The sequence below is a fragment of the Ruegeria sp. CH6 genome (assembly GCF_056537005.1).
Window position 1 is genome coordinate 1 of the sequence record NZ_JBQFQS010000012.1, and the last position, 55,531, is coordinate 55,531.

Sequence of the window (55,531 nt, forward strand, 5' to 3'; positions counted from 1 at the left end):
GGCTTCGGCTTCGGCTTCGGCTTCGGCTTCGGCTTCGGCTTCGGCTTCGGCTTCGGCTTCGGCTTCGGCTTCGGCTTCGGCTTCGGCTTCGGCTTCGAAAATTACCTCTTCTTCCGAGGCCGTGGGGTCAATGGATTCTTCCTTAGTTTCTGCGCCGGATTCGGCAGCGGTATCCTCTACCACCTCTTCCGATTTGGGGTCCTCTATCGGTTCCTGATTGGATTTCTTCTTACCAGCCACCGTCGTATTCCCCTTATCGATTCCAAAATCACCTGAACTACTGACGTTTCCAAGTTAATCTGCGCCCGGCTCACCCTCAACCCGCATCGCATGTTTCACAAGCTTTTTAACGGCTTTCCGCATTTTCTTGGGTGTCGGCTCTTTTGCAATTCTCAATCGCTCATAGCCCAAGGATTTAAGGGGTTCTGCCGTCGCTTCGCTAATTGCGGCAATCCACAAAGGGGCTAATCCGGTCCAGACGTCGGCAAATTGTCGCGCGGTACGCGGCGAAAAGACCGGCACGATTATGGGTGAGGAACCGCTGGCTGCCTCGCTTGCTTCTTCCGTCAATGGCAGCAGGCGCTGCTGATAAACCGGCTGTTCCAGCGTGGTCAGACCCAGTTCGGTCAGGCGTTCAGCTATGTTGCCGCGGCTGTGCTCGCCCCGCAGATGCAGCAAGGGGCTTTCGGGGCGGAGCTGCAATAAGGCGGCGACAAGTTCCTCGGCCGTTCCGCCAACCATTTGGGCCTGCCAGCCAGCCCCTTTGGCTGTACCCGTGGTCGCTGGACCGACGCAAAACGCTGGCAAACTTTGATCAACGCCCATGGAAGCTGCTGCATTCACAGCGTTGGCCGAGGTAAAAATCAGGCCCCGGACACCAGTGGTCACCACCTGAACCGGCAGGGGGCGAATATCCAATAATGGGGAATGGATGACCGTGACCCGCGATCTTGTGCGGGTCGGCAGCTGCGCAACGAACCTCTCTGAGGCGGCGCGAGGGCGGGTCATCAACAAATACAACGGTCGGCGCCTTCGGCCTTGAGGATTGTTTGCATCCGCGCAGGGTGATACCCCGCTTGGCAATCATGATGCAACGGATCAGGCCCATGGTGCAAACACTTACCGTCCTTGGATTGGAAAGCAGCTGTGATGACACAGCCGCCGCAGTTGTGCGCCAGACAGAGGGGTCGCAGGCCGAAATTCTGTCGTCGGTCGTACACGGCCAGACTGAGTTGCACAGCGCCTTCGGCGGTGTCGTACCTGAAATCGCCGCACGCGCGCACGCCGAAAAGCTGGACGTCTGTGTTGTTCAGGCTTTGGAAGCCGCAGATATGGATCTGAAGGACCTGGACGCCATTGCGGTGACAGCCGGGCCAGGATTGATCGGCGGGGTCATGTCTGGGGTCATGTGCGCCAAGGGATTGAGTGCTGCAACCGGGCTACCGCTGATCGGGGTTAACCATCTTGCCGGGCATGCACTGACGCCGCGCCTGACTGATGGAATCGCGTTTCCCTACCTCATGCTGCTGGTTTCGGGTGGTCATTGCCAATATCTGATTGCCCATGGCCCAGAAAAATTCACCCGTCTGGGCGGCACAATTGATGACGCCCCTGGCGAAGCCTTCGATAAAACTGCGCGCCTTCTGGGATTGCCGCAACCCGGTGGGCCATCGGTCGAGGCCGAAGCGCGATCCGGTGACCCAAAGCGGTTCCGGTTTCCTCGCCCTTTGCTGGATCGGCCCGGATGCGATCTGTCCTTCTCGGGGCTGAAAACTGCACTGATGCGAATGCGGGATCAGATTGTCGCCGAAAAGGGCGGCCTGACTCGACAGGATCGCGCCGATCTGTGTGCCGGATTTCAGCAGGCCGTAGTGGACACGCTGGCGGAAAAAACCCGCCGGGCAATTGCCCTCTACCTTGAAGAAAACCCATCCGACCCGGTCATAGCAGTCGCCGGTGGTGTTGCAGCCAATGCAGCTATTCAATCTGCGTTAGAGACTGTTTGTGCAGATTTGGGCGCTCGGTTCACTGCACCGCCGCTGAACCTTTGCACCGACAATGCCGCCATGATCGCCTATGCGGGTATGGAACGTTTCAGAACCGGGGCACAAGACGGTCTGGATCTGACCGCGCGTCCCCGATGGCCATTGGATAACACAAGCCCCGCCATGCTTGGCAGCGGCAAGAAAGGCGCAAAGGCATGAGCGTTTCGGTTCTGGGTTCTGGCGCTTTCGGTACCGCATTAGCAATATCCCTGGCAGGCAAAGGGCCAGTCACCCTTTGGGCCCGCGATGCTGATCACGCTCAGCGCATGCAAGAGACGCGTGAAAACTCCGGACGCTTGCCGGGTGTCGCGTTATCACCTCAAATCTCTGTAACCGCTGACATCACAAAAGCAGTTGAGGCAGATACGCTGTTGCTGGCGGTGCCTATGCAAAAGCTACGTGCGGCATTATCCGAGCACGCAGATGCTCTGGCCGGTAAGACATTGGTCGCCTGCTGCAAAGGCATCGAGTTGTCTTCGGGTCTTGGACCAATCTCGGTCATCATACAGACGATTCCCGATGCGCGCCCGGCGTTGCTCACCGGGCCCAGCTTTGCCGATGACATTGCGCGCGGACTGCCAACGGCCCTTACCCTCGCCTGCGGTGATGCAGAACTAGGACAATCTCTGCAAGAGGAGTTGACCACTGCCAATCTGCGCCTTTATCGCACGACCGATACGATCGGGGCCGAACTGGGTGGTGCGCTTAAGAATGTCATGGCCATCGGCTGTGGCGCCTGTATCGGAGCCGGTCTGGGCGACAGTGCTCGTGCAGCTTTGATGACCCGTGGTTTCGCCGAAATGCAGCGCTTTGCTGCCAGACGTGGCGCACGAGCCGACACTCTGATGGGATTGTCAGGCCTTGGTGATCTGGTCCTGACCTGCTCGTCAGAACTGTCACGGAACTATCGTTTTGGCCTCTCGCTGGGGCGTCACGAAAACTTTGACGCCAGTACCACAGTCGAAGGCGTTGCCACCGCCCGCGCCATGGCAGATATCGCAAGATCGGAAGAGCTGGATATGCCCATCAGCACAACAGTGGCGGAACTCAGCCACGGCACATACAGTGTGACCGAGGCGATTCAATCACTGCTCAATCGCCCACTTAAGGAGGAATAACATGCTGATCGCCCTGATCGCCCGTGACAAGGACGGTGCCCTGCAGACCCGTCTGGACAACCGCGCCGCACATCTGGCCTATATCGAAGAAACCGGGGTCGTCTCGCAGGCCGGGCCGTTGCTGGATGGTGAAAACATGATCGGTTCGCTGATTATTCTGGATGTCGAGGATATGGCGACAGCGCAGGAATGGGCGGCAAGTGATCCGTATGCGTTGGCTGGTCTGTTCTCTTCCGTCGAACTGATCCCCTGGAAAAGAGTTATAGGCTGATGGCGTATTGGTTATTCAAATCCGAACCCTCGACCTGGAGCTGGGACCAGCAGGTTGCCAAAGGTGAAGCTGGAGAAGAATGGGATGGTGTGCGCAACTATCAGGCGCGCAATTTCATGCGGGATATGAAAATCGGTGACCGGGGGTTCTTTTATCATTCGCAGAAAGACAAGGCGATCGTCGGAATCGTCGAAGTCTGTGCCGAGGCCCATCCCGACAGCACAACTGATGACGAACGCTGGGAATGCGTTGATATCAAGGCGATTCGACCTTTCACCACTGCTGTGACACTGGATCAGATCAAGGCGGACGAGCGTTTGGGAGAGATGGTTCTGGTGAAGAATTCTCGCCTGTCAGTGCAGCCCGTCAGCGAAGCAGAGTGGTCGGTGATCTGTGATCTGGGTCAGACTCGCGCTGACTGAAATCACATCCCTCAATCGTGCTCGACAAGCACCTCAACCGCCTTTTGCTTGATCACGCAGCCATCAGTGGAAATGGCAGTGACCTTGCCTTTGACTGATGGACCAAACCCAAGCGGTGAATGTTCGTGGCCCCTGGGTGTGACGAACATGTTGATTGTTTGCGGAGCAGGCCCCTGAGGCACGCGCCCGGTTGGTGGCGGCACTGCATCTGCAGTTGATCCTTCAGTCGCGATCCAGGAAAAACCTGTATACAGCCATTGATTGCCGGCACCGCCTGAATTGATCGTGAATTGATGCGTCAATGTGCGGCCTGCCTCGTGAAACAAGGTCCCATTGATCGTATTGGCCGTGATATTGATGATCTGATTGCTGGGTATAAAGAACAGGTGCTCGTCTACATTGTCCTGGTTTGAGGATTCGACGACGATGTTGCTGGAATCCAATTCCAGCGTTTCCCCGAACAATCCGCAACTTCCAACAGGAAATGGCCCGAAAGAAATAACTGCAGATTCCCCCGGATTCAGGGCCGGTCCACTTTGGGCAAGCTGGATGATCGTATGTGTCGCCGGATCACCCGGACGCCAGCCAACGCTGGTGACATTGCGCTGAAACACCCATTGAACCACCGTTTCCGTGATCAGATAGCCCGCAGGCACGGGGCTGCTGCCCGCATTGGTGATTTCGTGGGAGATTGTTATCGCAGTTGTTCCGCGCGGCAGGATGTCGACAGGACCATTGATCCCAAATCCATCCACCTCAATCTCGGTTGACCCAGGCACATATACCTTGGGTTCGACCCAAACCAGATTGGCGCAGGAAGCGAACAGGAAGACGGCAACAGGAAACAGTACAGTTGGCTTTTTCAACATAACACGGCCCCTCGTCATGGTTGAAAGCCGTATTATGTTAACACTTATCGGTCAGAACCCAAAATTCGACCGTTTTCGCTGATCCACTCAAGAACCATAGATGCAATCTGGTCAGAGTTGTCATCCATCATCATCGCGTGGGTATTTCCGGTAATCCCCAAAGCAGGCAGGTCGAGAATTTTAGCCGCACACCCCTCAGATTGCAGTTGATCGACATACCCATTGGTTGCAATACGATAGGCCTTCCAGATCGCAAACCTCTCGACATTGTCACCCCAAATGAACAGATGCGGCACCTGCGCGGCCCGACCTGTTACGGGTGGCACAGAGGCCGGTTCAATAATCACAACGCCTCTGAAGAACTCCGGATGGGTCGCGGCGGCCTCAAGCGCGAGATTTCCACCCTGGCTATGCGCGATCAACCAAACCGGACCAACCTGCTGCAAGGCTTGATAGTAGGCGTCTAGCGTAATGTCTGCATGAGTGACCCAACGCGGCACGAACTGCGCCCCAAATTTTTCCAAGTCACTCATCGGAAACCTGACCCCGTTGAAAGGATGCTGTTCAGCCGCTTCAGGCGTGTAGGTATCGGCAGGCCCTAACCGAAACATGTTCCAGACGTCGTTCAGAGTGCGAAAGACAGGCGCTTCTTTGTAGATCTGGGGATAGGGAGACCAGCTCGCCCGACCACGTTCGACAGCATCACAGATAAAGGTATCGAACCCGGCGTTCAGGAAATAGCTATGCCATCCGGGCCGTCCATCGGGCGTCGTCTCCCACATTGCGCCTGTCATGCCGCCCCCGTGCCAGAACATCAGGGGGGCATCAAAGGCGGGTGCAACCTGTCGCAGATACTGAACATAACATTGCCCGGTAATGTAGTCGCCGTTCATGTCGACCGTTCGAGCGGGAGCATTTCGGGCCACCTGTACTTGCTGTACCGGCTGGTCCGTCAGCGTCACCCGGCGGCCACCCGCAAAGAAACTGCCGATCTCTTTGATCCGCACGCCGGGGTTTTCTTCGGAAGAGCAGTTCATGGATGGCATCAATGCCTCGCGAACAGTGAAGAAGATGAACCCAGCCTATCGGGCGACAGTCTTGATATCAAATGAGCTTTTTGAAACTTCGGGAGGGCCTGAACGATACAGAACCCTCCCTACCCCGCGTGCTCCCTACTCACCACACGCGTATGGAATATTCTGGTTCTGACCGTCCTGGTCGTAAGGTGACATTACCCGGTATCCGTCAGTTGGATCAAACACCGAGTTCTTAAATTATGTCTCAAATGCAAAACGCCCGCTGGTTTCCCAACGGGCGCAAGAAAAGGTCAAAGGCAGCGTTAGCTGTAGACAGCCTCTTTGCCGAAATGCTTGGTCAGCATGTAGTAGACGACAGCGCGGTATTTGTTCCGCTCGGACATGCCATAGGTTTCCATGGCTTTGTTGATCGCTTCCATCAGCTCGGGACCATCGGACAGGCCCAGTTTTTTGATCAGGAAGTTGTTCTTGACCGTTTCCAACTCGCTATCCTGGCTGGCTGCGACGGTTTCGGCATCCGCGTCATAGATTGCAGGACCGCACCCGATGGTGACCTTGGTCAACAGGTCCATATCAGGTTCCATACCGCACTTGTTTTTCAGGTCTTCGGCATATTTGGCGATCAGTTCGTCGCGTTTTCCCATAGTCGTCTCCTGGTTCAGGTTTATTTATGGCCATTCCAGCACCGCCAATACGGTAACGGCCACAAGAATTTGCACAAAGGGAAAAATCAGCGGCATTCCCCCTAAGCAGTTCCTGACCCTACAGCAGGCTTGATTTCGCTTCCTCCATTATTTAACCTATGTGTTAAATTTAGGATAAGGAGATTACCATGTCCGTTTCCCTGCCCAATGAAAGCCCCGAGTACAGAACCGCACGCAACAGGTTGCTATCTGCCGAAGCCGAACTGCGCGCCAAAGTGGAAGAAGTAGCCAGCCTGCGACGCGGACTACCCAATGGCGGGGCGGTTCCGCAGGACTATGCCTTTCGGTCAGATCGTGGAGCACCAGCACCTTTGTCGACCTTGTTCGGGTCACATGACACCTTGGCCATCTACTCGCTTATGTATGGACCGAACGCGCAGGCACCCTGCCCGATGTGTTCGGCCTTTCTGGACGGGTTGAATGGACAGGTCCCGCACATCTCCCAGAAAATTGCGTTTGCTGTAGTGGCTCAAAACACCTGTGAAAAGCTGGCCGATCTGAAGGCAACTATGGGGTGGAACGATCTGCCGCTTTATTCAGCGCTGGGCACGGACTATCAGCGCGACTATCTGGCCGAAGCCGAGGACGGAAGCCAACTGCCGATCCTGAACGTCTTTCAGCGCAATCAGGACGGTATCAGCCATTTCTGGAGTTCCGAACTGTTCTTTGAGCCCAGCGACTGGCATCCGCGACATGTGGATGCAGCATGGCCTTTGTGGAACATTCTGGATTTTACTCCACAGGGCCGAGGCGATTTCTTTCCATCTCTACGCTGACGGTCTGCCAAGCGAACTTAGCGGCAATAGCCCCAGCCTGGACCCTGCAGGTGAAAGTGATCGGCGTGCAAGTGATTGAAATCCGGGCCCAGAACCACCCGAAACCAGTCACATGCGCCGCGCCAGATCTGGCGCAAAAATGAACCCTCAGGACCCGCCGCCTGCCAGTCTGACAGCAATGTCAGGCTACGCCCGTCGTCAAGTCGCACACCAACGATGTCTATGGCATCGGCCTTTGCATGGCTGCTCCAGGCGCTGGTCTCGCCTTGCGCGGTGCGCATCTGGCGGCAGTTATAGCTGCCGACGTGCCGCAGCTGATTGACCCGCGTTCCCAGATGTTCTTGCGCGGCGGGCTGGACCACATGATATTCCCACATCGTCAGGCGCAGAGCCGTCGTGCAACTCGTTTCAACGGCGTTCACACCCGATGTAGTAAGCCCGGATAGCAGACCCCGGCCGGGAATACCGCAATTCTCGCTTTCTATCAGATCATCCATCGCTGCAAACGAAACACCTGCCTCTGCCAGCGTTGCGCGGCACTGCGACACATCCGCAAGCGCGCGATTAAGCTGAAACCGGGTGATCGGCGTGACTGGTGCGGTCACTTTCAATTCACGTAACGGGTTCCAATGCGACGGTACGGGTGTTTCAGGATGCGCCAGCAGCAACCACCCGCCGCCTCCGAACAGGATGACCACAACGGCGACCCGAAAAACAAAAGACGCCGCCGATAACATAAATCGGCGGCGTCCGGATTGCTTGCTCATGCGTCTTTCGCACTTAGTAGCGGTAGTGTTCCGGCTTGTACGGACCTTCGGGCTTAACTCCGATATAGGCCGCTTGCTCGTTGTCCATCTTGGTCAGCTTGACGCCGATGCGATCCAAGTGCAGACGCGCAACTTTCTCATCCAAGTGTTTAGGCAGGATGTAGACGTCATTTTTGTACTCGTCACCCTTGGTGAACAGCTCGATCTGAGCCAGAACCTGGTTGGTGAACGAGGCCGACATCACGAAGGACGGGTGACCGGTCGCGTTGCCAAGGTTCAGCAGACGGCCTTCGGACAGCAGGATGATGCGGTTGCCCGAGGGCATCTCGATCATGTCCACCTGTTCCTTGATGTTGGTCCACTTGTGGTTCTTCAGGCTAGCCACCTGAATTTCGTTATCGAAGTGACCGATGTTGCCGACGATGGCCATGTCCTTCATCTCGCGCATATGCTCGATGCGGATCACGTCCTTATTGCCGGTGGTGGTGATGAACACATCAGCGGTGGCAATCTCGTCTTCCAGCAGAGTGACTTCAAAGCCGTCCATCGCAGCCTGCAGGGCGCAGATCGGATCAACTTCGGTCACTTTCACACGGGCGCCTGCGCCTGCCAGTGAAGCAGCCGAGCCTTTGCCCACGTCGCCATAACCGCAGACCACGGCAACCTTACCGGCCAGCATGGTGTCGGTCGCGCGGCGGATACCGTCGACCAGCGATTCCTTACAGCCGTATTTGTTGTCGAATTTCGACTTGGTGACGCTGTCGTTCACGTTGATCGCCGGGAACGGCAGGTGACCTTCTTTCACCAGCTGATACAGACGGTTCACGCCAGTGGTTGTTTCCTCGGACACGCCTTTGATCTGATCACGCATCTTGGTGAACCAGCCAGGGCTTGCCGCCATACGCTTGGCGATCTGCTTCTTGATCACCTCTTCCTCTTCCGAACCCGGAACAGGGATGATATCTTCGCCCGCTTCGGCACGTGCGCCCAGCAGGATGTACAGCGTTGCGTCGCCGCCATCGTCCAGGATCATGTTCGGGCCTTCATCGAACAGGAACGATTTGTCCAGATAATCCCAGTGCTCTTCCAGTGTCTGGCCCTTGATAGCGAAGACGGGGATACCTGCTTCGGCAATCGCGGCGGCGGCGTGATCCTGGGTCGAGAAGATGTTGCACGACGCCCAGCGCACGTCAGCGCCCAGCGCAACCAGCGTTTCGATCAGAACAGCTGTCTGGATAGTCATGTGCAGCGAGCCGACGATGCGCGCACCCTTAAGGGGCTTGCTTTCGCCATACTCGGCGCGCAGGGACATCAGTCCCGGCATTTCTGTTTCGGCAATATCCAGTTCTTTGCGGCCGAATCCGGCCAACGAAATGTCCTTAACGATATAGTCCCCGGCCATCAGATGCTCCATTCCGGTAAATTTCGATCCGGGGTGCCACTAGCATCACTTTATGCAAGTGGCAACGGAGATAGGCGGAAACAGGTCTGACGCCTTCAAAATCAGCTCGGCGTGCCGTCTATTTTCACTTTAGGTATCGCTTCAAAAAAATCAGTGCCGGCGGCAACAATACAGCTAATGCCGTTGGCTTGGGTCAGCAGAACGGTATAGGTTCCCGTTTCCTTCGAGGACCAGACCTCCATGACCGATTGCGCTCCGCGCGACTTTTGCAGGCCTCCAAAGGTCAATTCTTCAGAGTAGCTATTCTGCAATTTGGCAATGACATCATCACGTTGCGCACAGCTTTGGGCAAAAGCGGGCGGTGCAGTGGCAGCCATTCCAAAGGTCAGGGATATTGCGAACAAACGCTTGAACATGACAAGCTCCTTTCGATACGAGTTCCGTTTCGTTTCGAGAGGGGCACACTGGGAGGAGTATGCACCCCCCTCAGTCCTTAATGTCGGGATCGCTACACACCATTTCAAAGCACGAATGCTCAAGAAAACGTTGGCAGCCGGTGATCCTGACAGATACATCTTAGCACAAAAATCCGAATTCAATGTGTCCCACTTCACAAGGCATGGCATAATGGCAACACAACCCAGAGCATGGCAGAGAATGCTGTCGGGCCGCAGGCTGGATCTGCTGGATCCAACGCCGGTGGATATCGAGATAGAAGATATCGCCCACGGTCTGGCGTTTGTCGCACGTTGGAACGGGCAAACTGCGGGTGATTTCGCCTATTCCGTGGCCGAGCATTCCCTTCTGGTAGAAGAGCTTTTTGGCCGCATTGCCCCCAAAGCACCGATAAAATGGCGGCTGGCGGCCTTGTTACATGATGCGCCGGAATATGTGATCGGTGACATGATCTCGCCCGTCAAATCTGCCGTCGGCCCCGATTACGGTGCGCTGGATGATCGTCTGGCCGCAGCGATCCATATCCGGTTCGGCCTGCCCGCAGCGGTGCCAAAAACCGTGAAGCGGCAAATCAAGAAGGCCGACAAAATCAGCGCCTGGATGGAGGCTACCCAGATCGCGGGCTTTTCTGAGGCCGAGGCAACAAAGTTCTTTGGCCGACCGGATAAGGTGGTGATGGAAGGGTTGGAGATTATGCTTCGACCGCCGGTCGAGGTGCGGCGGGCGTATACAGAGCGTCATCAGAAACTGCTGCAAGTTATCTAATATCGAGCACAAACTGTCTTTTCAGCTCGGTGGAATGTATTCAGAGTTTCTGTATGCAATTTTACGTAAGAATGAACATCAGTAGGCATGCGAACCCAATAATAGATAGCCAACCGATAACTTGATAAAAGAATCTCAGGTCTTCAGATTTTACCTTCAGAATGGTGTCGCTTACCGAAGACGGTTTGGTTTTCCATCTCTTGAACATTCGCGGAATTACCGCTGCGCTACCATGAGCGATGCCCATTGTCGTTAAAGGAACTGCTACACCCAACCCAAATGCGCTGGCTGTAAACCCACTTGTGGTCCACGGTTCATTCCACGCATTTGAAACGACGCCTATAATAATTGCGAGAGAAAGCAAGTTTACGATACACATCACCATTGCTCCGACGCGCTGCGGAAGGGTGACAGGTGCTGAGTATGCTAATCCAAATAGAATTTTTTTGAACACACGCCCAAAACTCACCGCGGGCTGCGCTTAGCCAAGATCCGCTGCAAAGTCCGACGGTGCATGTTCAGGCGGCGCGCCGTCTCGGAAACGTTCCGATCACACAATTCATAAACCCGCTGGATATGCTCCCAGCGCACACGGTCCGCACTCATGGGGTTTTCCGGCGGTGGGGGCAGTTCGTCACCCTTGGCCAGCAAGGCATTGGTGATGTCGGTGGCATCGGCTGGTTTGGACAGATAATCCGTCGCCCCGATCTTTACTGCAGCAACGGCGGTGGCAATCGCACCGTAGCCCGTCAAAACCACCACACGACTGTCAGGGCGCTTTTCCCGCAGCACTTCGACGACATCCAGTCCGTTGCCATCTTCAAGCCGAAGATCAACCACCGCATAGGCAGGCGGGCGCGCAGTAGCGATTGCGCGGCCTGCAGCGACAGAACCGGCGGTCTCAATCTCGAACCCGCGCTTTTCCATGGCCTTTGCCAGACGTCTCAGAAACGGCTCGTCATCGTCCACCAGAAGCAGGGATTTGTCGGGGCCGATTTCCAGCTGAGAAGTGTCTGCCATATGTGGGTCTTTCCATTCTGTCTTGCCGTTGGCTTGCTAAGAAGTATTAGCAGCGCCGCAACAAAGGTCAAATTACCTGTTTCTGTTACATCTTATCCAAGAAGCAACCGACCTTGTCCGCCATCTGTTCAGCGGTATCGTCACGATTGAAGAACTCGATAAAGCCGTCCTCGGGCGTGACCAGATAGGTAAAGGTCGAGTGATCGACCAGATAATACTCGTCGCTCTTGTCCTGCGCCTTATAATAGGTCTTGTAGGCCCGGCTGGCGGCTTTGACCTGCTCAGGCGACCCGGTCAGGGCAATGGTCTTGCCGCCAAGGTTGAAGGCATAATCCCCGACGACCTCAGGCGTGTCGCGTTCCGGGTCGATCGAGATGAACAGTGGTGTGACGGATTGCCCGCGCTCGGCGAGGATATCGATGGCATCCGCGTTTCGCGACATGTCAAACGGGCAGACATCGGGGCAGAAGGTGTAGCCAAAGTAGACAAGGGTCGGCTCGGTGATCACATCCCTGTCGGTAACGGTTTCGCCCTTGGCGTTGATCAACTCGAAAGGTCCGCCAATCGCTGCGGTACCGCCTGCGATCTGGCTTGACCGGCACTGCGCGAACTTGTCATCAGAACCCGCTCCACGCGTGAGCAGCCACATGGCACCCAGACCGACGGCCAGAACAACAGTTGCGAGAATGGCGTATATGCGGACCATGATTAAAATCCTGACACAGGGTGTTGTTGATCGTTTCGACCGGGACACCTATCAAGATGATCAGCCGACGCAATAGGACATAATTGACCGATGAAGAATTCCAATATCAGTCTTTGGCGCGGACAGGAGAGAAGCAGCTGGATCAGGCTGCGGACCCTTATTCTACTGCGTTGGGTGGCGATCATCGGTCAGATTACGGCGATCACGGTCGCCCAGCAGACCTATCACGTTCAGCTGGAACTGGGCCTGTGTTATATGGCCATTGGGGTTTCGGTTCTGGGGAATCTGACCGCCATTTTGCTGTTTCCACAGAACAAACGTCTGTCAGAGTTCGAGAACTTTCTGATGGTTTTGTTCGACCTGCTGCAACTGGCTTTCCTGTTGTATCTCACCGGTGGTTTGAACAACCCCTTTGCCCTGCTTCTTGTCGGTCCGGTCACAATTTCCGCAAACGTCATGAGCACGCGCTCTACCATGATTGTTGGTGGCGTTGCCGTTGTACTGACCACGTTGCTGGCGCAGTTTCATCTGCCGTTGCACACGGATTTGGGTCTTGTTCTGGATATCCCGGATATCCTTCTGTTCGGAAACTGGGCCGCTATCGTCATCGCCATCGTGTTCCTGGGCGCTTATTCGCATCGTGTCAGCTCCGAAGTTCAGTCCATGTCCGAGGCATTGGCTGCGACTCATATGGCCCTGGCACGTGAACAGAAGCTGACCGATCTGGGTGGCGTTGTCGCCGCCGCTGCCCATGAGCTGGGAACGCCGCTTGCGACGATCAAATTGACCAGTTCCGAACTGATCGAAGAATTGGATGACCGCCCCGATCTTAAGGAAGATGCAGCGCTTATTCGGGAACAAGCCAATCGCTGCCGAGATATCCTGAGGGATATGGGGCGGGCGGGTAAAGATGATCTGCATCTGCGCCAGGCTCCGCTATCGGCGGTAATCCACGAAGCCGCCGAGCCACATATCCATCGCGGCAAACATGTGCATTTCGAAGAGGGTCCGGGTCAGGGTGGCGATGTGCAACAACCTTCGATCCTGCGCAAACCCGAGATCATTCACGGCCTGCGCAACCTGATCCAGAACGGTGTGGATTTCGCCCGCGCCAATGTCTGGGTCGATGCGGAATGGACCGATAGCTGGATCACCGTCAGCATCATGGACGACGGACGCGGATACCCTTCGCAAATGATTGGACGGATCGGTGATCCGTTCATGCGACGTCGACGCGCCGAGAACGATCAACGCACACGGCCTGAATACGAGGGTATGGGTTTGGGGCTGTTTATCGCAAAAACTCTGTTGGAGCGGAGTGGTGCCGAGCTCAAATTCGCAAATGGTTCCGACCCCTATCAAACCTTGACGGATCAACCCGATCGCAGGGGGGCAATCGTCAAAGTGATCTGGCCGCGAAACCTGATCGACGCCCAAACTGGTGATACCCCGGTCCCGTCCGGTGTAAACCAGCAGATCAAGATCTGAATTAAGACACCGTTAACCATTGTAAATCATAGTCACGTCCAGTTTTTCAGGGCGGGACGATATATGGCGGATTGGATCATTCTGGCTGCGATTAGCCTGGTCTCGTCCAGCCTTGTGGTTCAGTGGCTATTACCGCGCCGACCACGGCACGGGGATAATTTTGGCCTTTCATCTCCACAATCCCTGTACGATGCGGTGTTCCTTTTCGACGGAAACCGGCTGATCAGTCACTCGGACATCGCCTTATCAGGGTATGAAAGTGTCAACGTCTGGAATGATCTGAGGCGATTGCTGCAGCGCGATTTTCCTGCCTTTCCCGAGACGCCCGAAGTCGTTCGTGATCAGGGCAATCTTGTTGTCACGGCCATCGACTGCACAGTCGAACGAGAAGTTCTGTGTGAGTGGATTGATGGTATCATCCGGGTCCAGTTGCGAGATCTGACAGGTAGCCCCAACCAGGCACGCCGTGATCCCAATGATCCTGTACGTCTGGCGATGGACAAAGCGCCCTATCCCGTCTGGCTTTTGGATCACTCTGACAAGGTCAGGTGGTGCAATGCAGCTTATGTTTCTCTGGTGCGAAAGGCCCGTGGTCAGGACGCGGACCTGACAGATCCACTGTTTCCCGCACAAAAGGATGAAGCTCATCTTGGCAAAAAAACCCGTGCAGCGATTGACGTTGAGGGTAGCAACAACAAGCTTTGGTTTGATCTGACGCGAACGGATCGCGAAGAAGGCCAACTGGGCTATGCAGTCGACATCAATGCGATTGTAGAGGCTGAAACAACTCAGCGTAAATTCGTCCAGACGATGACCAAGACCTTTGCGCAACTATCCATCGGTCTGGCGATTTTCGATCGCAATCGCCAGCTTGCACTGTTCAATCCGGCACTGATCGATTTGACCACCCTACCCCCGGATTTCCTGAGTTGTCGCCCCAGCCTGTCGAGCTTTTTTGACCGTCTGCGGGATCAACATATGATGCCGGAGCCCAAGAACTACCGTAGCTGGCGCAGCCAGATGAACGATCTGCTCGAGGCTGCCGAAGATGGAAACTATCAGGAAACCTGGTCGTTGCCTTCCGGTTCTGTCTACTCTGTCAGTGGACGTCCACACCCCGATGGTGCCGTTGCATTTCTATTTGAGGATATTACCGCCGAAATAACCCTGACACGCCGGTTTCGTTCAGAAATGGACCTGATGCAGTCCATTCTGGACAAGCTGGCAGACGCCATTGCAGTTTTTGCCGATGACGGAACGCTCGCCTGCACCAACTACGCCTATCAGCTAATGTGGGGCGATGATCATGAGACGGGTTTTGAACCCGCGAGCGTGCTCGAGGTCACCCGACAGTGGCAGGAACAGTGCGCTGCGACTCCGGTCCTTGGCGAAATTCGCGATTTCGTCGAAATGCGTGAAAATCGGGCCGAATGGTCTGCTGATATGCGTATGCGCAATGGCACCATGATTGCCTGTACCATCAGCCCGATGCAAAACGGTGCAACCATCGTGCGCTTTGCCGTTGATCCCAAAGTGACCAAGGCTTCCGAATTGCGGCAAATCTCGGCCTGAACCGGGTTGCAGCGGCCAAGTCGCGGGTCCATTGTGGCGCCATGAATTCGCCGCTCTCAATTGATCTTCATTCACCCGAAGAAACCGCTGAACTGGCCACACGTTTGGGTGCCGGGCTGCTGCCCGGTGACATCCTGTTGTTGGACGGCACAATTGGCAGCGGCAAAACACATTTCGCCCGCAGCCTGATCCAGTCGGTGATGCAGGAACCCGAAGATGTCCCTTCGCCGACCTTCACTCTGGTACAGGTCTATGACACGGATAAGGGTGAAATCTGGCATTCCGATCTCTACCGGCTGTCCGACGTTGAAGAAATTGAAGAGCTTGGCCTGACCGAAGCCTTCGACACCGCAATCTGCCTGATCGAATGGCCTGACAAGTTGGGATCACTGACGCCAGCCTCTGCCCTGATGCTGAGCTTCAAAACAGATAATGACGAGGAAGAATTGCGCGCCATGACAATCACATGGTCTGACCCGAAATGGGCTTCAAAGCTGGAGAGCCTTACATGACAAACCGGGCAGTTCTGGCCGAAGCCCTGATCGCGCAAACGCCTTGGGTGGGCTCTACCCACGCACCGTTGGCCGGTGATGCGTCGAACCGTCGGTATGAGCGGCTGACCGACCCTGAGACCGGCCGCACCGCTGTGTTGATGGATGCGCCACCTGAAAAGGGCGAGGACGTCAAAGCCTTTGTGCGTGTTGCGGAATATCTGCGCTCCATTGGCCTCAACGCACCTGAAATCTACGCAGAAGATGCGCATTACGGCTTTCTGTTGCTCGAAGATTTGGGGGATGATCTGTTTGCGCGGGTTCTACAAATAGAACCAAAGCTGGAACGTACGCTGTATGAGGCAGCTACAGATGTTCTGGTACACCTGCACGAGGCTCCGGTACTGTCTTTGGACAGTTATGACCCTTCCCTGATGACAGAGTATTCATCGCTTGCCTTCACCAAATACGCACAAGGCATCCTTGGAACGCATGATGGTGACGCGCGCAGCCGATTTGAGCACCGCTTTGCCGACATCCTGCATCAGGAAACCTCCGGAACACGCGTCGTTGTTCTGCGCGACTACCATGCCGAGAACCTGATCTGGTTGCCGGATCGGGACGGAATCCAGCGCGTCGGCCTGCTGGATTTTCAAAGCGCAATGCTGTGTCATCCGGCCTATGATCTGATGTCTTTGCTTCAGGATGTGCGCCGCACTGTTCCGGCTGGGATAGAAATGCGCATGATCGACCGCTACATCGCCGCAAGCGGTGTAGATGGGCACGATTTCCGCACCGCATACAGTGTTCTTGGAGCGCAGCGGAACCTACGCATTCTCGGTGGCTTTGCGCGTCTGGCAACAGACTACGGGAAACCGCAATACATCGACCTGATTCCTGCTGTATGGGCACATCTGATGCGCGATCTTGAACATCCGGCGCTGATTGCGATCGCAGATCTGGTGCGTCGCGCACTACCAGAACCCACACCGGAAAATCTGGACAGGCTGAGGCCGCAATGACCCAAAGCCCCCAATCCATAATGATGTTTGCTGCCGGGTTTGGCACCCGCATGGGTGCGTTGACCCGCGACAAGCCGAAGCCCCTGATCGAGGTTGCAGGCAAACCCCTGATCGACCACGCGCTTGATCTTGTGGACGAACTGCGCCCGATTAAAGTGGTCGCAAACGCCCATTATCACGCTGTTCAACTTGAGGCACATCTGGCTCCAAAAGACGTTGTTCTGTCACGTGAAGAACCGGATATTCTGGAAACCGGTGGCGGATTGCGTGCCGCGCTTCCACTATTGGGCACCAAACCTGTTTTTACCCTGAACACCGATGCCATCTGGGCCGGTCCGAACCCTCTGAAACTGCTGCAAGAAACCTGGGATCCTGATCGGATGGATGCGTTGCTCATGTGCATCCCCGTCAGTCAGACTATTGGACATTCTGGTCAGGGTGATTTCACGATCGATGAGGATGGCCGGATCACCCGGGGGCCCGGTATGATCTATGGCGGTGTTCAGATCCTGAAAACCGACGGGCTGCACGCGTTTCAGCAAAAGGCGTTTTCGCTAAACCTGCTCTGGGACCAGATGCACAATCAAAAGCGGTTGTTTGCCGTTCAGTATCCCGGGCGGTGGTGTGATGTTGGACGACCCGAAGGTATCGCAATGGCCGAAGGTCTTCTGGCGGATGTTTGAGCCCAGCACCCTGCCCCGTGTCTTTGCAGTGCCACCCGGCACAGATTTTCCCAAGGCATTGGTTCGTGGTCTGCAATTGCGGTCCGCGCATTTTCCTCCGGAAGCACTGGCGCGCGCGCAGCTGGTCGTGAACACAAGGCGCATGGCACGACGGGTGCGTGATCTGTTCGATCAGGGACCGGCTTGTCTGTTACCGAAACTCTCGCTGGTCACCGATCTGGGTGAAAGCGTCGATCTGGCACAAATACCGCCTGCAATTCCACCTTTGCGCCGCAGGTTGGAATTGACCCAGCTTATTGCCAGACTTCTTGAACAACAGCCTGATCTGGCTGCGCGGTCTTCATTGTTTGACCTATCCGACAGTCTGGCCGCCCTGATTGACGAGATGCAGGGCGAAGGCGTGTCTCCGGACGCTATCCGCCAACTGGATGTAAGCGATATGTCAGGTCACTGGGCGCGGGCTCAGGCCTTTATCGGTATCGCGGATCACTTCATCGACTCAGATGAGGACGCGCTAGACGTAAACGCGCGACAACGTCGGGTGGTGGAGAATCTGATCGCACGCTGGCAGGTTGCGCCGCCTCAGCATCCGGTCATTCTGGCAGGCTCGACCGGTTCGCGCGGGACGACGTTGATGCTGATGCAGGCCGTCGCGCGATTGCCTCAAGGGGCGTTGGTTCTGCCCGGGTATGACTTTGACCAACCGGATCACGTCTGGCGTCGGCTGGATGATGCGCTGACATCAGAGGATCATCCGCAATACAGATTCCGCAAACTGATGCGCGAGCTGGGTTTAGAACCGGATCAAATTCAACGCTGGACGGATGAACAAGCTCCCTCATCTTCTCGTAACCAGTTGATATCTCTTGCATTACGCCCAGCGCCCATAACCGACGCCTGGATGACCGAAGGTCCCCATCTGGCCAATCTGGACAAAGCAACCACAGATCTGACTCTGGTCGAAGCCCAGTCGCCACGGGCTGAAGCCTTGGCCATTGCGCTGCGCCTGCGACAAGCGGCTGAGACTGGCCAAACCGCTGCCCTGATCACGCCTGACCGTATGCTGACCCGTCAGGTCAGTGCAGCACTGGACCGTTGGAACATCCTGCCGGATGACAGTGCTGGCTTGCCCCTGCAACTGTCACCTCCCGGCCGGTTCCTTCGCCATGTTGCCGGATTGCTTGCGCGCCGTCTGGATGGCGAGGCATTACTTACACTGCTCAAGCACCCCTTGTGCCATGACGGCGAGGGGCGCGGGGCGCATCTGTTAAACACGCGCGATCTGGAACTGGATTTGCGTCGCCACGGACCCCCATTCCCTGACAGTGACAGCCTGGCCAAAGCCGCCATTCGCAAGGAAATCCCTGAGGACTGGGTAAACTGGGTTTCCACGCACTTCTGTAATCAGCAGATTTCGGGCGAACGCCCGCTGGTGGACTGGATCAAGCACCTGCGCAAACTGGCCGAAGCGATTTCAGCAGGAAGCTCGGGTGAAACCGGCACGCTATGGGATAAGAATGCAGGGCAGAAGGCGCTGGCAGTTTTGACCTCATTGGAAGACGAAGCCAAACATGGCGGCGCGATGACCGCTTATGATTTTGCCGATCTTTTGGGCGCATTACTTGCTGGTGAAGAAGTGCGCGACCGGGATGCACCACACCCGCGCATCATGATCTGGGGCACGCTTGAGGCGCGCGTTCAGGGAGCCGATCTTCTGATCCTAGGCGGTTTGAACGAAGGCAGCTGGCCCGAAGCGCCATCCCCGGATCCGTGGCTTAACCGGCAAATGCGTGACAAGGCGGGTCTTTTGCTGCCGGAACGGCGCATTGGGCTATCTGCGCATGATTTCCAACAAGCTGTTGGTGCGCCCGAAGTTTGGCTGACACGGGCGACCCGCTCTGATGACGCCGAAACTGTTCCATCCCGTTGGCTGAACCGCATGACCAACCTTCTGCAAGGGTTATCGGGGCAGGGCGGCCCTGAAGCTTTGGCCGGTATGAAAGCGCGGGGCCAGCAATGGCTGGACTGGTCAGAAACCCTTGAAGATGCGCCCGAGATTGTAGCTGCGCAACGCCCATCACCCCGTCCGCCGGTTGCGGCGCGCCCAAAACGGCTGACGGTGACCGAGATCAAGCGCCTTATCCGCGATCCTTACGCAATTTATGCCAAGCATGTACTGCGACTGAAGCCTCTGGATCCTCTGGTGCAGGCCCCCGATGCGTTGCTGCGTGGTATCGTGATCCACGAGATACTTGAACATTTCATTCAGGACAGCGTTCTGGATAGTGCGTTGTTGTCACGTGAGAATTTCATGAAACGCGCTGAGGCTTTGCTGGATGAACACGTAGCCTGGCCCACGGCACGCAAGTTGTGGCTGGCGCGTCTGGAACGAATTGCCGATGACTTTCTGCAGGCCGAAATCGGACGTCGCGGGGATGGCGGTCCCGTCGCCTTTGAGGCCACAATGAAGCTGGTCTTGTCACCGCTTGATTTCACCATCGCCGGGCGTGCTGACCGGATCGATCGCAATAGTCGCGGCGCGTTGCGGATCGTCGACTACAAAACCGGCACACCTCCAACTGAAAGCCAGCAGGCGAAATTCGACAAACAGCTGCTGATCGAAGCCGCCATGGCAGAGCAGGGCGGTATTGAAGGGTTTGATCCCTTACCCGTCGCTGAGGCGGTGTTTATCGGCATGGGCGGAACCTACAAAGAGGTTCGCGCACCACTGACAAAAGAACCGCCTGAAAAGGTTCTGGCAGAGTTGAAAGTGCTGATTTCATCTTATTTAGAGCCTGATCAGGGTTTCTCATCCCGGCGGATGCTGCACAAAGATACTGATATTGGCGACTATGATCATCTTGCCCGTTTTGGTGAGTGGGATCGTACCGCAGAAACCCACCCCGAGGACGTCAAATGAGCCCGCGCAACGACGCAACCGAGCGGCAGGTGCAAGCGGCGCGACCCGATGCTTCGACCTGGTTGGCTGCCAATGCCGGATCGGGAAAAACGCGCGTTTTGACCGACCGCGTCGCCCGCCTTTTGCTGGACGGTGTTCAACCACAGCACATCCTGTGTCTGACCTACACCAAGGCCGCTGCCAGCGAGATGCAGAACCGCCTGTTCAAGCGCCTTGGCGAATGGGCAATGCTGGGCGATGAACGCCTCCTGAAACAGCTGACCGACTTGGGCGTGCACGGAGTTATCACATCCGAACGATTGGGGCAGGCGCGAACCTTGTTTGCGCGCGCGATCGAGACCCCGGGCGGTCTGAAAATTCAAACCATTCACTCATTCTGCGCATCACTGCTTCGGCGGTTTCCTCTGGAGGCTGGCGTCAGCCCTCAATTCGCCGAGATGGAAGATCGCGCTGCGTCCCTGTTGCGCGAAGAAATCGTTGAGGATTTCGCCGACGGCCCGCAGGCCGGTCTGGTCGAAGATATTGCCCGATATGTCACCGATACCGGTTTTGACAAGCTGACAGCGGCGATCACGCAAAGACGTAGTCAGTTTGCTCAGCCGTTGGACTGGTCCGGCCTGCAGCAACGGTTTGGCTTGCCTGAAGGTTTCGACGAAGAGACCTTACTGGGGCGGGTTTACCTTGGCGGCGAGGTTGAACTGATCCGTTCCATACTACCCGCACTGATCGAAAGCGGCGGTAATAACGCTAAGGCTGCTGCCAAGCTGTCTGGCTTTGACGAGCCGCGGCTGAGCTACCTTCCGATACTTGAGAGTGTCTTTCTGACTGGAAAGTCCGCCAAAGAACCTTTCACGGCCAAACTCAACAGTTTCCCAACCAAGGCAGTGCGCGAGGGTGTGTTAGCGGACCGGATGCCACAGCTAGAGGCCTTGATGCTACGGGTCGAGGCCGCGCGCGAACATCGCCTCGCGCTTGTCGCGGCCCGGAAAACCGCTGTGCTGCATCGCTTCGCAACCGCGTTCTTGCCGGAGTATGAACGACGCAAGCAGCTGCGAGGGTGGTTGGATTTCGACGATCTGATCTTGCGGGCGCGACAGGTTCTGAACGATCCGGCAGTGGCCGAATGGGTGCTCTATCGTCTGGATGGCGGTATCGATCACATCCTTGTGGACGAAGCTCAGGATACCAGCCCCGATCAGTGGGATGTGGTCGAAAAACTGGCACAGGAATTCACCAGCGGTGAGGGCGCGCGATCCGGCATCGAACGCACCATTTTTGTGGTCGGAGACAAGAAACAGTCGATCTATTCCTTTCAGGGTGCTGACCCGCAGGCGTTTGACAGGATGCAGGCTGAATTTGGTCGGAAACTGGAGGAATCAGGCTCTAAATTGTGGGATTCCACGCTGGAGTATTCATTCCGCTCCTCCAGCGCGATCCTTGGTCTGGTCGACATTCTGTTCGAAAATCAATCTGAGGCAGGGTTTCACAAGGACTCGTTGCACCGCGCCTTCAAAGCGGATTTGCCGGGCCGGGTGGACCTGTGGCCCGTGGTTGAAAAGGTCGATGACGAAGAAGAAGGTGATTGGACTGATCCTGTCGACCGACCTGGTGCTCGGCATCACACGGTCATTCTGGCGGAACAGGTAGCCAGTTCGATCAAATCAATGATCGAGCGCGGTGAAACAATCCCCGAGGACGGAGAGAAACCGGGCGCTTTTGTTCGTCGCCGGGTTCAGCCGGGTGATTTCCTGATTCTTGTTCAGCGACGATCAGATCTGTTTGCCGAGATCATTCGAGCCTGCAAAGCAGCAGGACTACCGATTGCCGGAGCGGACCGACTGAAGGTCGGGGCAGAGTTGGCGGTTAAGGACCTTGCCGCCTTGCTTAACTTTCTGGCAACACCGGAAGATAGCCTCTCGCTTGCAACGGTTCTCAAATCCCCGTTGTTCGGCTGGACCGAGCAGCAGCTTTTCGATTTGGCGCATCGCCGCAAAGAAACCTTTCTGTGGGCGGCGCTACGCAACCGCGGCGAAGAATTCCCCGAAACGCTTGCGGTGCTTAATGATCTGCGGGGACAGATCGATTTCCTGCGTCCCTACGATCTTATCGAACGCATACTGACCCGCCATGATGGACGTCGCAAACTGCTGGGCCGATTGGGGGCAGAGGCCGAAGACGGCATCAACGCGCTGCTTTCACAGGCTTTGGCTTATGAACGCACGGATATTCCCAGTCTGACCGGTTTTCTGGTTTGGATGCAGACCGATGATCTTGAGATCAAACGTCAGATGAGCGGCGTTGGAAACATGATCCGGGTGATGACGGTTCATGGATCAAAAGGTCTCGAGGCTCCGATTGTAATCTTACCGGATACCGGCAAGAGGCAACCGCCGCGCGATGCCGAAATCATGGTCGCCGATGGCACACCTTTGTGGAAAGTTCCTGCTGATGTTTCCCCCGCACTCATTTCCCGCGCACGAGAGGAGGCCCGCTCCCGAGAAGAAAATGAACGGCTTCGCTTGCTGTATGTGGCTCTGACACGGGCGGAAAAGTGGTTGATTGTTGCCGCCGCCGGGGATGTCGGAAAGGATGGGACCAGTTGGTATCAAATGGTCGAGGCCGCGATGGAGCGGGCAGGGGCCACGCAGCTCCCTGGCTCCGATATCCGCAGGATTTCCCATGGTAACTGGGACGCGCCGCCCCTTGAGGAACATGCCGAGCAAGTGTCGCCTGTTGTGGAATTGCCGGTTTACTTCACCAAGCCTGCGCAGGAACCCGAAACACCTGCAGAAACCGTCAGCCCGTCTGATCTGGGCGGGGCAAAAGCATTGCCAGGTGACACCGGGCAGGATGAAGAGGCTGCCAAGCTGCGTGGAACGCTGCTGCACATGCTGCTTGAACACCTTCCGGCCACCGATCAACCCGCGTGGCCCCGGCTTTGCGCGCGGCTTCTGCCAGATATGCATGAGGCGGATAGGGGAGAGCTTTTGGCCGAAGCTACCCGGGTTCTGACCGCACCCGATCTGCAATCCGTCTTTGCCGCTGACACGCTTGCTGAAGTGCCGGTGACAGCAACTCTTGGTGATCACCGGATGCACGGGGTGATCGACCGGCTGATCGTCACCGAAGCGGAGGTTCATGTGATTGATTTCAAATCAAATGCGACCGTTCCGACGAGTGCGGAATCCTGTCCCGAAGGTCTATTGCGTCAAATGGGTGCATATGCGCAGGCGATGGCACAGATCTATCCCGACCGGAAAATCCAAACGGCCATTCTGTGGACCCGGACGGCCAGCCTGATGTGGTTGCCACACGATCTTGTGACAGATGCACTGGCCCGCTACCGGATATCTTGACCTCCCCCAGCACGACACCTACTTTCGATTCCCAAGCGCATCCCATTCAGGAGACAGAATATGTCGACCGTAGCCGTAACTGACGACACATTTGACGCCGAAGTCAAAAACTCGGACGTCCCCGTAGTAGTAGATTTCTGGGCCGAATGGTGCGGACCCTGCAAGCAGATCGGTCCCGCACTGGAAGAGCTGGCAGCTGAGTATGGCGGCAAGGTGAAAATCGCCAAGGTCGACGTTGATAGCAACCCGAACTCTGCCGCTGCAATGGGCGTTCGTGGTATTCCGGCGCTGTTCATCTTCAAAGACGGTCAGGTCATTTCAAACCGCGCAGGTGCTGCCCCCAAAGCCGCTCTGCAAAGCTGGATCGACGAGTCGATCTGATCGATAACGATATCTGATCATTAAGGGCGTCCAATCGGGCGCCTTTTTTTGGTCCGATCAAAGCCCGCCAACTGGATTTTGCCTGAGCGTTGATCCAAGGCGATTATTGCGCGGACAGAGACGAAGGAACGACATGGCCAAAACAAGAGTATTGGTGGAATTCGGTATGGGTACTTCGCTAAGGCGCGAGGACTATACCGAAGCTGCACTACGAGCAATCAAGGATGCGCTTTGGCACAACTCGGTCAACATGGCGGAGTTATTTGGTTTTCCAAAAGAAGCGATGATCATTGATGCGGAAATTGGCGTTCAGCAGCCAGAGAAAGTCGACGTCGAGGCGCTGAAGGCCGTGTTCCCATATGGCCAGCCCAACATCAAAGTCACGCAGGGTGGGCTGGATATCGACAAACCTCATACCGAAGGGAACACAGTCATCGCAAACGCAGCAGTTGTTGTATCGTTCGACATGGAGCCGGCCCAATGACCGAAAAACGTATCATTCTGGAAATGGGTACCGGCAACGACCTTTATGGTCAGGATTATACCAAAGCGGCGCGCCGGGCAGTGCAGGACGCGCTGCACCATTCCTCGATCACATTGTTTTCCAAACTGGGCATTGATCATTCGGAAATGCGGGTTTGCGTAACAATCGGCGTGCAACAACCCGAGGACGTGGATTGCGATCTGGTTGCGTCCGATCTGCCACGTGGCCGGGCCGAGGTTCGCACCGTCAAAGGTGGTCTGGATGTTGAGGACACAGAGGCAGGAACGCGTCACGTCGTTGCCACAGCTGCGATTGAGGCATTTCTTCCCGATCTTGCAGGCCAATACGTACAGAGCTGAAATGAAAAAAGCCGCCCAGTACCGGACGGCCTCTTCCTCTGCTGATCCTTATCGAAGGATCAGATTTTTGCGATTTCGGCGCGTGTCAGGCCGATATCTTCCAGCTGAGCGTCTGTCAGGTGGTTCAGAATATTGCGCGTCTTGCGGGATTCGTTCCACGCGACAACGTTGTTGAAGACATTGATGAACGCGTCCACTACATGCAGAATGGTAGCTGCTCCGAGCGGCGCGTGGATATTTGCGGTAGTTGCCATTTGCCCAGTCCTTTGATCTGAAACAGCCGACCCGTTGTCGGTTGTGAGCCCCATGTAGTACCGGCAGGACGGACTCACAATTGATAGTCTGGTAACCCCGGAATGCATTTTTTGCATATCTTTTGGGCAGTTTCGGAACGGGTTGCGCCGATCCCGTCCCCGGCCCATATATGTCGCCGGTGATAACGGAGGCTTTCATGGCAGACAGCGATTTCCCCGGATGGCACGGGACCACGATCATTGGCGTCAAAAAAGACGGGCAGATCGTCATCGCGGGTGACGGGCAGGTTAGCCTGGGTCAGACCGTGATTAAGGGAACCGCCCGAAAGGTGCGCCGCCTGTCGCCTGGCGGGTTCGAGATCGTGGCTGGTTTCGCCGGCTCAACTGCGGATGCCTTTACCTTGCTGGAAAGGCTGGAAGCCAAGCTTGAGGCAACACCCGGTCAACTGGCCCGCGCATCTGTCGAGCTGGCAAAGGACTGGCGTACTGACAAGTACCTGCAAAAGCTTGAGGCAATGCTGATCGTAACCGACGGCAAAGACCTGTTTGTGATCACCGGGGCAGGGGATGTCCTTGAGCCCGAACACAATGTTGCAGCCATCGGATCCGGCGGTAACTTTGCACTGGCCGCAGCCCGCGCGATGATGGACAGCGACAAATCGGCCGAGGACGTCGCACGTCAATCCATGGCGATCGCTGCCGACATTTGCGTTTACACCAATGGTAAGCTGACGGTCGAAACGATCTCGGCCTGAGATTCAGGCCAGGAGCGTTGATATCTCCTTACCTTTCCAGCGGCGATGCATGCCAACGAGACCCAGTATCGCCGCTATGATAACGATGTAGTACGGCACACGGATGTCGATGCTCATCAATCCGCCTCCGATCAGCGACATGACCCCCCCGGCAAGGCAGAACACAGCGGTTGTGACACCCATGACCCAGCCCTGATCCGTTTCGCTGACGCTGGATGAAAACAGCCCGAGCATAGTCGGGTACGCGACTCCGAACAGGAAGTAGAAGAAGAAGACCGGGACGTAGCTGAAAACACCGCTCGGACTGAAGGCAAAAGCAGCGCCACAGATGATCATGACGATCAGAGAAGTATGGATGATGCTGTGTTTGCTGAATCGCTCCTGTGCGGGTTTCACAAGGAACGTGCTCGAAAACGCCAGTGCGACGCCGATGACAACCATCGCAACACTGCCACCGATCACGCCATAGCCAAACGCACTGGTCAGAAAGTTATCCACGAAGACGTAAAACGTAACATTGGCGATCATGAAGAATGAATAGACCGGCAGAATCTTCAGAACCGTCGGATGTCCGCGCACCGCGATCAGGCTGTCGGTGATATCACGAGGCCTGAAAACAAAAGGCTCGCGCTCGGTCCTTGTGTCCTTAAAGAAGACTGACACAAGGAATATCGCGATCAGCACCAGAACAAAGGCACCATAAAACGGTGTCTTCAATGTCGCCGCGCTACCCAGCAGTGCCGCATCGGAGAGAACCGCGCCGATGATCGGTCCCCCTACAAGGCCAAAGCTGACACCGGTTACGATGTACCCCATGTTGCGATCGCGATCAGCAGCATCCGTGCTGCCATCAATCATCGCTGCCTGCGCGATGGGCTGGTTGCCTGCGGTAAAGCCGGTAATCGACCGTCCCAGAATTAGCAAAAGCAGACTATTTAGATAAAGGGCGGCAATGGTGATCGCATACCCGGCTAGCGCACCACCAAGACAAACCAACAACGCATTCTTGCGCCCGATCGAGTCCGAGACCTTGGATACATATACGACCCCCAGAAACCAGGACAGAAAGAAACATCCGATCACCAACCCGTAGTAGAAATGCCGGCGGCCATCTGGGGTGTTATCAGGCAGGAACCCGGATTTCGTCTCCATAATCAAAGAGTTGATGATGGGAAAGACCAGCCCTTGCCCAATCAGATCCACAAATACAACGAACAGCAATGTGATCTTGGCAATTTTACTCATGCAACATGTCCCTGGTTCCAATACCCGGGATCACTGTAGCAGATTGGCAGCGCGTCACCTAACCGCAGATCAGCGGCCGAATTGCCCCGGCCGCTGAATCGATGTTTCGCAATTGATTACTTAAGTGCCGCAACGCCCAGCGGAACGCCCGCCACTTCGCACCAGATGTAGACCTCGTCATAGCCCGAGATATCCATGGTGGGCGGGACGGCATATTGCTGCTTGCCTGTCAGGTTCAGCAGCGCGCCCAGCTTTGAGTTGGGATCATAGGTGCCGTTCTTACCGAAGGCCACGCGCGGGTCAGGACCATTGTCCAGAGAAAAGTCGTCACCCAGCTCCACAATGTAACGATCGCCATCCTTGACCACTTTGACCGAACCCGTGGTCACGTGTTTCGAACGGCCCTCGAATGTGCCCTTTTTCTTAGCACCGCCAGCAACTGCGACACCGGCGCTAGCCAGAGTCAGAGCTGCACCAGTGGCAGCCGCGTTCAGAAAGAGCGAACGACGAGTCATCATGATGTGTGTCTCCATTAGTAAGTGCAGGCGGGTTTGCCCGTCGTCGCAAACTATGCGCAGGTATTCACAGTCTGGCGATTCACATCACCTAGAATTTGCGTGTGCTTACCGTGTATTGCTGTGATCTTTCTGTGATCGGCTTGTGTTTTCGCGCCTTATGATTAGGTTCCCGTGCGAAACAAACGGATAGAAAACACATGACCGACCTGACCCCGCGCGAGATTGTCTCGGAACTGGACCGCTTTATCATCGGACAGAAGGACGCAAAGCGTGCGGTGGCAGTGGCGCTGCGGAACCGGTGGCGGCGCAAGCAATTGCCTGATGACATTCGGGATGAGGTCTATCCCAAGAACATCCTGATGATCGGCCCCACCGGTGTCGGCAAGACCGAGATCAGCCGGCGTCTGGCAAAACTGGCGCGGGCGCCATTCATAAAGGTCGAGGCGACCAAGTTTACCGAAGTGGGCTATGTCGGCCGCGACGTCGAACAGATCGTTCGTGATCTGGCAGATGCCGCCATCCTGCAGACCCGTGAATACATGCGCGAGGATGTCAAAGCCAAGGCGTATCAGGCAGCCGAAGATCGAGTGATCGAAGCCATCGCAGGGACGGACGCGCGTGAATCCACTCGTGAGATGTTTCGCAAAAAGCTGAAGGCAGGCGAGCTGGACGACACCGTAATCGAGCTGGAACTGTCCGACACATCAAACCCGATGCCGATGTTCGACATTCCCGGCCAGCCCGGCAGCCAGATGGGCATGATGAATCTGGGTGATATCTTCGGCAAGGCCTTTGGTGGTCGCACCGTCAAGAAGCGCCTGACCGTTGCGGAGAGCTATGACATATTGATCGGTGAAGAAGCCGACAAGCTTTTGGACGATGAAACCGTCACTCGTATTGCACTGGAATCCGTTGAACAGAACGGCATCGTTTTTCTGGACGAAATCGACAAGGTCTGCGCCCGCACGGATGCACGTGGCGGTGATGTCAGCCGCGAAGGCGTTCAGCGCGACCTGCTGCCTCTGATCGAAGGGACAACCGTCTCGACCAAGCACGGTCCGGTCAAGACCGACCACATCCTGTTCATCGCGAGCGGTGCTTTCCACATCGCCAAGCCTTCGGATCTGTTGCCCGAACTTCAGGGCCGTCTGCCGATCCGCGTAGAGCTGCGCGCGCTGACCGAAGAGGATTTCGTTCGTATTCTGACCGAGACCGACAACGCCCTGACCCTGCAATACACCGCCCTGATGGGAACCGAAGAGGTGACCGTCAGCTTCAGTGAGGATGGCATTGCCGCACTGGCACGTATCGCGGCTGATGTGAACCAAAGCGTCGAGAACATCGGCGCGCGTCGTTTGTACACGGTAATGGAACGCGTATTCGAAGAGCTGTCCTTTACCGCGCCCGACCAGGCCGGAACGCAAATCACAGTCGACGCGCAGTTTGTGAACGACAACCTGGGCGAACTGACCAAATCGACTGACCTGAGCCGTTACGTTTTGTAACACTGCCAGCCGGTTTTTGCCGTTGATTCCGCCCTGCGCCGCTGGACGCAGGGCGAGAATGCGATAGCGTAGGCGCAATTCATCCTGAGGGTTGGCCCGTGCTGCGATATTTTTTAGTTCTGATTGTATCTCTGTCGCTAAGCGCCTGCGTCGACCGAACGGTAACCGAGATCGTGCCTTCGGCAGTAAACGTTGGGACACCTGAAAAGATATTCGCAAGCACGACCCGAGCGCGTGAAGCAGATGGAACCTACGGTTTCCGGCGCGGGGATTCGCTGAAGTTTCTGGAAACAACAGTATCGATCCCACCGACACACACACCAGGAACGCTGAAATTTTCCTACGCGAACCCAAATCCGAAAAAAGAATTCGTTCTGACAGATGTGACCGAGCTGGGTGGGCCAAAGGGACTGCGCGAACATCTACGTGGCGAGGACGACGTCACTATCTTTGTGCACGGCTATAATTCGACCCAAACCGAGACGATTTTCCGCGCGGCTCAGCTGACACACGACATTGGTCTTCCGGGCTCTACACTGGTCTACTCCTGGCCCAGCCGCGCGACCGGGTATGGGTATGCCTATGATCTGGACAGCATGTTATTCGCCCGCGACGGGTTAGAGCAGACGATCCGTGAACTGAAAGCCATGGGTGTCAAGCGCGTCATTCTGGTCGCACATTCCATGGGCGGCGCTCTGGCAATGGAGATGATGAGACAAGCTGAACTGCAAGAACCGGGCTGGGCCAACAGAAACATCGAAGGGGTCGTCTTGATTTCGCCGGATCTGGATGTTGACCTGTTCCGTTCGCAGATGAGACGTATCAAGAACCCGCCAGATCCTTTTCTGGTAATGGTGTCACAAAAGGACAAGATCCTGAACATTTCAGGCCGCCTCCGCGGAACAGACGAGAGCGAGAGATTGGGTAATATAAGCTCGGTTAAAACGCTTGAAGAATTCCCGATCAACGTGATCGATACAACTGCGTTTAACAAAGACGCAGAGTCCTCACATTTCGTTGCGGCCACCTCTCCGGCACTCTTGTCGATCCTCAATTCGCTGCGACGCGTAAACAATACCTTTGGCCGCGAAGATCGACCGGGCATCGACATTCTGGTTCCGCCCAGCCAACGCAATCCAGACGGTGCGACTGAAATTGTTCTGACAGAAACAGGGCAGGCGCAGGTCAGCTCTCCGTGACGCAGTTCAGACTGCGTCAGTATCTGTACGACAACGCTACCTGGTTGAGTGCCGGTGTTCTGCTGACTTTTCTGTCCAGCTTTGGTCAGACCTTCTTCATTTCCATTTTTGCCGGGGAAATCCGAGCGGAGTTCGGCCTGAGCCATGGTGCCTGGGGAGGTCTCTATTCTCTGGGTACGACCGTATCCGCCATCGTGATGATCTGGGCCGGCAGTCTGACTGATGTTTTTCGGGTCCGGGTTCTTGGCCCGGTGGTATTGGCTGGTCTTGCGCTGGCGGCGATATCGATGGCGTTGAATTCGTTGCTCATGTTGCTGCCCGTAGTAATCTTTCTGCTACGCTTGTTCGGTCAGGGTATGAGCATCCACATCGCCATGGTCGCCATGGCCCGCTGGTTTACGGTCACACGAGGCAAGGCGTTGTCGATTGCGACAATTGGTATTGCACTGGGTGAAGCATTGCTACCGCTGAGCTTCGTTGCCGCCATGGCGTTGGTAGATTGGCACTGGCTTTGGATCGTATCAGCCGGGATCACCGCATTGGGCATTCCGGTTCTGATCCGGTTGTTACGGCAAGAGAGGACCCCGCAAAGCCTGTCGGATGCCTATTCTTCAACCGGGATGCAGGGCCATCACTGGACCCGCAAGGAAACCCTGTTTCATCCACTGTTCTGGCTGATGACACCTGCAATATTGGGACCATCCGCGTTTATCACCGCCTTTTTCTTTCATCAGGTCCATCTGGCTGAGGTGAAGGGCTGGCAGCATATTGAACTGGTGGCATTGTTCCCGGTTTTTACCGGGGTTTCACTTCTGGCGATGTTCACCTCGGGCTGGGCATTGGACAAGTGGGGAACGGCCCGGATGATGCCGTTCTACCAACTACCTATGGCAGTCGGATTTTCCGTTATCGGAGTGACCAACTCGATCAGCGGGGCGCTTATTGGAATGTCTTTTCTTGCCCTGACGGTCGGTGCGAACAACACTTTGCCCAGCGCGTTCTGGGCCGAGTTCTATGGCACCCGTCACATCGGTTCCATCAAGGCAATGGCAACCGCAGTGATGGTTCTGGGCTCAGCCATTGGCCCGGGCCTGACCGGAGTTCTGATTGATCTGGGTATTCCGCTCAGCACGCAGTTTCTGTGGATCGCTGTCTTTTTCGTTCTGGTTTGTCTGACGGCATGGGCCGGGATCAGCCGGGCTGCCCGCAGCCTTTAACGAACCCGTCGAAGATACACGTAATAAGCGCCATCACCGCCATGACTGATATGGGCGGGCGTTACCTGCATTACGGCTTGTGCCAAAGGTGGTATCGACAACCAATGCGGCACCTGATTGCGCAATACCCCGCGTGGTGTCGGAATTGGCCCCGGTTCATCACGATCTTTGCCTTTGCCGGTGATGACCAGAACCAGTCGCTTGCCCGAAGCCTGTGCCGACAGAACAAAGCGAACCAAAGCCGGATGGGCCGTATCAACGCGCATGCCGTGCAGGTCAATGCGGCCCTCTGGCTTCAGCTTGCCACGCTTCATGCGTCCGAAGGACTTGTTGTCCATCTGGACCGGCGCACCACGCAATTGTTCCGTAACCGAAGGTTTCAATGTGTTCCGTGATGGTTTGGCCGGTACCTTCTGTCCCAATTCAAACGCATCAATCCGTGCTTTCGGGGTCTTCGTTGGTTTTGGTTTCGGCAGGGTGGCCGGGTGCACTGATTGCGGAATTTCCGGATGCAGCCTCTCAGCCTGCTTCGCTACTTTGCGCCAAAGCTCGATTTCTTCTGCCGTCAGTTTGCGCCGTGTCATCAGAACTCATCCGGCAACAGGGCGTAGGCGCGCTGAATTGGCAACAACACAACCATCCGACCCGGATCTTTAAGTCTGCCCGCTGCCTGTCCGGCATCGTCGCCTGTACCAAAGAATATATCGGCGCGTTGCGCCCCTTTGATGGCAGAGCCCGTGTCCTGCGCAATCATCAATCGCCTGATCGGATCCTTGCCGTCCTTTTCGACCCATACAGGCGAGCCCAGCGGGGTATAAGCCGGATCAGCTGCAATGCTACGCATTGTTGTAACCGAGCGGTTCATTGCCCCCAAAGGGCCGCGTTCGGGTGCAACACGCGAAACTTCACGAAAGAACACGTAAGAGGGATTGTGAAACAGCAGTTCGGTGCCTGCCTCTGGGTTCTTGCGCACCCAGGATCGTATCCTCTGTGCGCTGACCTCATGCGCACCCAGCGCCCCGCGGCGCACCAATTCTACACCGATCGAGCGATAGGGGTGGCCATTCGCGCCACCATAACCAACCCGCAGCGCTGATCCATCCGGCAATCGAACACGACCGGACCCCTGGATCTGCAGAAAGAAGAGTTCAACCGGGTCATCGACCCAGGCGATTTCCAAACCGCGATTTTTCATCACATCGGTGGTCAACAACTCACGACGGCTGAGCCATTGTCCGGCTTCTCGCGCTTCGGGCGGCATCTTGTAAATCGGATATCGGTATTTGTCCGACCGGGTTCTAGAACCATCCAGTTCGGGTTCAAAATAACCCGTGAACAACGCGTCCTTACCATCTTCGACCAGAACAGGTCGGAAAAACAGTTCAAAGAACGCGCGTGCCGCATCCTGTTCATAGGTCTTGGCTACAGCGCACAGCGTTTGCCAGTCTGGGTCGCGCAGATCTCCACACGTATTCAGAAAAACTGAAAGGGCTGCGCCATGATCGTCCGCAGCCCAGCCATCCAGATCATCAAATGACAGAATCGCGCGCGTTGCCTCGGCTCCGGCAGCGCTTGCGGTGGTCATGAAGCCCACCAGAAATAGCGACCGGAGCGCGGCAATCATGCGTCCGTGGCAACAAGCAGCCAGTTCGGATCGTCCTTGCCCATGACACGGGCAAAGGTCCAGCTGTCCTTTTGGCGTTTGACGGTGTTGGGGTTGCCTTCGATGATATCGCCACCGCGATCACGTACGACCGAGGTCAGCTCACCTACGAAGTACATGGTGATCTCGGCTTCGTTGGTATCCTTGTCAAAGCGAGCATCGGTCAGCGTCGTTTCACGAACACCGATAAACTCAGCTTCGATAGTCAGCCCCTTGTCTTCGCGGTCAGCAACAACAGAAACGAAGGTGTCAAATACCTCTTCAGAAAGGAACGGCTGGATTTCATCCAGATTTCCCTTTTCGAACCCCATCACGATCATCTCGTAGGCACCGCGCGCGCCCTGAACAAACTCATTGACCGAAAATCCGGGTTCAACCCGCTTCATCGCGGCCAGGGTTTGCGCCTGTTCGCTGTCTTCGGGCACATGGTCGGTGATATCATGATCCGGGCCACCCTCGATCACTTCGAAATCAGGGCGCGATTTGCTTGCATCGGGCTGATGTTGCAGTGGCGGTTTCTCAAAACCCTCACGCGTGCCCAATACGCTTTTCAGGCGCAGGATCAGGAAAACGGCAATTCCGGCCAAGACCAGCAACTGGATCATAGGGTTGTCGCTCATTTCATTCTCTTTTCAGCGCCGGGACTTTGTGTACACGGCCTCATGCCACTATGTAGGTGACACTGGGTGGCAAGTCCACAGCCCGACATATGGTAAAGGATAACGCAAATGTATCTGTTCTTGGCATTTTTGTTGGTGCCCATCATCGAGATTGCCCTGTTCATTCAGGTTGGCGGTCTGATCGGATTGTGGCCAACGCTTGCCATCGTGGTTCTGACTGCGGTTCTTGGGACGGTTTTGGTAAGGACACAAGGTCGCATGGCATTGGGTCAGTTGCAGAAATCTTTTGCCGAACTGGATGATCCAACCGAGCCGCTGGCTCATGGTGCAATGATCCTCTTGTCAGGCGCATTGCTGCTCACACCGGGCTTTTTCACGGATGCCATTGGGTTTGCACTGCTAATTCCTGCCGTTCGGCTGGCTGTGTTCCGATATCTGCGGTCCAAAGTAACTGTTGCCTCTTTTCAGATGGGGTCCGGAACACAGTTCCGCACAGACAACAATCCTTTTGCTCAGGATGACGTGATTGACGGTGAATTCACCGAAGTTCGGGCCCGGCGTGACCCCGCAAAGCCATCAAAATGGGTCGAAGGGCCGCAGTAGCATTGAGGTGCCACGCCCAAGTTGATAAGCAGTGGCGAATTTTATTTTTGGAGTAGATCCATGGCCGAAGAAAACGCCACAGAAAACACCGCGGCCCAAGCCGCCCCTCAGGTTCAAATGCGTGTTCTGGGGCAGTTTGTCCGCGACATGTCGTTTGAAAACGTAATGGCACAAAAGGGTGTCTCAGGTGACGTTCAGCCTGAAATTTCGGTTCAGGTAAACCTGGATGCCAAGAAACGTGCGGCAGATCACCAGTTTGAAGTCTCGATCAAACTGAACCTGAACTCCAAAGCCAAGGGCATGGAAGATGTCCTGTTCGTGTTCGAAATCGACTATTGCGGTCTGTTCCACATCGAAGGCGTGCCAGAAGATCAGATGCACCCGTTCCTGATGATCGAATGCCCGCGGATGCTGTTCCCGTTCCTGCGCCGGATCGTCAGCGACGTAACGCGCGATGGTGGTTACCCGCCAGTGAACCTGGACAACATCGACTTTGTGGGTCTCTACCGCAATGAACTGATGCGCCGCCAGGCCGAGCAGGCACAAAAGACCGAAGCCTGATCAATTGAGCCGCGCCTGAAAACCTCAGGCGCGGGTCCACAGGGCGTTCTCGCCCAATTTCTCGACAAAAGCATCATGCGCCGCGCGCTCTTCCGCGGTGATCTTCGACGGCAGGGCCGTTGGGCGCGTTGTCGGGCGCCAGTCGTCGTCGCCGCCGGCAGCAGAAGCCGCACTGGTGGACAGGCCGAAATCCGGCTGCCGTCCACCAATAAGCTCCAGATACACCTCAGCCAGAATTTCCGAGTCGAGCAAGGCCCCGTGCAGAACACGGTTGGTGTTGTCGATGTTAAATCGGCGGCACAACGCATCCAGTGACGCAGGCGAGCCCGGAAATCGCTTGCGCGCAATCGCCAGTGTATCCAGCGCCTGATCCATCGGAATAGGCGGAAGTCCCATCCATTTGAGTTCCGCGTTCAGGAACTTCATATCGAACGAGGCGTTGTGGATGACCAGCTTCGAATCTTTGATGAAGTCGCGGAATCCCTGACCAACCTTTGCAAAGACCGGTTTGTCCTTCAGCGTGACCTCACCCTTTTCTGGAGGGCGGGGGCTTTCCAGCAGGTCGGGTCCAATCCCATGCACACCAAATGCCTCTTCGGGCATTGAGCGTTCCGGGTTGATATAGACGTGATAAGTCTCACCCGTGGCAACGTGGTTCCACAGCTCTACCGCACCGATCTCGACAATCCGGTCGCCGCCTTCTGGGTCAAATCCCGTGGTTTCGGTATCGAGTACAATCTCACGCATCTGACATCCCCGCCCGTATCTGCCTGACTATATCCTGCACCTGTGCACGGGCGTGGTCCAGCGTATCTGTCACGATCACGAAATCCGATCGCGCGCATTTTTCGTCATTCGGCATCTGTTTGGAACGAATTTGTTCGAACTGAGCCTCAGACATGGTTCCGCGTTCCATAACCCGACGTTTCTGTTCGTCGGCGGAAACAGATACACAGGCTACGGCATCCATGGTGGCGTCACCGCCTGTTTCAAACAACAAAGGGATGTCGAATACTAAAATATCAGCCGTTGAAGATTGCCTAAACGCTGCGCGATCCGCGGCAACCAACGGATGAACAATACTCTCGATCACCTTTAGTGCCTCAGAATTGTTTGAAATGATCTTTTTCAATGCATTCCGGCTGACCGCTTCGTCTTCGATTGCGTCTGGATATGCCTTCGACATTGGAGCAACGGCCGTACCACCTGCTGCATAAAGGCGATGAACAGCGGCGTCTGCATCCCACAGAGCACATCCTTCATCCACAAACATTCGGGCGGTTGTGCTTTTGCCCATCCCGATCGAGCCCGTCAGGCCAAGAGCAAAACTCATGCCAAGGCCGCCGCACGGGTTGCCGCATCAACTTCAGGTCGTGTTCCGAACCAGCGCTCAAATCCGGGAACCGCCTGATAGAGCAACATGCCCAACCCATCGACCGTCGTGCACCCAGCCTCTTCCGCTGTTTGCAGCAGCCGGGTTTTCAGCGGCGCGTAGACCAGATCGGTGACAACCGTTCCCGGTTGCAGCCCGTCCATGGGCACCCGTAGCTCGGGTTGGCCTTGCATTCCCAATGAGGTCGTATTGACCACAAGTTCGGCGTTTTCGATCACATTTCCGGCCTGTACCCAGTCTACCACGGTGATCCGCTGACCAAATTCCTCTTTCAAATGATCTGCACGGGTGCGCGTCCGGTTCGTCAGCAGGATCTCCGGCACTCCGGCATCAGCCAAAGCGCACAGGACTGCGCGCGCAGCACCTCCGGCACCCAGAACCACGGCTGGCCCATCCTTTGGATTCCAGTCAGGCGCTCCGCTTCGCAGGTTTTCCATGAAACCGTAGCCATCGGTATTATCTGCATGGATTGATCCATCATCACGGAAAACCAGCGTGTTGGCGGCACCAATCACCGAAGCCCGGTCAGAAACATGATCCGCCAGTCGCAGGGCAGCTTCTTTGTGTGGGACCGTAACGTTTGCACCAACAAATCCAGCCTTCGGCAAGGTACGCAGAACTGTTTCAAGATCTGCCGACGCAACATCCATCGGGATGTAGTGACCCGGCAACCCATAAGTTCTGAGCCAGTGACCGTGCAACTTGGGTGATCTGGAATGCGCTATGGGATGTCCGATAACCCCGGCCAGTGGAATGCGGTTCTCAGTCATTGTTCGATAACCCCTCGCAACGCCAGGAAATTGAGCAGTTCCAATAAGGGCATACCCAAAACATTAAAATAGTCGCCGTCAATGGTAGCAAACAGACGCACACCTTCTTCCTCAAGCTTGTATGCGCCCACGGCGTGGCGAATGCTGTCCCAGTTTCGCGCGACATATGACTTTAGATACGCATCCGAACTGGCACGCATACGCAAGCGAACTTGACCGACATGGCGCCAGATCGGTTCACCATCCATGTATATGACAGCAGCGGAAAGTAGCATATGTCGCTTACCCCGCATCGCCTTGAGCTGCGCCAATGCATCCTCGGGTGAACTGGGTTTGGAAAGCAACTGACCACCAAAATCCAATACCTGATCGCAACCCAAAACCATTGCGCCCGGTGTTTTGTCACTGACTTTGCGCGCTTTCAGTTCGGCCAGCGCATCAGCGATATCCCGTGGTGAAGCCTCTTCGGCCAATAGGGCGCGCTTGGCAGTCTCTTCATCGACGCGCGCCAACTGGACGGAAAACGGGACGCCGGCATTTTCCAGCAATTGCGCTCGGATTGCTGAACCAGAGGCCAGAACTAAGGGGACAGACATGTGGAAAACCCCGTGGGAAAAACGTTGAGTGTTCTCGAACGGTTTGTATGGTTTTCCTGTTGACACGCAACCCCGGGATTTTCGCGCAAAACTTCCATGAGTCGCTCGAACGCTATCCAATCGGGACAAGGATAACTTTGTAAACTTGGATAAGAGAGGTTTCCACAGTTACCCAAAGAGATATCCCCAGAATCTAAATATCTTAATGATATTAACTGATTGTTTTTAATGTATAAATTTCAATATCAACAAAATATGCCCTCTGAAAGACTATTCTATCCACCTGGGGAAAACACATGGGTAAAAAAGTAATCCACGGATTTTACTCACGCTACAAAACCATCTTCCTTTTTCTTTTCTTATTTTTTTATTAGGGAGGGTTCCGAGCAACGTCCGGAGCCAGAATGACTGATCTTCTTTTCACGCTGTACCCGTGGGTGAAGTCTTTGCACATCATGGCCGTGATCTCTTGGATGGCCGGCTTGTTCTATTTACCCAGACTGTTCGTCTATCACGTAGAAAAGGCACAATCGGTCGACGGAGCGCAGGAAATCTTCTTTGAAATGGAGGATAAGCTGCTTCGTGTCATCATGCGCCCTGCAATGATCGTGGCGTGGGTCTGCGGTTTGATCATGGTCTTCACGCCGGGGATTGTCGGATGGGACTGGTCGTGGCCCTGGGTCAAAGGTGCAGCCGTGATTGGAATGACCTGGTTCCATCACTGGCTGATGGCGCGACGCAAAGATTTCTTAGAGGGGCGAAATAAGCTCACTGGGCGCCAGTACCGCATGATGAACGAGGTACCGACCGTTTTGATGGTTATCATCGTTCTAGCGGTCGTTCTGAAGTTCTGAGGGCCTGTTTGACTCCGACTGCTGTCACGCTTATGTAGAGATCAACACGCCCGTCCGGGCGGCGTATCTTCCGTATTGAATTTCCACTCTGTGCCGCGACCTATGCGGACAAGGTTCGTATCATCATGACAACTGAATCCCTGAATCTGGCCGACCTGAAGGCCAAAAGCCCCAAAGACCTTCTGGCGATGGCCGAAGAGCTGGAGATCGAAAACGCCTCGACCATGCGAAAAGGCGAAATGATGTTCCAGATCCTGCGCGAACGCGCGGATGAGGGCTGGACCGTTGGCGGTGACGGTGTGCTGGAAGTCCTGCAGGACGGCTTCGGCTTTCTGCGCTCACCTGAGGCGAACTATCTGCCGGGTCCGGACGACATCTATGTCTCACCTGAAATGATCCGTCAGCATTCGCTGCGTACCGGTGACACGGTGGAAGGTGAGATCAAAGCCCCTGATGATAACGAGCGCTACTTTGCGCTGACCAAGGTCACCAAGATCAACTTTGAAGATCCTGAGAAGGCCAAGCACAAGATCCTGTTCGACAACCTGACGCCTCTGTATCCGGATGAGCGTCTGAAGATGGAAATCGAAGATCCCACTATCAAGGACAAGTCGGCCCGTGTGATCGACCTGGTGGCCCCCATCGGTAAAGGTCAGCGGTCGCTGATCGTGGCGCCGCCGCGGACCGGTAAAACGGTGATCCTGCAGAACATCGCGCACTCGATCGAACAAAACCACCCCGAGTGCTATCTGATCGTCCTGCTGATCGACGAACGCCCGGAAGAGGTGACCGATATGCAGCGCTCGGTGAAGGGTGAGGTTGTGTCCTCGACCTTTGACGAACCAGCGACACGTCACGTGGCCGTGTCGGAAATGGTGATCGAAAAAGCCAAGCGTCTGGTCGAACATAAACGAGATGTTGTTATCCTTCTCGACTCTATCACAAGACTTGGTAGGGCGTTCAACACTGTGGTGCCATCCTCGGGTAAAGTTCTGACCGGTGGTGTGGACGCAAATGCTCTGCAGCGACCCAAGCGTTTCTTTGGTGCGGCGCGGAACATCGAAGAGGGTGGTTCGCTGACCATCATCGCCACCGCCCTGATCGACACCGGCAGCCGGATGGACGAAGTGATCTTCGAAGAATTCAAAGGCACCGGTAACTCGGAAATCGTTCTGGATCGCAAGATCGCGGACAAGCGCGTGTTCCCGGCGATCGACATCCTCAAGTCCGGTACCCGGAAAGAGGACCTGTTGGTCGACAAGGGTGATCTGGCCAAGACCTTCGTTCTGCGCCGCATCCTCAACCCGATGGGCACCACCGACGCGATCGAGTTCCTGCTGTCCAAGTTGAAACAGACGAAGACGAACGGTGAGTTCTTCGATTCGATGAACACCTGACACAGGTCTTAAACGACGCGAGGCCTTCGAATGGATACGATATTCGCCTTGGCCAGCGCACAAGGCAAAGCAGGGGTGGCGGTCATCCGCCTCTCTGGCCCGCAGGCTCATGCAGCCGCGGGCGCGCTGACTGGTTCCGATTTACCACCCAGGGGAATGCGGTTGCGTGAGCTCCGTACAAGTGATGGATCACGGTTGGACGATGGGCTGGTTCTGACTTTTGCAGCACCGGCAAGCTTTACCGGCGAGGATGTCACCGAACTGCAAATTCACGGAAGCACCGCTTCGGTCAATGCGGTGTTGCGCTGCCTGTCCGATATGGAAGACCTGCGAATAGCAGAGCCTGGTGAATTCACCCGCCGGGCATTGGAAAACGGCAAGATGGATCTGGCTCAGGTCGAAGGCCTTGCAGATCTGATCGATGCCGAAACCGAAGCGCAGAGAAAGCAGGCCCAGACCATTCTGGCAGGTGAACTTGGGAACCTGGCCGAACGCTGGCGGCGGGATCTGATCCGGGCTGCTTCACTGTTGGAAGCAGTGATTGATTTTGCCGACGAAGAAGTGCCAACGGATGTATCACCAGAAGTTCGCAAACTGATTACAGGGGTAATGGGCGATCTGGAGCGTGAAGCGCGCGGGGTAAAGATTGCGGAGCGTATTCGTACGGGCTTCGAAGTCGCCATTGTTGGGTTACCGAACGCTGGAAAATCTACGCTTCTGAACGCTCTTGCAGGACGGGAAGCAGCGATTACGTCTGAATACGCCGGAACCACCCGAGATGTGATTGAAGTGCGAATGGACTTGGCTGGGCTACCAGTTACCCTTCTGGATACTGCCGGATTGCGCGAAACCGAAGATCATGTCGAAGGGTTGGGTATAGCGCTGGCCCGGAAACGTGCTGAAACAGCGGACCTGCGTGTGTTTCTGACAGATGACCCAACTGAGCTTGGGGTCGATATGCAGCCGGGAGATGTGCAAGTATTACCTAAATCAGATCTCAGGGGCAGTGGTGAAAACGGGATCTCGGGAAAGACAGGGCAAGGGATTGATCAACTGATTTCCCAGATTTCGCGTGTTTTGTCTGACCGAACCACAAGCACTGGTATTGCAACCCGGGAACGCCACCGCGTTGCAATGACAAAAGCACTGGACGCGCTTAGCCAGGCTATAACGGTTCTGGAATCAGGACCTGACCTGTATGATATTGCTGCCGAAGAGTTGCGCACAGCCATTCGGGCACTTGAATCTTTGGTTGGCAGAATAGATGTCGAGAATCTTCTGGATGAGATATTCTCCAGCTTCTGCCTTGGTAAGTAAGGAGTGTTTCACGTGAAACATTCACAGTTCGACGTCATTGTTATTGGTGCAGGTCACGCCGGTGCTGAGGCCGCGCATGCTTCAGCCCGTATGGGTGCTGTCACTGCTTTGGTAACCTTGTCAGAAACAGATATCGGTGTGATGTCCTGCAATCCGGCTATTGGCGGATTGGGTAAGGGGCATCTGGTGCGTGAGATTGATGCACTGGACGGCGTCATGGGGCGTGTTGCGGATCAGGCGGGTATACAGTTTCGTCTATTGAACCGTCGAAAGGGCCCTGCTGTTCAAGGCCCACGGGCTCAGGCAGACCGAGCCTTGTATCGTGCTGCGATGCAAAGAGAGACGCGAAATCGTGAACATCTTTCGGTGATTACCGGCGAAGTTGTTGATTTCCTGATGAATGAGAACCGTGTTTCAGGTGTGAAGCTTGCGGATGGTTCGGAAATCCCGGGGAAAACAGTAGTTCTCACCTCCGGTACCTTTCTGCGCGGTGTTATTCATATCGGAGATGTATCTCGCCCCGGTGGTAGAATGGGCGATCGACCATCTGTAAAGCTGGCAGAGCGGCTGGATACTTATTCACTACCTATGGCTCGCTTGAAGACGGGTACACCTCCACGTCTGGATGGTCGGACAATCGATTGGTCAGATTTGGAAAGGCAGGATGGTGACGAAGAACCTACCTTGTTTTCGTTCCTGTCCAAAACCGTTGTTGCTCCACAGATTGCTTGTGGCATCACACATACGAACGCCAAGACACATGAAATAATCGAAAAGAACCTCTCGCGCTCGGCGATGTACGGTGGTCATATAGATGGTGTGGGGCCGAGATATTGTCCTTCGATCGAAGACAAGATCGTTCGATTTGCGGATAAGGATTCACATCAGATCTTCCTTGAGCCAGAAGGGCTCAATGATCACACCATATATCCCAATGGGATCTCAACTTCGCTCCCCCAGGATGTGCAGGTGGAATATGTCCAATCGATAAAGGGATTGGAGAAGGCCGAGATTCTTCAGCCGGGTTATGCCATCGAATATGACTACATCGATCCCCGTGTGTTAACTGCTTCGTTGTCTCTTCCGGAGATTCCTGGGCTATATCTTGCGGGTCAGATCAATGGAACCACAGGATATGAGGAAGCAGCAGCCCAAGGGCTTGTTGCTGGTCTTAACGCCGCGTTGGAGGTTCAAGGGAAAGATCCTGTCCATTTCACGCGTGCCGATAGCTATATCGGAGTGATGGTGGACGATCTGACCACCCGTGGAGTCGCAGAGCCTTACCGTATGTTCACCTCGCGCGCCGAGTTTCGATTGTCGTTGCGCGCTGACAATGCAGATCAACGTTTGACGCCAATCGGGAGTCAGATTGGTTGCATTGGAAGTGAACGGCAGGCCTCATTCAACAATAAGATGGATAAGCTTGATAAAGTTAAGGGAAAGCTCACAGACCAAACCTATACGCCTAAAGAAATTCGCGCAGCTGGAATTGAGGTTAACCAGGACGGGAACCGACGCGATGGGATGGCGATTTTGGCATTTCCGAACGTCACCTTCGATGATCTGCTTCCTCTCGTTGAGGGATTGGGTGAAACCGAAGCTGACATTCGTCGGCAAGTAGAGCGGGATGCTTTATACGCAAACTACATTGCACGGCAGAAGCGCGATGTCGAAGCAATGAAGCGGGATGAATCGTATGTAATTCCACGCGATTTTGACTTCTTTGCTCTGGACGGTCTTTCCACGGAAATGAAGCAGAAGCTGTCCAATGCGAAGCCTGCAAACATAGCGCAGGCAGGGCGGGTTGAAGGTGTAACACCCGCAGCTTTGACGCTGGTCCTTGCTAAATTGCGGCGTGAACAGAAAGCGCTCAAGGCATGATCTCTGAAAACAATGCGGTTAAGCGTTTAGATGTTTCACGTGAAACATTAGACCGCCTGTCGATTTACGTCGATCTGGTTGCTCGTTGGAACCCAAAGATCAATTTGGTGTCGCGCAAAAGCCTGGAAGACATCTGGGATCGGCATATCCTGGATTCTGTTCAAGTCTTTCGTCTTGCGGACAAAGTTGATCACTGGGTTGATCTGGGAAGTGGTGGGGGTTTCCCGGGTATGGTCTGCGCAATCATGGCAATTGAGACTTCACCCGAAACGCGGTTTACATTTGTTGAAAGCGATCAGAGAAAATCCGCTTTTCTGAGAACTGTGTCTCGAGAATGCGGAGCTAACTGCAAAGTGATTTCCAAACGAATCGAAGCTGTTGAACCATTGAATGCCGACATACTGTCTGCACGTGCGTTGGCGGATCTGCGCCAATTAATGTCCTTTTGTGATAGGCATTTAGGAGAAAATGGCACAGCTTTGTTACCAAAGGGCGCAATCTGGAAAAAAGAGCTGTCTGATGCCCGCGAGGAATGGAATTTCGAAGCGGAGCCTATTACAAGTTTAACTGAACCCCAGGCCGTTATCCTGAAGATCAAAGGAGTCTCACGTGGTTGATCTGTCTCGCCCTTCAGGGCCCCGGATTATCGCGGTTGCCAATCAAAAGGGTGGGGTGGGAAAGACAACGACGGCGATAAACCTGGCAGCGGGATTGGCCGAAGCAGGGTGCAGGGTTCTGGTGGTTGATCTAGATCCACAGGGAAATGCCTCGACAGGTTTAGGTGTCGAAGACCGGGATTGGACGACCTATGATCTGATCCTGGACGACGCCCCGTTGAAAGCGGTTGTTCAGGAAACCGAGATCGGTGGTCTTTATGTGGTTCCTGCAACCGTCGATCTTAGCTCGGCTGATATTGAGCTTATTTCCAATGAAAAGCGCAGCTATCTTTTGCACGATGCGCTCAGACAGACTGCAATAGATGAGTTCTCGTTCGACTTTGTTCTGATTGATTGTCCGCCTTCGCTGAATCTTCTCACTGTAAACGCAATGGTTGCGGCGCATTCCGTCCTTGTGCCACTGCAAAGTGAGTTCTTTGCTCTGGAGGGGTTGTCACAACTGATGCTGACAATTCGTGAGGTTCGGCAGACCGCGAACCCGGATCTCAGAATCGAAGGTGTTGTGTTGACCATGTATGACAACCGCAACAACTTGTCCCGTCAGGTTGAAAAGGACGCACGTGACAATCTGGGTGAGATGGTATTTAAAACCAAAATACCCAGAAATGTGCGGGTCAGCGAGGCGCCATCATATGCGCTTCCGGTTTTGCAATACGATTCCGGGTCCTTGGGCGCTATGGCTTACCGGCATCTGGCGCGCGAGATCATGCATAAAAATAACAAAGTGGCCGCCTGAGCGGCTGTCAGGAGGGCGAGTTGAGCGCCAAGAAAGGAAAACCCAGAGGTTTGGGGCGAGGGCTGTCCGCATTGATGGCGGATGTCACACAGGATGTTGAAGGCCGCGTTTCTGCTGAACCGCGCCGCCCGGACATGAAAGTTCCGATCGAAAAGCTTCGCGCCAACCCAAATCAGCCGCGTCGAACTTTTGCCCCTGAACAACTGGATGAGCTAGCGGCGTCGGTTAAGGAAAAGGGGATCATTCAGCCACTGATCGTGCGCGCTGTGAACGACAGCGAATACGAGATTGTTGCCGGCGAACGTCGCTGGCGCGCTGCGCAGATGGCGCAGTTGCACGATATCCCGGTAATTATACGCGAGTTTGACGATACCGAAGTACTGGAAGTCGCGATTATCGAGAACATCCAGCGCGCGGATCTCAACGCTGTTGAAGAAGCGGCAGGCTATAAGCAGCTGATGGATCGATTTGGCCATACGCAGGAAAAGCTGGCCGAGGCCTTGGGAAAAAGCCGAAGTCATATCGCCAACCTGCTGCGTTTGCTATCATTGCCGATTGATGTGCAAACCCTTGTAATCGAAGGGAAACTGTCTGCCGGTCATGCTCGGGCGTTGATTACGGCAGAAGATCCGTCGGAACTGGCAAAAATTGTTGTCCGTGACGGTTTGTCAGTGCGTGCAACCGAGGCTTTGGTGAAAAAGCAGCAACAAGGTGATGCAGATCGTCCTACGCCAAAGTCGCGGAACCTGAATGCGGGCAAGGATGCGGATACGCGGGCATTGGAAAAGGACCTTTCTGCGATCCTGGCCATGAAGGTTGCGATTAACCACAAGGCGGGTACTGAGACAGGGCAGGTAGTTCTCACCTACGAAAACCTTGATCAGCTGGACGATCTTTGCGCGAAACTCAGCCGTTAGGCCGGGTCCAGATAAAGATCATCACGCCGCTCAGTACGACAGCTTGAATGATCAGAACATGTGACGGAACTGAGAAAATCAGGGACAACCCAAAGACAGCGGCGACCGATATGGTGGCCGCTTTTTTTGCGGCTGGTCGAATTGCCCCGGATTGGTGCCAATCTATGATCATGGGGCCAAATGTTCTGTGGCTCAAAAGCCAGTTGTGCAGGCGGGACGATGAGCGCGCAAAAAAGAAAGCTGCCAGAAGGAGAAAGGGAACCGTTGGCAACAAGGGCAGCACTACACCGATTGCCGCCAGCGCAACACAAAGCAATCCCAATCCTGCCCAAAGAAACTGCATGCTTTACCCCAATAGTTCCCGAATAACGGCATTCAGAACTGCGCGACCATCTTTCGTCGCCTTTACACGGTTATCCTCCTGGCACAACATGCCAATCTCGCGGAGATCATCTAATTTGTCCTGATCGAGAGAGGTACCAGACAGTACTTTGAAACGATCAACATCTAGACCTTCTGCAATTCTCAAACCCATCATGAGGTATTCATTGGCTTGATCTGAGCGATTGAGCTCTTCTCTATGGGATTCACCGGAACCTGCTGAGACGGCATTTATCCATGTATTCGGGGACAGGTGCGTTTCAGTTGCGAATTTGCGCCCTTGTGATGTGACGCGGCCATGGGCTCCGGGGCCAATTCCAACATAATCACCATAGCGCCAGTAGATCAGATTGTGCTGAGATTCCGCTCCGGGCCGAGCATGGTTCGAGACTTCGTAGGCTGGCATGCCGCGGCTTTCGCAGATTTCCTGAGTCGCAAGGTACATGTCAGCCGCGCTGTCATCCTCGGGCAGACCGCGTAGTTTGCCGATTGCATAGCGGTCACCGAACGCGGTGCCGTCTTCGATCGTCAACTGATAAAGGGACAGGTGGTCGACAGCCATCGCAAGTGCTTCGTTCAATTCTGCGCGCCACGCCTCTACAGTTTGATGCTGGCGCGCATAGATCATGTCAAAGCTGACGCGATCAAAGCAGTTTCGTGCGATATCGAACGCTGCGCGCGCTTCAGCCACTGTGTGGATGCGGCCGAGCCGTTTCAGGTCTTCGTCGTTCAAAGCCTGAACACCCATGGAAATGCGATTCACCCCGGCGTCACGGTAGGCGACAAAGCGACCAGCTTCGACTGATCCGGGATTGGCCTCCAGCGTGATTTCCATGTCGTTGGCAGGGCGCCACAAGGCCCGCGCTTCATCAATCACTGCTGCGACAGTTTCAGGGTTCATCAGAGACGGAGTGCCGCCGCCAAAGAAGATCGTATTCAAGACCCGGTCTGGCGTTTCATATGCCGAGCGTTTTAGCTCACTCAGATATGCATCAAGCCATTGTTTTTGATCAATTTTCTTGGATACATGACTGTTGAAGTCACAATAGGGGCACTTGGCCTCGCAAAAAGGCCAATGCACATACAGGCCAAAGCCCCCGTTGCGCCAATCATCCGCCAAAGCAGCCCTTCACGAACATCTCCACCGCGCGACCGCGATGGCTGATCTTGTTCTTTTCCCAGCGATCCATCTCGGCAAAGGTAATGTCGTATCCGTCAGGGACAAACATTGGGTCATAGCCGAACCCTTCGGAACCGCGGATCGGCCAGACAAGGTGGCCTGGCGCGACGCCTTCGAACACTTCATCATGACCATCGGGCCAGGCCAGAACCAGCGTGCTGCGGAATTGAGCGGTGCGCGGGTGCGGGGCGTCTTTGGCCTCCAATTCGTTATGCGCGCGGGTCATCGCCATCAGGAAATCACGGCCATTGCCGGTTTCTGCCCAGTCGGCAGTGTAAACACCCGGCGCGCCGTCCAGCGCGTCGATGGTAATCCCGGAATCGTCCGACAGGGCAGGCAGGCCGGTGGCCTTGGCAGCGGCATGCGCTTTGATCCGGGCATTGCCGACGAATGTATCTTCGGTCTCCTCGGGTTCCGGCAGGTTCATCTCACCTGCGCCAACAACCGTCACACCAAAGGGTTCGAGGAGATGAGTCATCTCCTCAAGTTTGCCTTTGTTATGCGTGGCAACCAGCAGCCTGTCCCCGTCGAACTTGCGGGTCATGCGGTGGCAGCCTTTTGGGCAGCGGCCAGCTCGGCAACGCCTTTTTCGGCCAGATCCATCAGCTGATCCATCTGTGCGCGGCTGAAGACAGAACCTTCGGCGCTCATCTGAACTTCGATCAGTTTGCCCGAACCGGTCATGATGAAATTGCCATCGACGCCGGCTTCGCTGTCTTCTGGGTAGTCCAGATCCAGCACCGGTTGGCCTGCATAGATACCGCAAGACACCGCTGCAACCGGATCGACCAGCGGGTCAGAAATCACGTCGCCAGCTTTCATCAGCTTGTTCACGGCCAGACGCAGCGCAACCCAACCGCCGGTGATCGAAGCGCAGCGGGTGCCGCCATCGGCCTGGATCACATCACAGTCCACGGTGATCTGACGTTCGCCCAGTGCAACCCGATCCACACCGGCGCGCAGAGCGCGGCCGATCAGCCGCTGGATTTCTACCGTGCGACCACCTTGCTTGCCACTGGCTGCCTCGCGCCGCATCCGGGTGTTGGTTGCGCGGGGCAGCATACCGTATTCGGCAGTGACCCAGCCCAAACCCGAGCCTTTGATGAACGGCGGCACGCGATCCTCGATCGTGGCGGTGCACAGCACGTGGGTGTCGCCCATTTTGATAAGGCAGGAACCTTCGGCATGTTTGGTGAACCCTGTTTCGATTGAAACCGGGCGCATTTCGCTTAAATCTCGTCCAGAGGGTCGCATGGAAAATCCTTTGTTTGCTGGGTTGGGGATAACGTCCCCGTGCCTTAGGATGCAACCCCGATTGACCTTTCATTTGCCTGCGATTTAATGCCGGTCCAGCAGGGGAAGACGCATGAGCGAAGCGCGCAAAATTCTGGACGAGATGAATGACCGGTCACGCGAAGTGTTCCGGCTGATCGTCGAGAGCTATCTGGACAGCGGAGAACCGGTTGGCAGCCGTACGCTGACCCGCACTTTGTCGGAGAAGGTCAGCGCCGCGACCGTGCGCAACGTGATGCAGGATCTGGAGTTTCTCGGCTTGCTTGACAGCCCGCATGTCAGTGCGGGGCGGATTCCCACGCAGCAAGGGCTGCGAATGTTCGTGGACGGATTGCTGGAAGTGGGTGATCTGGGCGCGGATGATCGGCAGAAGCTGGACGAAACATTAGGCTCTAATGCAGGCGATGTGGGCGGAATGCTGGATCGTGTCGGTTCGGCCTTGTCACACGTGACACATGGCGCATCGCTGGTTCTGACGCCCAAACATGAATCCGAGATCAAGCATATCGAATTCGTTTCATTGGCCCACGACCGCGCTTTGGTGGTTTTAGTCTTTGCCGATGGGCATGTTGAAAACCGCCTGTTTACGCCTCCTCCGGGACAGACGCCCAGTTCGATGCGCGAAGCGGCGAACTTCCTGAACGCACTAATTGAAGGGCGCACGCTCAGTGAACTGCGGCGTCAGATGCAGTCCCAGATCACAGCGCGCCGGCAGGAAATCGATGTTTTGGCGCGTGAGATGGTTGAAAGTGGCATGGCCGCCTGGGATGGGGACGGCACCGACTCAGCCCGTTTGATCGTGCGCGGGCGGGCGAATCTGCTGGGAGAACCCGGCGAGGCTGAGGAGTTGGACCGAATCCGAACGCTGTTTGATGACCTCGAGCGCAAGCAGGACATCGCTGAATTCCTCGAATTGACCGAGGAAGGCGAGGGTGTGCGCATTTTTATCGGGTCTGAGAACAAACTTTTCTCACTTTCGGGTTCCTCTTTGGTGGTGTCTCCATATATGAACGCTGATCGAAAGATAATCGGTGCGGTCGGGGTCATCGGACCCACACGTCTGAATTATGGACGGATCGTGCCGATCGTGGATTATACGGCGCAACTGGTCGGCAAGCTGATTTCCGACCGGAGCTAGAGGGTAAGAGATGGCAGAGCCCAAGAACGAAGATTTTCTGGACGATATCGCAACCGCCGAGGCGGAAGAGCTGGCCGAGGAATTTGCCGAGATCAGCGAAGAGGCGCTGGAAATTGATGCGCTGCGTGCTGAGCGGGACGATTTCAAAGACAAGTTCATGCGTGCACTGGCGGATGCAGAAAACGCGCGCAAGCGTGGTGACAAGGCCCGTCGGGATGCTGAACAGTACGGCGGATCGAAACTGGCCCGCGACATGCTGCCGGTTTACGATAACATGAAACGTGCGCTCGAGGCAGCAACCGACGAACAGAAAGAAGTGGCAGGACCCCTTCTGGAAGGCGTCGAGCTGACCATGCGCGCGTTGAAGGACGTATTCCAAAAGCACGGGATCGAGGTGATCACGCCCGAGGTTGGTGACCGGTTTGATCCGAATGTGCATGAGGCGATGTTTGAGGCACCGGTCCCCGGCACCCGTGCTGGTGACATCATTCAGGTTTCGGCCGAAGGCTTCATGCTGCACGACCGCCTGCTGCGCCCGGCGCAGGTTGGGGTATCTTCGACCCCGGCAAGCTGAACGATTTCAGTTCAAACGAGTATTGAGGCGGTCAGGTTCTGGCCGCCTCTTTCAGTTTGTAGATCAGGTCCAATGCTTCACGTGGAGTCAATTCGTCCGGCAGGATTTCATCGAGCATGTCGGTGACAGGTGATGCCTTGGGCGCAGGTGGTGGCGGAGGGGGCGCAGCCGAAAACAAAGGTAGGTCGTCGATCAGGGCTTTTTGCTTACCGCCTTCGCGTTCGGTTTTTTCCAGCTGATCCAGCACGATACGCGCGCGTTCGACCACAGATACCGGCAGTCCGGCCAATTGGGCGACCTGTACACCATAGGATCTGTCTGCTGCACCTTTATGAACCTCGTGCAGAAAGATGACCTCACCTTCCCATTCTTTCACTGCGACAGTGGCGTTTTCGGCGCCTGCAAGTTTGCCGGCCAACGCGGTCAATTCGTGGTAATGCGTTGCAAACAGGGCCCGGCATTTGTTCGAGGCGTGCAGATGTTCCAGCGTGGCCCAGGCGATAGATAAGCCGTCATAAGTGGCGGTGCCGCGGCCGATTTCATCCAGAATGACAAGGGCACGATCATCCGCCTGATTGAGAATGGCAGCGGTTTCGACCATTTCGACCATAAAGGTCGAGCGCCCGCGTGCCAGATCATCCGACGCTCCGACGCGGCTGAACAACTGGCTGACAAGGCCGATATGCGCCCGTTCTGCCGGGACGTAGCTGCCCATCTGGGCCAGCAGGGCGATCAGCGCATTCTGACGCAGGAAGGTCGATTTACCCGCCATGTTGGGACCGGTCAGCAGCCAGATCGCCGCGCCATCGTTGGCGCTGAGATCGCAGTCATTGGCGATGAAGGCGTCACCGCTTTGCTGGCGCAGGGCGTGTTCGACAACCGGATGTCTGCCACCCTGAACATCGAATGCGCGCGAGGTGTCGACTTGTGGGCGGCACCAGTTTTCTCCACGCGACAGATCGGCCAAAGCGGTGGTTAGATCCAGCTCAGCCAGCCCTCGGGCGGCTTGGTTCAAGCGGGCGGCTTTTCCCAGAATTTCATCAGAAAGCCTTTGATAGAGCCGCTTTTCGATCTCCAGCGCCAGATTTCCGGCGTTCAGAATACGGGTTTCGATCTCGGACAGTTCGACTGTGGTGAACCGCACCTGATTGGCTGTGGTCTGCCGATGGATGTAGGTTTCGCTGAACGGGGGGTTCAGCATTTTCTCGGCATGGGTGGCTGTAGTTTCAATGAAGTAACCCAGCACGTTGTTGTGCTTGATCTTCAGAGACGTGATGCCGGTATGTTCCGCGTATTTTTGCTGAAACCCGGCGATGACTGAACGGCCTTCGTCGCGCAGGGTGCGGGCCTCGTCCAGCTCGGCATCGTACCCCGGCGCGATAAAACCACCGTCGCGCGCCAGCAGCGGGGGTTCTGCTACAAGGGCGTCATCGAGCAGGCTCAGTAGGTCATCGAAACCAACCAGATTTTGCAACGCCGCTGCCAGAAGGACAGGTAACTCCTGATCCGCGCAAAGCCCGGCAATCGCTGATGCCTGTGTCAGGCCGTTTCGAATGGCGGCCAGATCACGGGGGCCGCCGCGATCCAGTGACAGGCGGGACAGAGCCCGGTCCAGATCGGGGGTCTTGCGCAGCGCTTCGCGCAGATCCGATGCGATCAGGCTATCTTCGGCAGCGAAACTCACCGCATCCAACCGTCCATGGATGACGTCCAGATTGCGGGAGGGGCTGGAAAGGCGTTGCTCCAACAGGCGCGCGCCACCAGGTGTTACTGTGCGATCCACCACGGACAGTAGTGAGCCAGCGCGACCTCCGGACAGGGAGCGAGTCAGTTCCAGATTGCGTCGAGTTGCAGCGTCGATCTGAACAACGCGGTCTTCGGATTCCTTGAGCGGGGTCTGCAGCAGCGGTAGTTTGCCCTTTTGAGTGATCTCCAGATAGTCGATCAACGCACCCATGGCCGAGATTTCGGCGCGTCCAAAACTGCCGAACGCGTCCAGAGCGCCCACGTGGAACAAGCCGCAGATGCGTTTTTCCGCCGCAGTGCTGTCAAAGCTGGCGCGCCCGATTGGTGTGAGCGAGATACCCAAATCCATAACCGGTTCGTTCAGTTTGTCCTGAATCCCATCGGCCACGATCAGCTCGGATGGTGCCAGTCGTGCCAGCTCCGGGCTAAGACGCACGGACGTCAAAGGCATCACGTGAAACGCCCCGGTCGAGATATCAGCCCAGGCCAGTGCAGCCTCATCCCGGACCTCGGCATATGCGGCAAGGAAGTTGTGGCGGCGGGCTTCCAACAGGGCGTCTTCGGTCAGTGTGCCGGGCGTCACCAGACGCACGACATCGCGCTTTACCACCGATTTAGAGCCTCTTTTCTTTGCCTCAGCGGGGCTTTCCATCTGCTCGCAGACGGCGACACGAAACCCTTTGCGGATCAGTGTCAGCAAATAGCCTTCGGCCGCGTGAACAGGGACGCCGCACATCGGAATGTCGCTTCCGTTGTGCTTGCCGCGCTTGGTCAGGGCGATGTCCAGCGCTTCGGCTGCGTTGACGGCATCCTCAAAGAACATCTCGTAAAAGTCGCCCATGCGGTAAAACAGCAGGGCGTCGGCATGGGCCTCTTTGATCTCGAGATATTGCGCCATCATCGGCGTGACTGTGGACAAAGGTGTCCCCCTTCTGGCGTGTTCCGGGCGCGACCTTACAAATCCGCCACCCGCGACGAAAGGTGAAAAGTATTCTCGTTGAGGCGCGCCTCTTGCTGCGCTATGAGGCGAAAGCCCAACAGATGTAAAGAAACGACCTATCTCATGCCTAAAGCGAAGATCACCAAAGAAGAGGCGCTGGCCTTTCACCTCGAACCAACTCCCGGCAAGTGGGAGGTTCAAGCCACCGTCCCGATGACCACTCAGCGTGATCTGTCGCTGGCCTACAGCCCCGGCGTGGCTGTTCCATGTGAAGCCATCGCGGAATCCCCGGAAACAGCCTACGACTATACCAACAAGGGCAATCTGGTTGCTGTGATTTCAAACGGCACAGCGGTTTTGGGTCTTGGCAATCTGGGTGCGCTGGGCTCGAAACCGGTGATGGAGGGCAAGTCAGTCCTGTTCAAACGGTTCGCCGATGTGAACTCGATCGATATCGAACTGGATACCGAAGACCCGGATGAGTTTTGTCGTGCCGTGCGCCTGATGGGGCCGACCTTTGGTGGCATTAACCTTGAAGATATCAAAGCGCCCGAGTGTTTCATCATCGAACAGCGCCTGAAGGAAGAGATGGATATCCCTGTCTTTCACGATGACCAGCATGGTACGGCGGTGATCTGCGCGGCGGGCCTGCTGAATGCGCTGCATATTTCGGGCAAAAAGATCGAAGACGTAAAGATCGTCCTGAATGGCGCGGGTGCTGCAGGGATCGCCTGTATCGAGTTGCTTAAGTCGATGGGCGCACGGCATGAGAACTGCATCGTCTGTGACACCAAAGGTGTAATCTATCAGGGCCGCACCGAGGGTATGAACCAGTGGAAGTCGGCGCATGCCATCACCACGGATCTGCGCACTCTGGAAGAGGCCATGAAGGGCGCGGACGTCTTCCTGGGCGTGTCGGTTAAGGGCGCTGTGACGCAGGATATGGTCGCGTCAATGGCGGATAATCCGGTGATTTTTGCGATGGCAAACCCGGATCCCGAGATCACGCCGGAAGAGGCGCATGAGGTGCGGGTAGATGCGATCGTCGCCACCGGGCGCAGCGACTATCCGAACCAGGTGAATAACGTTCTGGGTTTCCCTTACCTATTCCGTGGTGCGCTGGACATTCACGCCCGTGCCATCAATGACGAGATGAAGATCGCCTGCGCCCACGCGTTGGCACGTCTGGCGCGCGAAGATGTGCCGGATGAAGTTGCCATGGCCTATGGAAAATCGCTGACCTTTGGCCGCGATTACATCATTCCGACGCCATTTGACCCGCGCCTGATCCACCGTATCCCACCTGCTGTTGCCAAGGCCGGTATGGATACTGGCGCAGCTCGTCGCCCGATCATCGACATGGACGCCTATGAGCTGAGCCTGAAATCCCGCATGGACCCGACTGCCAGCATCCTGCGCGGCCTGAACGCACGTGCCCGCGCAGCGCAAAGCCGCATGATCTTTGCCGAGGGTGACGATCCGCGCGTTCTGCGTGCAGCGGTCATGTATCAGCGCTCGGGTTTCGGAAAGGCGCTGGTTGTTGGTCGTCCCGATGACGTCAAAATCAAACTTGAGGCCGCAGGGCTTGGCGATGCTGTTCGTGAGCTGGAGGTGGTGAACGCCGCCAACACCATGCACCTCGATGCCTATAAGGAGTTCCTCTATAAACGTCTGCAGCGTAAGGGATTTGACCGGAAGGATATCCACCGTCTGGCCGCGCGTGACCGGCACGTGTTCTCATCTTTGATGCTGGCCCATGGACACGGCGATGGTCTGGTTACGGGCGCAACCCGGAAATCAGCGCATGTGTTGGATCGGATCAATCACGTCTTTGACGCGGATGCGGCCCATGGCGCTGCCGGTGTCACCGCATTGCTACACAAGGGCCGGATCGTCCTGATGGGCGATACGCTGGTTCACGAATGGCCGGATGAGAACGATCTGGCCAATATCGCAGAGCGCGCAGCAGCCGTTGCCCGCCATATGGGTCTGGAACCGCGCGTTGCTTTCGTCAGCTTCTCGACCTTTGGCTACCCGGTCTCGGAACGTGCTGAAAAAATGCATGTCGCCCCCGAAGTTCTGGACGGGCGCGGTGTGGATTTCGAATACGAAGGTGAGATGACCGTCGACGTTGCCCTGAACATGGATCAGCAAGAGGCTTACCCGTTCTCGCGCCTGACCGGTCCCGCGAACATTCTGATCGTCCCCGCACGGCATTCCGCCAGCATCTCGACCAAGCTGATGCAGGAAATGGGTGGCGCGACCGTTATCGGCCCGATCCTGTCGGGTGTCGATAAACCCATCCAGATCTGTTCGACCGTTTCGACTGCAAACGACATCCTGAACATGGCCATCCTGGCCTCTTGCGATATCGGATAAGCGATGACGATCTGGAACCTTGGCTCAATCAATGCCGATATGGTCTACGGCCTGCCGCACCTGCCCGGGCCGGGTGAAACCCTTGCGGCCAAGGGGCTGGAACGGTTT

Annotated in this window: 57 protein-coding genes and 1 pseudogene (1 of these 58 cut by a window edge); 33 read left to right on the top strand and 25 right to left on the bottom strand. The window is 55.8% G+C overall.

Going from position 1 to position 55,531, the window contains the following annotated elements:
• Both ACR0CW_RS18555 and ACR0CW_RS18560 read right to left on the bottom strand, forming a co-directional pair.
• Positions 1 to 240, bottom strand: a pseudogene (locus tag ACR0CW_RS18555) (hypothetical protein); the annotation flags it as partial.
• 54 nt (positions 241 to 294) lie between these two features.
• Positions 295 to 1,008: a uroporphyrinogen-III synthase gene (locus ACR0CW_RS18560; RefSeq protein ID WP_480788915.1), complete on the bottom strand. Its 714-nt coding sequence runs from the start codon at positions 1,006 to 1,008 to the stop codon at positions 295 to 297.
• Positions 1,009 to 1,106: 98 nt separating this feature from the next.
• On the opposite strand from ACR0CW_RS18560, the gene tsaD reads away from it, so the two are divergent.
• From tsaD to ACR0CW_RS18580, 4 genes are read left to right on the top strand one after another with little or no spacing between them, the layout of a single operon-like run.
• Positions 1,107 to 2,204 (top strand): tRNA (adenosine(37)-N6)-threonylcarbamoyltransferase complex transferase subunit TsaD, encoded by a 1,098-nt coding sequence (gene tsaD / locus ACR0CW_RS18565; RefSeq protein WP_480788916.1) that lies wholly within the window; start codon positions 1,107 to 1,109, stop codon positions 2,202 to 2,204.
• A complete protein-coding gene (locus ACR0CW_RS18570) occupies positions 2,201 to 3,163 on the top strand; it encodes an NAD(P)H-dependent glycerol-3-phosphate dehydrogenase (RefSeq protein WP_480788917.1) in 963 nt (320 codons plus the stop codon). Before tsaD ends, ACR0CW_RS18570 begins: the two co-directional genes overlap by 4 nt.
• Before the next feature lies 1 nt (position 3,164).
• Positions 3,165 to 3,434 (top strand): YciI family protein, encoded by a 270-nt coding sequence (locus ACR0CW_RS18575; RefSeq protein WP_155139727.1) that lies wholly within the window; start codon positions 3,165 to 3,167, stop codon positions 3,432 to 3,434.
• On the top strand, positions 3,434 to 3,856 hold the full coding sequence (locus ACR0CW_RS18580; protein WP_480788918.1) for an EVE domain-containing protein: 423 nt from the start codon (positions 3,434 to 3,436) through the stop codon (positions 3,854 to 3,856). Before ACR0CW_RS18575 ends, ACR0CW_RS18580 begins: the two co-directional genes overlap by 1 nt.
• Before the next feature lie 11 nt (positions 3,857 to 3,867).
• Here the strand turns inward: ACR0CW_RS18580 and ACR0CW_RS18585 are convergent, their stop codons facing one another.
• From ACR0CW_RS18585 to ACR0CW_RS18595, 3 genes are all read right to left on the bottom strand, one after another.
• The gene (locus tag ACR0CW_RS18585; protein ID WP_480788919.1) at positions 3,868 to 4,725 is read right to left on the bottom strand and encodes a hypothetical protein; all 858 of its coding nucleotides are present in this window, start codon (positions 4,723 to 4,725) and stop codon (positions 3,868 to 3,870) included.
• 44 nt (positions 4,726 to 4,769) lie between these two features.
• Entirely contained in the window at positions 4,770 to 5,771 is a 1,002-nt protein-coding gene (locus ACR0CW_RS18590) for an alpha/beta hydrolase (RefSeq protein WP_480788920.1), read from the bottom strand.
• Positions 5,772 to 6,064: 293 nt separating this feature from the next.
• Complete coding sequence (locus ACR0CW_RS18595) at positions 6,065 to 6,406, bottom strand: DUF2853 family protein (RefSeq protein WP_155139733.1); 342 nt, start codon at positions 6,404 to 6,406, stop codon at positions 6,065 to 6,067.
• A gap of 188 nt (positions 6,407 to 6,594) precedes the next feature.
• On the opposite strand from ACR0CW_RS18595, the gene ACR0CW_RS18600 reads away from it, so the two are divergent.
• Entirely contained in the window at positions 6,595 to 7,242 is a 648-nt protein-coding gene (locus ACR0CW_RS18600) for a DUF899 family protein (RefSeq protein WP_480788921.1), read from the top strand.
• Positions 7,243 to 7,259: 17 nt separating this feature from the next.
• On the opposite strand, the gene ACR0CW_RS18605 is transcribed toward ACR0CW_RS18600, so the two are convergent.
• From ACR0CW_RS18605 to ACR0CW_RS18615, 3 genes are all read right to left on the bottom strand, one after another.
• Positions 7,260 to 8,009: an extensin-like domain-containing protein gene (locus tag ACR0CW_RS18605; protein WP_480788922.1), complete on the bottom strand. Its 750-nt coding sequence runs from the start codon at positions 8,007 to 8,009 to the stop codon at positions 7,260 to 7,262.
• Between the two features lie 13 nt (positions 8,010 to 8,022).
• Positions 8,023 to 9,411 carry an adenosylhomocysteinase gene (ahcY, locus tag ACR0CW_RS18610; protein ID WP_480788923.1) on the bottom strand — a complete coding sequence of 463 codons (1,389 nt, stop codon included), beginning with the start codon at positions 9,409 to 9,411 and terminating at the stop codon, positions 8,023 to 8,025.
• A gap of 101 nt (positions 9,412 to 9,512) precedes the next feature.
• Complete coding sequence (locus tag ACR0CW_RS18615; protein WP_155139740.1) at positions 9,513 to 9,827, bottom strand: hypothetical protein; 315 nt, start codon at positions 9,825 to 9,827, stop codon at positions 9,513 to 9,515.
• A gap of 211 nt (positions 9,828 to 10,038) precedes the next feature.
• Here ACR0CW_RS18615 and ACR0CW_RS18620 point away from each other — a divergent pair, with 211 nt between their 5' ends.
• Complete coding sequence (locus ACR0CW_RS18620; RefSeq protein WP_480788924.1) at positions 10,039 to 10,632, top strand: HD domain-containing protein; 594 nt, start codon at positions 10,039 to 10,041, stop codon at positions 10,630 to 10,632.
• A gap of 465 nt (positions 10,633 to 11,097) precedes the next feature.
• Here the strand turns inward: ACR0CW_RS18620 and ACR0CW_RS18625 are convergent, their stop codons facing one another.
• Together ACR0CW_RS18625 and ACR0CW_RS18630 are read right to left on the bottom strand one after the other, a co-directional pair.
• Entirely contained in the window at positions 11,098 to 11,652 is a 555-nt protein-coding gene (locus ACR0CW_RS18625; RefSeq protein WP_155139744.1) for an ActR/PrrA/RegA family redox response regulator transcription factor, read from the bottom strand.
• 85 nt (positions 11,653 to 11,737) lie between these two features.
• Entirely contained in the window at positions 11,738 to 12,358 is a 621-nt protein-coding gene (locus tag ACR0CW_RS18630; RefSeq protein WP_480788925.1) for an SCO family protein, read from the bottom strand.
• A 90-nt stretch (positions 12,359 to 12,448) separates the two neighbouring features.
• Here ACR0CW_RS18630 and regB point away from each other — a divergent pair, with 90 nt between their 5' ends.
• The 10 genes from regB (at position 12,449) to ACR0CW_RS18680 (ending at position 25,114) form a co-directional block, all read left to right on the top strand.
• Positions 12,449 to 13,846, top strand: a complete 1,398-nt coding sequence (gene regB / locus ACR0CW_RS18635) for a sensor histidine kinase RegB (RefSeq protein WP_170335822.1) — start codon at positions 12,449 to 12,451, stop codon at positions 13,844 to 13,846.
• 63 nt (positions 13,847 to 13,909) lie between these two features.
• On the top strand, positions 13,910 to 15,418 hold the full coding sequence (locus ACR0CW_RS18640; protein WP_480788926.1) for a PAS-domain containing protein: 1,509 nt from the start codon (positions 13,910 to 13,912) through the stop codon (positions 15,416 to 15,418).
• Positions 15,419 to 15,459: 41 nt separating this feature from the next.
• Positions 15,460 to 15,930, top strand: a complete 471-nt coding sequence (tsaE, locus tag ACR0CW_RS18645) for a tRNA (adenosine(37)-N6)-threonylcarbamoyltransferase complex ATPase subunit type 1 TsaE (RefSeq protein WP_480788927.1) — start codon at positions 15,460 to 15,462, stop codon at positions 15,928 to 15,930.
• The gene (locus ACR0CW_RS18650; protein ID WP_480788928.1) at positions 15,927 to 16,931 is read left to right on the top strand and encodes an aminoglycoside phosphotransferase family protein; all 1,005 of its coding nucleotides are present in this window, start codon (positions 15,927 to 15,929) and stop codon (positions 16,929 to 16,931) included. Before tsaE ends, ACR0CW_RS18650 begins: the two co-directional genes overlap by 4 nt.
• A complete protein-coding gene (locus tag ACR0CW_RS18655; RefSeq protein WP_480788929.1) occupies positions 16,928 to 17,614 on the top strand; it encodes a nucleotidyltransferase family protein in 687 nt (228 codons plus the stop codon). Before ACR0CW_RS18650 ends, ACR0CW_RS18655 begins: the two co-directional genes overlap by 4 nt.
• Positions 17,607 to 20,534, top strand: coding sequence for a double-strand break repair protein AddB (gene addB / locus ACR0CW_RS18660; RefSeq protein WP_480789001.1), 2,928 nt, complete (start codon positions 17,607 to 17,609; stop codon positions 20,532 to 20,534). The genes ACR0CW_RS18655 and addB overlap by 8 nt, the downstream gene beginning before the upstream one ends.
• Complete coding sequence (gene addA / locus ACR0CW_RS18665; protein WP_480788930.1) at positions 20,531 to 23,890, top strand: double-strand break repair helicase AddA; 3,360 nt, start codon at positions 20,531 to 20,533, stop codon at positions 23,888 to 23,890. The genes addB and addA overlap by 4 nt, the downstream gene beginning before the upstream one ends.
• Before the next feature lie 60 nt (positions 23,891 to 23,950).
• On the top strand, positions 23,951 to 24,271 hold the full coding sequence (trxA, locus tag ACR0CW_RS18670; protein WP_155139760.1) for a thioredoxin: 321 nt from the start codon (positions 23,951 to 23,953) through the stop codon (positions 24,269 to 24,271).
• 133 nt (positions 24,272 to 24,404) lie between these two features.
• Positions 24,405 to 24,755, top strand: coding sequence for a Lin0512 family protein (locus tag ACR0CW_RS18675; protein WP_480788931.1), 351 nt, complete (start codon positions 24,405 to 24,407; stop codon positions 24,753 to 24,755).
• Complete coding sequence (locus tag ACR0CW_RS18680) at positions 24,752 to 25,114, top strand: Lin0512 family protein (protein WP_480788932.1); 363 nt, start codon at positions 24,752 to 24,754, stop codon at positions 25,112 to 25,114. The genes ACR0CW_RS18675 and ACR0CW_RS18680 overlap by 4 nt, the downstream gene beginning before the upstream one ends.
• 59 nt (positions 25,115 to 25,173) lie before the next feature.
• Here the strand turns inward: ACR0CW_RS18680 and ACR0CW_RS18685 are convergent, their stop codons facing one another.
• The gene (locus ACR0CW_RS18685) at positions 25,174 to 25,368 is read right to left on the bottom strand and encodes a DUF1127 domain-containing protein (RefSeq protein ID WP_170335804.1); all 195 of its coding nucleotides are present in this window, start codon (positions 25,366 to 25,368) and stop codon (positions 25,174 to 25,176) included.
• Positions 25,369 to 25,565: 197 nt separating this feature from the next.
• Here ACR0CW_RS18685 and hslV point away from each other — a divergent pair, with 197 nt between their 5' ends.
• On the top strand, positions 25,566 to 26,123 hold the full coding sequence (gene hslV, locus ACR0CW_RS18690; protein WP_155139769.1) for an ATP-dependent protease subunit HslV: 558 nt from the start codon (positions 25,566 to 25,568) through the stop codon (positions 26,121 to 26,123).
• A gap of 3 nt (positions 26,124 to 26,126) precedes the next feature.
• Here the strand turns inward: hslV and ACR0CW_RS18695 are convergent, their stop codons facing one another.
• Together ACR0CW_RS18695 and ACR0CW_RS18700 are read right to left on the bottom strand one after the other, a co-directional pair.
• Positions 26,127 to 27,368 (bottom strand): MFS transporter, encoded by a 1,242-nt coding sequence (locus ACR0CW_RS18695; RefSeq protein ID WP_480788933.1) that lies wholly within the window; start codon positions 27,366 to 27,368, stop codon positions 26,127 to 26,129.
• A 116-nt stretch (positions 27,369 to 27,484) separates the two neighbouring features.
• Positions 27,485 to 27,886, bottom strand: a complete 402-nt coding sequence (locus tag ACR0CW_RS18700) for a DM13 domain-containing protein (RefSeq protein WP_155139773.1) — start codon at positions 27,884 to 27,886, stop codon at positions 27,485 to 27,487.
• Positions 27,887 to 28,083: 197 nt separating this feature from the next.
• Between ACR0CW_RS18700 and hslU the strand changes: the two genes are divergently transcribed.
• The 3 genes from hslU to ACR0CW_RS18715 all read left to right on the top strand — a co-directional run bounded on the left by hslU (position 28,084) and on the right by ACR0CW_RS18715 (position 31,807).
• Positions 28,084 to 29,391 carry an ATP-dependent protease ATPase subunit HslU gene (gene hslU, locus ACR0CW_RS18705; RefSeq protein WP_155139775.1) on the top strand — a complete coding sequence of 436 codons (1,308 nt, stop codon included), beginning with the start codon at positions 28,084 to 28,086 and terminating at the stop codon, positions 29,389 to 29,391.
• 98 nt (positions 29,392 to 29,489) lie between these two features.
• Positions 29,490 to 30,590: an alpha/beta hydrolase gene (locus tag ACR0CW_RS18710; protein ID WP_209015807.1), complete on the top strand. Its 1,101-nt coding sequence runs from the start codon at positions 29,490 to 29,492 to the stop codon at positions 30,588 to 30,590.
• On the top strand, positions 30,587 to 31,807 hold the full coding sequence (locus ACR0CW_RS18715; protein WP_480788934.1) for an MFS transporter: 1,221 nt from the start codon (positions 30,587 to 30,589) through the stop codon (positions 31,805 to 31,807). Before ACR0CW_RS18710 ends, ACR0CW_RS18715 begins: the two co-directional genes overlap by 4 nt.
• On the opposite strand, the gene ACR0CW_RS18720 is transcribed toward ACR0CW_RS18715, so the two are convergent.
• The 3 genes from ACR0CW_RS18720 to ACR0CW_RS18730 are packed head-to-tail and all read right to left on the bottom strand — an operon-like array spanning position 31,804 to position 34,090.
• Positions 31,804 to 32,391, bottom strand: a complete 588-nt coding sequence (locus ACR0CW_RS18720) for a Smr/MutS family protein (protein WP_480788935.1) — start codon at positions 32,389 to 32,391, stop codon at positions 31,804 to 31,806. The two genes, ACR0CW_RS18715 and ACR0CW_RS18720, sit on opposite strands and share 4 nt — an antisense overlap.
• Complete coding sequence (gene mltA, locus ACR0CW_RS18725) at positions 32,391 to 33,431, bottom strand: murein transglycosylase A (protein ID WP_480788936.1); 1,041 nt, start codon at positions 33,429 to 33,431, stop codon at positions 32,391 to 32,393. The genes ACR0CW_RS18720 and mltA overlap by 1 nt, the downstream gene beginning before the upstream one ends.
• Entirely contained in the window at positions 33,428 to 34,090 is a 663-nt protein-coding gene (locus ACR0CW_RS18730) for a Tim44/TimA family putative adaptor protein (protein WP_480788937.1), read from the bottom strand. Before ACR0CW_RS18730 ends, mltA begins: the two co-directional genes overlap by 4 nt.
• Before the next feature lie 108 nt (positions 34,091 to 34,198).
• On the opposite strand from ACR0CW_RS18730, the gene ACR0CW_RS18735 reads away from it, so the two are divergent.
• Positions 34,199 to 34,693, top strand: a complete 495-nt coding sequence (locus ACR0CW_RS18735) for an FxsA family protein (RefSeq protein ID WP_480788938.1) — start codon at positions 34,199 to 34,201, stop codon at positions 34,691 to 34,693.
• A gap of 60 nt (positions 34,694 to 34,753) precedes the next feature.
• Positions 34,754 to 35,254: a protein-export chaperone SecB gene (gene secB, locus ACR0CW_RS18740; protein ID WP_155139787.1), complete on the top strand. Its 501-nt coding sequence runs from the start codon at positions 34,754 to 34,756 to the stop codon at positions 35,252 to 35,254.
• A gap of 24 nt (positions 35,255 to 35,278) precedes the next feature.
• Here secB and dnaQ read toward each other — a convergent pair whose 3' ends face one another.
• From dnaQ to ACR0CW_RS18760, 4 genes are read right to left on the bottom strand one after another with little or no spacing between them, the layout of a single operon-like run.
• Positions 35,279 to 36,001 (bottom strand): DNA polymerase III subunit epsilon, encoded by a 723-nt coding sequence (gene dnaQ / locus ACR0CW_RS18745; RefSeq protein ID WP_480788939.1) that lies wholly within the window; start codon positions 35,999 to 36,001, stop codon positions 35,279 to 35,281.
• Positions 35,994 to 36,587 (bottom strand): dephospho-CoA kinase, encoded by a 594-nt coding sequence (gene coaE / locus ACR0CW_RS18750; RefSeq protein ID WP_480788940.1) that lies wholly within the window; start codon positions 36,585 to 36,587, stop codon positions 35,994 to 35,996. The genes dnaQ and coaE overlap by 8 nt, the downstream gene beginning before the upstream one ends.
• Positions 36,584 to 37,417 carry a shikimate dehydrogenase gene (locus ACR0CW_RS18755; protein ID WP_480788941.1) on the bottom strand — a complete coding sequence of 278 codons (834 nt, stop codon included), beginning with the start codon at positions 37,415 to 37,417 and terminating at the stop codon, positions 36,584 to 36,586. The genes coaE and ACR0CW_RS18755 overlap by 4 nt, the downstream gene beginning before the upstream one ends.
• Complete coding sequence (locus tag ACR0CW_RS18760; RefSeq protein WP_480788942.1) at positions 37,414 to 38,013, bottom strand: Maf family protein; 600 nt, start codon at positions 38,011 to 38,013, stop codon at positions 37,414 to 37,416. Before ACR0CW_RS18760 ends, ACR0CW_RS18755 begins: the two co-directional genes overlap by 4 nt.
• Before the next feature lie 404 nt (positions 38,014 to 38,417).
• On the opposite strand from ACR0CW_RS18760, the gene ACR0CW_RS18765 reads away from it, so the two are divergent.
• The 7 genes from ACR0CW_RS18765 to ACR0CW_RS18795 all read left to right on the top strand — a co-directional run bounded on the left by ACR0CW_RS18765 (position 38,418) and on the right by ACR0CW_RS18795 (position 45,792).
• Entirely contained in the window at positions 38,418 to 38,867 is a 450-nt protein-coding gene (locus ACR0CW_RS18765; RefSeq protein ID WP_170335777.1) for a CopD family protein, read from the top strand.
• Between the two features lie 125 nt (positions 38,868 to 38,992).
• The gene (gene rho / locus ACR0CW_RS18770) at positions 38,993 to 40,264 is read left to right on the top strand and encodes a transcription termination factor Rho (RefSeq protein WP_155144147.1); all 1,272 of its coding nucleotides are present in this window, start codon (positions 38,993 to 38,995) and stop codon (positions 40,262 to 40,264) included.
• Positions 40,265 to 40,294: 30 nt separating this feature from the next.
• Positions 40,295 to 41,581, top strand: a complete 1,287-nt coding sequence (gene mnmE, locus ACR0CW_RS18775; RefSeq protein WP_480788943.1) for a tRNA uridine-5-carboxymethylaminomethyl(34) synthesis GTPase MnmE — start codon at positions 40,295 to 40,297, stop codon at positions 41,579 to 41,581.
• A gap of 12 nt (positions 41,582 to 41,593) precedes the next feature.
• A complete protein-coding gene (mnmG, locus tag ACR0CW_RS18780) occupies positions 41,594 to 43,462 on the top strand; it encodes a tRNA uridine-5-carboxymethylaminomethyl(34) synthesis enzyme MnmG (protein WP_480788944.1) in 1,869 nt (622 codons plus the stop codon).
• Positions 43,459 to 44,079 carry a 16S rRNA (guanine(527)-N(7))-methyltransferase RsmG gene (rsmG, locus tag ACR0CW_RS18785; RefSeq protein ID WP_480788945.1) on the top strand — a complete coding sequence of 207 codons (621 nt, stop codon included), beginning with the start codon at positions 43,459 to 43,461 and terminating at the stop codon, positions 44,077 to 44,079. Before mnmG ends, rsmG begins: the two co-directional genes overlap by 4 nt.
• Positions 44,072 to 44,875: a ParA family protein gene (locus tag ACR0CW_RS18790; protein WP_170335770.1), complete on the top strand. Its 804-nt coding sequence runs from the start codon at positions 44,072 to 44,074 to the stop codon at positions 44,873 to 44,875. Before rsmG ends, ACR0CW_RS18790 begins: the two co-directional genes overlap by 8 nt.
• 20 nt (positions 44,876 to 44,895) lie before the next feature.
• The gene (locus ACR0CW_RS18795; RefSeq protein ID WP_170335768.1) at positions 44,896 to 45,792 is read left to right on the top strand and encodes a ParB/RepB/Spo0J family partition protein; all 897 of its coding nucleotides are present in this window, start codon (positions 44,896 to 44,898) and stop codon (positions 45,790 to 45,792) included.
• On the opposite strand, the gene ACR0CW_RS18800 is transcribed toward ACR0CW_RS18795, so the two are convergent.
• From ACR0CW_RS18800 to rph, 4 genes are read right to left on the bottom strand one after another with little or no spacing between them, the layout of a single operon-like run.
• Positions 45,782 to 46,135: a YbaN family protein gene (locus tag ACR0CW_RS18800; RefSeq protein WP_480788946.1), complete on the bottom strand. Its 354-nt coding sequence runs from the start codon at positions 46,133 to 46,135 to the stop codon at positions 45,782 to 45,784. The two genes, ACR0CW_RS18795 and ACR0CW_RS18800, sit on opposite strands and share 11 nt — an antisense overlap.
• A gap of 3 nt (positions 46,136 to 46,138) precedes the next feature.
• Positions 46,139 to 47,293, bottom strand: a complete 1,155-nt coding sequence (hemW, locus tag ACR0CW_RS18805; protein ID WP_480788947.1) for a radical SAM family heme chaperone HemW — start codon at positions 47,291 to 47,293, stop codon at positions 46,139 to 46,141.
• Entirely contained in the window at positions 47,283 to 47,897 is a 615-nt protein-coding gene (gene rdgB, locus ACR0CW_RS18810; RefSeq protein ID WP_155144159.1) for an RdgB/HAM1 family non-canonical purine NTP pyrophosphatase, read from the bottom strand. The genes hemW and rdgB overlap by 11 nt, the downstream gene beginning before the upstream one ends.
• Positions 47,894 to 48,607 (bottom strand): ribonuclease PH, encoded by a 714-nt coding sequence (gene rph, locus ACR0CW_RS18815; RefSeq protein ID WP_480788948.1) that lies wholly within the window; start codon positions 48,605 to 48,607, stop codon positions 47,894 to 47,896. The genes rdgB and rph overlap by 4 nt, the downstream gene beginning before the upstream one ends.
• 112 nt (positions 48,608 to 48,719) lie before the next feature.
• Between rph and hrcA the strand changes: the two genes are divergently transcribed.
• Together hrcA and ACR0CW_RS18825 are read left to right on the top strand one after the other, a co-directional pair.
• Positions 48,720 to 49,784, top strand: coding sequence for a heat-inducible transcriptional repressor HrcA (gene hrcA, locus ACR0CW_RS18820; protein WP_480788949.1), 1,065 nt, complete (start codon positions 48,720 to 48,722; stop codon positions 49,782 to 49,784).
• A 10-nt stretch (positions 49,785 to 49,794) separates the two neighbouring features.
• Entirely contained in the window at positions 49,795 to 50,358 is a 564-nt protein-coding gene (locus tag ACR0CW_RS18825; protein ID WP_155144165.1) for a nucleotide exchange factor GrpE, read from the top strand.
• Positions 50,359 to 50,389: 31 nt separating this feature from the next.
• Here the strand turns inward: ACR0CW_RS18825 and mutS are convergent, their stop codons facing one another.
• The gene (gene mutS, locus ACR0CW_RS18830) at positions 50,390 to 53,005 is read right to left on the bottom strand and encodes a DNA mismatch repair protein MutS (protein WP_480789002.1); all 2,616 of its coding nucleotides are present in this window, start codon (positions 53,003 to 53,005) and stop codon (positions 50,390 to 50,392) included.
• Between the two features lie 162 nt (positions 53,006 to 53,167).
• Here mutS and ACR0CW_RS18835 point away from each other — a divergent pair, with 162 nt between their 5' ends.
• Both ACR0CW_RS18835 and ACR0CW_RS18840 read left to right on the top strand, forming a co-directional pair.
• Positions 53,168 to 55,423 carry an NADP-dependent malic enzyme gene (locus ACR0CW_RS18835; RefSeq protein ID WP_155144167.1) on the top strand — a complete coding sequence of 752 codons (2,256 nt, stop codon included), beginning with the start codon at positions 53,168 to 53,170 and terminating at the stop codon, positions 55,421 to 55,423.
• 3 nt (positions 55,424 to 55,426) lie between these two features.
• Positions 55,427 to 55,531: the 5' portion of a ribokinase gene (locus ACR0CW_RS18840; protein ID WP_480788950.1), read on the top strand. It continues 768 nt past the right edge of the window; only the first 105 of its 873 coding nucleotides appear in the window; it begins with the start codon at positions 55,427 to 55,429; its stop codon lies off the right edge, out of view.

Coding starts and splice junctions, on each gene's coding strand:
- ACR0CW_RS18630 (WP_480788925.1), bottom strand. CDS start 12,358: ATGGTCCGCATATACGCCATTCTCGCAACTGTTGTTCTGGCCGTCGGT.
- ACR0CW_RS18730 (WP_480788937.1), bottom strand. CDS start 34,090: ATGAGCGACAACCCTATGATCCAGTTGCTGGTCTTGGCCGGAATTGCC.
- ACR0CW_RS18625 (WP_155139744.1), bottom strand. CDS start 11,652: ATGGCAGACACTTCTCAGCTGGAAATCGGCCCCGACAAATCCCTGCTT.
- rho (WP_155144147.1), top strand. CDS start 38,993: ATGACAACTGAATCCCTGAATCTGGCCGACCTGAAGGCCAAAAGCCCC.
- rph (WP_480788948.1), bottom strand. CDS start 48,607: ATGCGACCCTCTGGACGAGATTTAAGCGAAATGCGCCCGGTTTCAATC.
- hslV (WP_155139769.1), top strand. CDS start 25,566: ATGGCAGACAGCGATTTCCCCGGATGGCACGGGACCACGATCATTGGC.
- rsmG (WP_480788945.1), top strand. CDS start 43,459: ATGATCTCTGAAAACAATGCGGTTAAGCGTTTAGATGTTTCACGTGAA.
- ACR0CW_RS18650 (WP_480788928.1), top strand. CDS start 15,927: ATGACAAACCGGGCAGTTCTGGCCGAAGCCCTGATCGCGCAAACGCCT.
- mltA (WP_480788936.1), bottom strand. CDS start 33,431: ATGATTGCCGCGCTCCGGTCGCTATTTCTGGTGGGCTTCATGACCACC.
- secB (WP_155139787.1), top strand. CDS start 34,754: ATGGCCGAAGAAAACGCCACAGAAAACACCGCGGCCCAAGCCGCCCCT.
- ACR0CW_RS18735 (WP_480788938.1), top strand. CDS start 34,199: ATGTATCTGTTCTTGGCATTTTTGTTGGTGCCCATCATCGAGATTGCC.
- tsaE (WP_480788927.1), top strand. CDS start 15,460: ATGAATTCGCCGCTCTCAATTGATCTTCATTCACCCGAAGAAACCGCT.
- ACR0CW_RS18695 (WP_480788933.1), bottom strand. CDS start 27,368: ATGAGTAAAATTGCCAAGATCACATTGCTGTTCGTTGTATTTGTGGAT.
- ACR0CW_RS18720 (WP_480788935.1), bottom strand. CDS start 32,391: ATGACACGGCGCAAACTGACGGCAGAAGAAATCGAGCTTTGGCGCAAA.
- ACR0CW_RS18680 (WP_480788932.1), top strand. CDS start 24,752: ATGACCGAAAAACGTATCATTCTGGAAATGGGTACCGGCAACGACCTT.
- ACR0CW_RS18655 (WP_480788929.1), top strand. CDS start 16,928: ATGACCCAAAGCCCCCAATCCATAATGATGTTTGCTGCCGGGTTTGGC.
- ACR0CW_RS18765 (WP_170335777.1), top strand. CDS start 38,418: ATGACTGATCTTCTTTTCACGCTGTACCCGTGGGTGAAGTCTTTGCAC.
- ACR0CW_RS18590 (WP_480788920.1), bottom strand. CDS start 5,771: ATGCCATCCATGAACTGCTCTTCCGAAGAAAACCCCGGCGTGCGGATC.
- rdgB (WP_155144159.1), bottom strand. CDS start 47,897: ATGACCCGCAAGTTCGACGGGGACAGGCTGCTGGTTGCCACGCATAAC.
- tsaD (WP_480788916.1), top strand. CDS start 1,107: ATGGTGCAAACACTTACCGTCCTTGGATTGGAAAGCAGCTGTGATGAC.
- ACR0CW_RS18640 (WP_480788926.1), top strand. CDS start 13,910: ATGGCGGATTGGATCATTCTGGCTGCGATTAGCCTGGTCTCGTCCAGC.
- ACR0CW_RS18685 (WP_170335804.1), bottom strand. CDS start 25,368: ATGGCAACTACCGCAAATATCCACGCGCCGCTCGGAGCAGCTACCATT.
- regB (WP_170335822.1), top strand. CDS start 12,449: ATGAAGAATTCCAATATCAGTCTTTGGCGCGGACAGGAGAGAAGCAGC.
- ACR0CW_RS18620 (WP_480788924.1), top strand. CDS start 10,039: ATGGCAACACAACCCAGAGCATGGCAGAGAATGCTGTCGGGCCGCAGG.
- hrcA (WP_480788949.1), top strand. CDS start 48,720: ATGAGCGAAGCGCGCAAAATTCTGGACGAGATGAATGACCGGTCACGC.
- ACR0CW_RS18755 (WP_480788941.1), bottom strand. CDS start 37,417: ATGACTGAGAACCGCATTCCACTGGCCGGGGTTATCGGACATCCCATA.
- trxA (WP_155139760.1), top strand. CDS start 23,951: ATGTCGACCGTAGCCGTAACTGACGACACATTTGACGCCGAAGTCAAA.
- ACR0CW_RS18825 (WP_155144165.1), top strand. CDS start 49,795: ATGGCAGAGCCCAAGAACGAAGATTTTCTGGACGATATCGCAACCGCC.
- ACR0CW_RS18595 (WP_155139733.1), bottom strand. CDS start 6,406: ATGGGAAAACGCGACGAACTGATCGCCAAATATGCCGAAGACCTGAAA.
- ACR0CW_RS18760 (WP_480788942.1), bottom strand. CDS start 38,013: ATGTCTGTCCCCTTAGTTCTGGCCTCTGGTTCAGCAATCCGAGCGCAA.
- addB (WP_480789001.1), top strand. CDS start 17,607: ATGTTTGAGCCCAGCACCCTGCCCCGTGTCTTTGCAGTGCCACCCGGC.
- ACR0CW_RS18835 (WP_155144167.1), top strand. CDS start 53,168: ATGCCTAAAGCGAAGATCACCAAAGAAGAGGCGCTGGCCTTTCACCTC.
- ACR0CW_RS18575 (WP_155139727.1), top strand. CDS start 3,165: ATGCTGATCGCCCTGATCGCCCGTGACAAGGACGGTGCCCTGCAGACC.
- ACR0CW_RS18585 (WP_480788919.1), bottom strand. CDS start 4,725: ATGTTGAAAAAGCCAACTGTACTGTTTCCTGTTGCCGTCTTCCTGTTC.
- ACR0CW_RS18580 (WP_480788918.1), top strand. CDS start 3,434: ATGGCGTATTGGTTATTCAAATCCGAACCCTCGACCTGGAGCTGGGAC.
- addA (WP_480788930.1), top strand. CDS start 20,531: ATGAGCCCGCGCAACGACGCAACCGAGCGGCAGGTGCAAGCGGCGCGA.
- ACR0CW_RS18600 (WP_480788921.1), top strand. CDS start 6,595: ATGTCCGTTTCCCTGCCCAATGAAAGCCCCGAGTACAGAACCGCACGC.
- mnmE (WP_480788943.1), top strand. CDS start 40,295: ATGGATACGATATTCGCCTTGGCCAGCGCACAAGGCAAAGCAGGGGTG.
- mutS (WP_480789002.1), bottom strand. CDS start 53,005: ATGATGGCGCAATATCTCGAGATCAAAGAGGCCCATGCCGACGCCCTG.
- ACR0CW_RS18605 (WP_480788922.1), bottom strand. CDS start 8,009: ATGAGCAAGCAATCCGGACGCCGCCGATTTATGTTATCGGCGGCGTCT.
- coaE (WP_480788940.1), bottom strand. CDS start 36,587: ATGAGTTTTGCTCTTGGCCTGACGGGCTCGATCGGGATGGGCAAAAGC.
- ACR0CW_RS18560 (WP_480788915.1), bottom strand. CDS start 1,008: ATGACCCGCCCTCGCGCCGCCTCAGAGAGGTTCGTTGCGCAGCTGCCG.
- ahcY (WP_480788923.1), bottom strand. CDS start 9,411: ATGGCCGGGGACTATATCGTTAAGGACATTTCGTTGGCCGGATTCGGC.
- dnaQ (WP_480788939.1), bottom strand. CDS start 36,001: ATGCGTGAGATTGTACTCGATACCGAAACCACGGGATTTGACCCAGAA.
- ACR0CW_RS18800 (WP_480788946.1), bottom strand. CDS start 46,135: ATGCAGTTTCTTTGGGCAGGATTGGGATTGCTTTGTGTTGCGCTGGCG.
- ACR0CW_RS18615 (WP_155139740.1), bottom strand. CDS start 9,827: ATGTTCAAGCGTTTGTTCGCAATATCCCTGACCTTTGGAATGGCTGCC.
- hslU (WP_155139775.1), top strand. CDS start 28,084: ATGACCGACCTGACCCCGCGCGAGATTGTCTCGGAACTGGACCGCTTT.
- ACR0CW_RS18570 (WP_480788917.1), top strand. CDS start 2,201: ATGAGCGTTTCGGTTCTGGGTTCTGGCGCTTTCGGTACCGCATTAGCA.
- ACR0CW_RS18675 (WP_480788931.1), top strand. CDS start 24,405: ATGGCCAAAACAAGAGTATTGGTGGAATTCGGTATGGGTACTTCGCTA.
- ACR0CW_RS18700 (WP_155139773.1), bottom strand. CDS start 27,886: ATGATGACTCGTCGTTCGCTCTTTCTGAACGCGGCTGCCACTGGTGCA.